The organism is Rhodococcus sp. 05-2255-1e (assembly GCF_002259025.1).
Lineage (GTDB): Bacteria > Actinomycetota > Actinomycetes > Mycobacteriales > Mycobacteriaceae > Rhodococcoides > Rhodococcoides fascians.
Genome location: NZ_NOZE01000048.1, coordinates 57,672 through 115,342 on the forward strand (window position 1 = coordinate 57,672; position 57,671 = coordinate 115,342).

A 57,671-nucleotide genomic window follows, 5' to 3' on the forward strand; every position below is an offset into this window, starting at 1 on the left:
GACTGCAGCTCGACTCGGACTCGGGTGGGGCGTGCTACCGGAAGGACAAATCGCACGCGACCTCGCCGACGGGACACTCGTTCACCTCGACCCCGACCACAACGTCACCATTCCCCTGTATTGGCAACGATGGCACCTGCCATCCGAAACCCTCGACAGAATCACAGGCTGGGTACGCGATGCTGCACATAACGCATTGATCGACACACCCAAAGAACGAAAAACAGCGAACCGTCCCCCAGGTCATGCGGTGACCGGCGCGGCAACACCGGAACCTGCGTGAGTCCGGCGGTCATCGGTCCAGCTGTGACGGCTAATTGCACACCCTGATTGGACCAAAGTTGCGGCGATGCACGCCGGTCGCATGGTCCGCCGCCGGGTGCGCGCCTAAGGTCGCCGATCGCTGACCGAGCATACGACGCGGGGCGTTGAGCCTCGACCGAATGCTCCACCACGCATCGAAGTATCGATCGGCGCGGATCCCATAGTGTACGAAAAGCAGTGATTGCTGGCAGCACAACTGAAAAACGTCAAAACAGCTACTGCTGCAGCTTTTTTCAGACTGGGAGTACGCACGGCCTGCGGCGGCGCGGGTCTCTGTTCCGTCAGGGTGAGGCGAGTGCCTCGGACAGGTAACGAATCAGTGCCGCCTTGAGCTCGGTCACGAGCTGGTCCTTCTTGTTAGTTTTTTCTGCGGCGATGACGGGCATCATTCCGCGGGTGATCTGCAAGGCCACCAGCGCGTGGAGGTCGATGCGTTCGCTGGACAGGGTCGGTGCGAGTGCGGCCAAGGTCTGGGCGACCCTCTGGGAGAGTTCGCTCTGCAATGGTACGACTGCGGTATACAGGGCAGGCTGGGTATCTGCTCGCGAGAACAGTTGCAGGAAAGCCGGATTGGCCGCATTGAAGGCGACCATATTGTCGACGGCCCGGTCGATGAACTGCGGTAGAGATTCCACGAAGCCGTCCGGTCGCGGATCGACCGCGGCCGATTGGGCGTCGGTCAACTCCACGACGTAGCGTTCCGCCAATGCTGCGGCGATGTCTTCCTTGTTTCTGAAGAACTGGTACAGCGAACCCGGTGACATGCCCGATTTGCTGGCGATAGCGTTCGTGGTCGCTGCGTCGAACCCGACTTCTCCGAACAACTCCTCCGCACCGTCGAGGATCGCAGCGATGCGCTTGAGTCCGCGATCCTGACGCTTGGGTGCAGGAGAGGTAGTTGGCGTCGAGGTATTCGGCATGTGAACTCCAGGCTTTCCGGTAGACAAGACGAGCTTTCGCTCGTATTCTCGCAAATCACGAGCAATCGCTCGTATCCACGGTAGCAGGGGGACCCGCGATGCCCACCCGATTCGCCACAACTCGACCCGGCCTCACCCTCGTAGTGGCCGGCGTCCTCTTCCTCGTGCTCGCAGCAGTCGCTGCCGGTGCGATGAATGCACTGTCCCTGAACAGGTTCGAGGCGACCAACGCCCCGTCTGCGGCAGCCGAGGCGCTGCTCAACGACACCTTTCAGACCGGCACACCCAACATCACCATCCTCGTCACCGCGAAGACCGGCGACGTCGACAGCTCGGCCGTCGCCGCGGACGGGTTACGTCTGACCGAGTTCGTCGACACCTTCCCCGGCATCGACGACACATGGTCCTACTGGACCGAAGAGGTTCCGACCCTCGCCGCCGGGGACGGCAGCTCGGCGCTGATCCAGGCGTGGGCACCGGGCGACGCCACCGAAATCCGGCAACAGGTCCTTCCCGCTCTCGACGAGGCACTCAGCCGGTCGGCTACCTCGAACATCGACATCGCTCTCGGCGGCAGCGACGAGGTGTTCCGCTCCGTCGCAGAACAATCCAGGACCGACTTTCTCCGAGCAGAGCTGATCATCGCCCCGCTGGTGATCGCACTGTTGTGGGCCGTCCTACGGCGGCTCCGTCTCGCCGCAGTGGTCTTCGCAACCGGACTGTTCTCCGTCGTCGGCACCCTGGCCATCATGCGCGTGGTGGCAGCCTTCACCGAAGTATCGACCTTCGCGGCGAACATCGCGCTGGTGATGGGCATTGCACTCGGCGTCGATTACGGACTGTTCCTGATCTACCGCTTCCGAGAGGAAGCCCGCCGCACCGCTGACCTGACGTTGGCCGTGCAGCGAGCAGCGCAGGCAGCCGGACGCACCATCATGTTCTCCGGCGCCACCGTCGCCGCGTCACTGGCCGTTCTGCTGGTCTTCCCGTTCCCGTTCCTGGCCTCGTTCGCCTACGCCGGGATAGCCGTCGTCGCCACCGCCGTGCTCGCCGCTACGGTCGTACTCCCGGCCGCATTGGTGCTGCTCGGGCACCGCGCCTTACGGCGCAAGGAACCGGACACCGACGGAAGTACCGTGTGGCGGCGGATCACCGTGGCCACGACCGGCCGACCTGCAGTGTTCGCGATCGCCGGTGTGGTGATCTTGATACTGCTCGGAGCGCCGGTACTAGGCGTTCGGTTCGGCGCACCGGACGATCGCATCCTGCCGCAGTCGGTTCCGGTCCGCGCCCTGTACGACACCATCCGCGACGACTACGCCAGCGAGGATGCAGACGCAATTCTGCTCGTCGCACCGACCATCGCACCGGACGGCCTCGCTCGGTACGCCTCCGATCTCGCAGCACTGCCCCAGGTGCTACGAGTGGACAGCGCACTGGGCACCGTCGAACCCGACAGGGCGCTCACTGCTCCACCGAACGGCGCCGTCCGTTTCACTCCCGACACCGCAGGCAGCTACCTCTCGGTGGTACCGACTCGCGAATCACTGGACGACAGAGCCGGATTCGTCTCCGCGGTACGGTCGGTGGAGCCTCCCGGCCAGGTACTCGTCGGCGGCTCACCCGCGATGCTCGACGACTACACCGACGGCGTCACCGCCCGGCTCCCGCTCGTGGCCGTGCTCATTGCACTGATCACCTTCGCCATTCTGTTCGTGATGACCGGATCGATCATCGCCCCCATCAAAGCCACCATTCTGAATCTGCTGTCACTGACGGTCATGTTCGGTGTCCTGGTGTGGGGTTTTCAGAACGGCAATCTTGCTGGGCTGCTGGGTTTCACCCCTACCGGTGCCATCGAGCCGAGCATCCCCATCCTGATGTTCTGCATCGCCTACGGCCTGTCGATGGACTACGAAGTCTTCCTGCTCTCGCGCATCAAAGAAGAATTCGACCGTACCGGAGACAATCGCCAATCCATCATCGATGGCATCTCACGCTCCGCACCCGTCGTCACCGCAGCAGCTCTCATCCTGGCCGCATCCTTCGCCACCTACGCCACTTCCGGGGTGACCTTCCTTCAGCAACTCGGAATCGGCATGGCACTGGCGGTCCTGATCGACGCCACCGTCATCCGAGCGATCCTCGTCCCCTCCATCATGGCCCTGACCGGCCGCTGGAACTGGTGGGCACCGCGCCCACTGGCACGCCTGCACCAGCTCATCGGCATCACCGATGCTCCACGCGTCGATACACCTGGTACCGAAGTCGACCCTGGAAGACCCAAAACCCCTGTATGAGCACTGCACTCGCACGCTCCCAGCCACCACATCCCCGCCCCGATCGGAGTACCCCATGCTCGACAGCCGCCATCACCCCCTCTCACGGCTCCTCGCCGCGATTGCGATAACCGTCGCGTCGACCGCCATCTTTCTCGGTGGAACGGCCATCGCCTCCGCGCAGCCGACCCGATCGGACGTGATCGACGTACCGGTGTCCTTCACAGTCCGCAACACCAACGACACAGCCGTCCCGTGCACCGCCGACGGCGGAACCTACACCATCCGTGGCCATCTCACCGCTCCCGCAGAGGGTTTCGGCAACGCCATCACCCTCTACGAACACGGCATCGCAGCCGGCGAATGGTACTGGCGTCTTCCAGTCGAGGGATACCACCACACCTACGAAATGGCCGCTCGCGGACAGACCTCACTGACGATCGACAGACTCGGATACGACACGAGCGACGCTCCGGCAGGCGGGGCCATGTGCGTGGGGTCCCAAGCAACGATGGCCCATCAGATCGTCCAAGCGCTGCGTACCGGCACCTATCAATGGGATGCATCCGGAACGGCCCCCACCTTCGGGCACATCACCCTCGCCGGCCAGTCGAACGGCGGGCAGATCGTCCAGATCGAGGCCTACACCTTCGACGACGTCGACGCTCTCGTCGTCATGGACTGGGCCGATCGCGGACTGACACCCGAGGCCTACGTCAGATTCTTCGCCGCCACACCACGCTGCCTCACCGGAGGCTCGGCATCGGAAAACAATCCCGCCGCCAAGGGCTACACCTTTTACGACCAAGGAACCACTGAATTCGTGACAGGAAACTATGCCGATACCGAACAACAAGTAATCGATACAGCAGCGCCCTATCAGAACCAACACCCGTGCGGCGACATGCTTTCACAAGGCCCCGGAATTCTTCTCGACCTGGCCAAAATGTCGAGCATAGACATTCCAGTTCTCGGCCTCTACGGACAGGACGACGCACGCGTGCAATTCGGTGACGAACATATTGCATCGTTCACCGGAACATCGGACAGAAAGGCGATCACGATTCCTCACGCAGGCCATTACATGGGCCACGCACGGAACGCCGCCATCGTCTTCGACTCGCTCGACCAGTGGCTCGACGCCCGACAACCCCACTGACCGCATCAGATCGGCATCAAATAGCTGAACGCACTATTGCGAGCCTGTGCACTTAACCGTGTGCACAGGCTCACAATAGTGCTCGAATTACTGGCGGTATATCTGCGCTCGAACTGAAATTATATTGTTACGGGAATCACTTTCCGAACATTTGGAATTAACGTGAAAAGAATTGACTTATCGAAAACGTGGCGCTGTACTTGAAACCACGTACCGATCGGTGCGTTTCGCACAAAGCAGAAAATCTGCGACCACCTTCCTGGGGGAAGAAATGACTGTCACCACACCACCGTTCGATATCGCCAGTGAACTGACATTCGATCGCACTGTGCCGCGAAGCCTCGTCCACCGCGCAGCTGTCAGCGAGGTCTTCCTCACCGACGCTGCTGCGACGGGCGAGAACCGATTCGTCGTCGCCGCGCAGCTACCGCGAGGGCATGCCCTCTACAGCGACCGACTCGACGACCGGTACGACCCCATGATCCTCGTGGAGGCATGCAGGCAGGCCTCGATCCTGATCAGTCACCAGTTCTACGGAGTACCCAAGGACTGGGCGTTCGTCTTCCGCAAGGCCTCGGTGTCGGTGACCGACCTCGCTGCCCTCCAGGTCGGGGAAACACCGGGCCGGTTGGTCATCCGAGTCGAATTCGAGAAGCGGTTCCACGTCGAGGGGTACCTGACCGGGGCAGTCGGTAGGTACCAGACCGTTCTCGACGGCGTGCCTGTCGGCGAATTCGTCGGATCCCTGAGCTTCATGCCCAAGCAGATGTTCGCCGAGATGCGCGCGGCCGGGCGGGCAGCGAAGAACACCCCCGATCAGCCGTATACCTCTGCCGCCGTTCCGCTTCCGCCTGCACGCGTTGCCCGGCGGGACTCGAAGAACGTCGTCATCGCCTCCACCGGCACCGAACACCCCGACACGACGTACGAGGTCGTCGTCGACAACAACCACCCGTCGCTCTCCGATCACAAGGTCGACCACGTCTCGGGGATGCTCTTGACCGAAGCGTGCAGGCAGGCATCGGTGTGCGCCGTCCTCGACACCCACTCACTGCCGGAATCGTCGGTCGGTTCCCCGGTGCGCTACGACATCCAGTTCCTCGACTTCGCCGAACACGAGCTTCCTGTCTACTGCCGCTTGATCGACACCGCACCCACCGAGTCCGGGACTGGGATCGTCGCATCTTTCGAACTCGTCCAGGGTGACGTCGTCATCGTCCGCTCGCAGGTCGAGGTGGGATGACGATGTCCGACAACAGTATCGACACCGGTCCCCTCGTTCTCGTCGTCGACTACGGCGGCGTCCTGACCAACCCCATCGCCGACACCATCGCGGCGTTCACCGAGTACATGTCCGTGCAACCGGAGGACCTGATGGGTGCCCTGTTCACCGCGCACGATGACCCGGACGAAACGATCATGGCCCCGCTCGAACGCGGCGAAATCACCGAAGCGGCCTTCCTCGACCGAGTCGGATCGGCACTGGAAACCATGACCGGACGCGCTATCGACCTGTCACAGTTCCGGCCGGCATGGTTCTCCGGCCGGGTCCCCAACTCGGAACTTCTCGACTACTTGCACACGCTGAAATCCGAAGGACGAACTCTGGGACTGTTGACCAACAACGTCCGAGAATGGGAACCCGAGTGGCGAGGAATCGTCCCCACAGGCCTGTTCAGCGTCGAGGTCGTCTCCGCGAACGAAGGTGTCCGCAAACCCGAACCCGAAATCTACCGCCGGACGACCGAACGACTCGGCGTCCCTGCCGCTCGATGCCTGTTCGTCGACGACGACCTACGCAATTGCCAAGCCGCCCGAGCGCACGGAATGCAGATACATCACTTCACCGACACCGCGGGAGCCATCGAGGCAATCGACGCCTGGTTCGGACGCCAGCAGCCGGCCGCGCAACCCACCGCGGACGCGCTCCTCGAGGAGTCCGCATGAGCACCCCCGAACCGCTGCAGTCGGCCCCCGAACGCTGGTGGACGCTGACAGCGGTCTGCCTCGGAACATTCATGCTGTTCTTGGACCTCACCGTCGTCAACGTCGCACTGCCCGCGATACAACGAGACCTCTCGGCCAGCTTCGAGCAGTTGCAATGGGTGATCGACGCCTACGCCCTGGCACTGGCCGCGTTTCTGCTCACCGCCGGCTCGATCGCGGACAGACTGGGCCGCACCCGGATCTTCGCCGTCGGCGCGCTGGCCTTCACCCTCGCGTCCGTGGCTTGCGGTCTCGCTGGGTCAGCAACTCTGCTCAACGCAGCACGTGGAGTTCAAGGCCTCGGCGCGGCCATCATGTACGCCGTCGGCCCAGCGATGATCGCAGCGACGTTCCACGGCCGCCAACGAGGAACCGCCTTCGGCATCTTCGGGGCCACCTCGGGCATCGCCATCGCTGCGGGACCGTTGATCGGAGGCATCCTCACCGAAGTGGACTGGCGATGGGTGTTCTACCTCAATATCCCTGTGGGACTGATCATTCTGGCCGTCGTCGCTCTGAAAGTCCGGGACCACCAGACATCGACCGCGCGCCGCGGTCTCGACCCCCTCGGTCTGGCACTGTTCTCCGCAGGTCTGTTCGCGTTGATCTTTGCAATCATCCGGGCACCCGTCGTGGGATGGACCGACCCACGTACCGCGGTAGCGTTGGCGGTCGGTGTGCTCGCCCTCCTCGGCTTCGCTGTGGTCGAGCGCCGCGTCCGCAATCCCATGCTCGACATGGTCCTGTTCGGAAACCGTTCCTTCAACGGCCTGTCCGCGGCAACGTTTGCGATCAACTTCGCCGTCACGGCCACCATCTTGTTCTCGGTGCTGTGGATGCAAGGCGTGCTGGGCTACTCGGCTATCGAGACCGGATTGAGGTTCCTGCCGCTTACCGGCGTCCTGCTGATATCCGGTGCCGTGGGCGGAATACTGAGCGCCCGGATCTCGACATCGATTCTGATCGGAATCTCGCTGTTGTGCACAGGAATCGGGTTTCTGTTGTTTCGATTCGCGGACGTCGGTGACAGCTGGACGGCGTTGTTACCGGGGTTTGTGATCGCGGGACTCGGTATGGGACTACACAATCCACCCCGTGCGAGCGCGGCAGTGGCTCTCGTTCGGGCCGAAGACTCAGGGATGGGAGCTGGGATCAACGAGACATTCCAGCAGGTCGGTGCGGCATTGGGCGTGGCGGTACTCGGAGCTTTGGCTCATCGCACCATCGAATCCGAACTCGACACCGCGTACGGATCCGCCCTGACTCCGGCCCAGCTCGACGCCACCGTCGACGCCGTGGCCTCCGGGGCCGTCGCGGCGCTGCAAGAGACCGGGCAGGACGTTGGGGTGGCAGCAGAAATCGCGTTCATCTCGGCGCTGCATCAGGTCACGACGATCGCGGGAATCGTCACCCTCATCGGTGCGATCGCGGCATTCACCCTCATCAGACGCAAGGACTTCCTCGTCGACCCCGCGGCAGCAGACCCGCACGCAGCGGCCTCTCCCCTACCCCGCGACGCGCCGTCCACCGGATACGAGGACGTGATCTCGGCCGAACAATCCAGCCTCGCCCCGCCTCGCCCGTCAGGAGTCCGGACATGACCGAGCACACCGTCCTCATCGTCGGCGCGGGCCCCACAGGTCTGACGCTTGCTTGCGAGCTCGCCCGCAGGAACGTCGACCACATGATTATCGACGGCAAGTCGGGGCCCTCGACCGAACCGAAAGCCCTCGTACTCTGGAGTGCCGCCCAGGAGAGCCTGCGCATCCTCGGTGTCGATCCCGCGGTATTCGATGCCGGCGTCACTCTCGACCGAGCGTCGTACTGGTCGAAAGGGTCACAGATCGGCCACGTCGACTTCACCGGCCTCGACCAGCCCGGCCTGCACAAACCCCTGTCCCTTCCGCAGCCCCTCGTCGAGGCAGCTCTCCTCGAGCTCTACCAGGCGCTGGGAGGTACGGTCCGCTGGCGGCACAAGTTCCTCGGTGCCCTCGATCCGGACCCTGCCGGGCCCAGCGACGGGGCGAGGGCGTCATTGGTCGGTCCGAGCGGAATCCGCTTCACCACAACAGCAGAGTGGATCGTGGGCACCGACGGTGCACACAGCACCGTGCGGAAAACAGCGGCCATCGACTTCGACGGCGACAGCTACGACGACGCTTTTCTGCTGGTGGACGGCACCCTAGAAACCGATGGGTCGGTCGGGGAGGCTCAGTACCATCTCCACCCGGACGGGGTGACGGTCGTCGTCCCGCTCCCAGGTGGTGGACACCGGGTATTTCTCGGACACCGTCAGTCCGCTTCCCCTGCGCTCATACCGCCGACTCAGATCACCGATCGCGCCAACATCATGCTCGGCCAACGCGGCCTCGGCCGCTTCCGGGTCAGTAATGTGCTTTGGCAGAGCGACTTTCGAGTACACCGGAGACTGTCCTCGCGCTACGTGTCGGGCCGATTCATCCTTGCCGGCGACGCTGCACATATTCACAGTCCTGCGGGAGGTCAAGGTATGAACACCGGAATACAGGACGCGGCGAATCTCGCGTGGAAACTTGCAGCAGTAGCGGTCGACGGAGCCGATGCAGCACTACTCGAAACATATGAACTCGAACGACGACCCGTCGCAGAATCGGTCGCCGCGATGACCGATCTTCAGACGAAACTGTGGACAACTCGTGCTGCCGTTTCGCGGTGGATCCGCGACCGAATCCTCGGAATCCTCTCGGCGACAGGGCTCCTCACCCGGCGTGTCGTTCCTCAACTGGCGCAGATCGATACGGCCTACGGCCCGTCAGTGGCCCGCGGGGGCGGGCGCGGTCGAACCATCTCGCCGGGCAAGTTCCTGCCCCCGCATCCCGTCCAGTTCGACGGAGAGGTCGACAAGTTGCTGCCCGACCTCCTCGATGACCGACGAGTCCTGGCGCTGGCCACCATCACCAGTATCGACGAACTCCGGGCCTTACATGCCATCCTCGACTCGTGGGGGTCGCGGCTGCACGTCGTGGTCGTGGTCCACTCCCCCACCACACTTCTGAGCGCAACTCCCACCGTGATCGACACCCACGAGATCGTTTCGAGCGAGCTCGGACAGGGCGGTGTCGCTGTCGTGCGTCCCGACCGCATAGTGGGCATGACCGGCTCGCTGCAGAACCCTGCAGCCATACGGACCTACCTCACCGCAGTGGCCGGACCCGCGGACACACAGGCAGTCGAACGCGGTCGACCCGAAACGAGCGCCTCCAAGGAGACAGCATCATGACCGACTTCCCACACGTGAACCTCGGAACAGGCCTCGAAGTATCCGCACTCGGATTCGGCGGCATGGCATTGACCTCGATGTACGGCGAATCCGACCCCGACCAAGCACTGAAGACCCTGCATCACGCCGTCAACCTCGGCATCGACTTCATCGACACCGCAGATGTGTACGGCCTCGGGACCAACGAGGAACTGATCGGCAGACTCCTCGCCGACCGTCGCGACGAGGTCACCGTCGCCACCAAATTCGGTATCGATACCTCCGTAACCGAACCCGGCCGCAGAAGCCGCGGAGACAGGGCTTACGTCCGCCAGTGCATCGACAACAGCCTGCGTCGCCTCGACGTGGACGTCGTCGACCTCTACTACCTTCACCGGGTCGACCCACACATCCCGATCGACGACACCATCGGAGCGATGGCCGAGCTCATCGCCGACGGAAAAGTCCGGCACATCGGAGTATCGGAAGTAACCGCCCCCGAACTAGAACGAGCGCACCGGACCCATCCGCTCGCCGCGGTCCAGTCCGAATGGAGCTTGTTCAGCCGCGACGTCGAGAACGCCATCGTCCCGACCGCAGCTCGACTCGGCATCGGATTCGTTCCCTACTCCCCACTGGGACGCGGAATGCTCACCGGAAAAGTGAAACAGGAACAGCTCGGCGACAACGACTTTCGGCGGTATCTACCCCGCTTTCAACTCGACGCATTCGAAACGAACACCGACGCCCTCGCCCCATTGACAGACATCGCGTCACAGCACGGATCCACGCCCGCCCAGATCGCATTGGCGTGGCTACGGGTGAAAGGTACACAGTTCGCGCTGCCCGTCGTTCCGATACCCGGCACTCGGAATGCGGATCGGGTCACCGAAAACGCGGGCTCGGTGCACATCGAACTCACCGCGGACCAGCTCGCCGTCCTCGACACCCTCGCCGACGCCGTCACCGGAACCCGAGCACCCGACATGAGTTGGGTATCAGCCGGCCGCGAATGACACGGGCACAACTGCACGGCACAGCCGCATTCCCGCCCCGTCGATCAGATCGACGGGCGGGAATTGTGCCGCCGGGAACCGGAGCGTCACTGCGCCGAAATGCCCGAATTGCGATGACTCCAACTACGGCCACGACGAAAGCGCCAGTGGCCCAGGGGATCCACGCGGGGTTGGCTCCCAACACGCTTCCCGTGGTCAACAGAAGAGTGACCCACACGGTTGCGGCGACGATATTCAACACCGCGAACCTCGAGAACGACAACGAGGAACCCGCAGCGAGACGTGGCCCCAAGGTCCTCGCGCCTCCGACGAAATGCGTGGTCACTGTCCCGACGCGCGCATCCCCCGAAAACAACTGACGTGCCCGAGCAAGCACCCTGTTGATCAGGCGCGCAAAGCGGCCTGCGCCGGCGATATCAGCGCGACACGATCCACGCCTGATGGACCGAAAGGCCAGCTGAGCCCCTGCTGTCGACGAAGCGATCAGGACGATCGCCGTCACGACGGGATCAAGTTCGCCCAGCCCCACGAGAGCACCGACCGCCAGAACCGTGCCAGTACCCGGGAGGAGAAACCCGACGAGCAAGCCGGATTCCACCAAGAGGATTGCGGCAGCCACGAGCAGAACCATCGGAGCACACCAGGAAGCGATTGAGGCTATGACATCGATGAACAGATCCATCAGATCCCCACGTCCAACGGTGACGGCCGCTGCCATCAAATACGAGTATTAACTCGTAGAATACCATTCGTCTGGATTCGCCGCCTGCGATAGCGTGACTACCGAGACAGAACTGCGGGGCTCAGGTGTGGCCCAGCGCAATAAGCGGCTGCTTCAACACCTACTCGCCTCTGAGCGTTGCCGACACCGATTCCCGTCCGCTTCTGCGGTCGAACGCCGCGAAGCAATCGGCGACAGCGTGCGCCCGATCCAGCGCCGAAGGAAATTCCGCGAGCTGCACATTCCACAATTCGCAGCACACCTCCAGCCGCGGAATGTTGGTTGCGGGGATCCCATGGGCACCGGCGGTCAACGCCGCGATATCTGCGGGCAGGTGGTGCCAACGCGACCGGACACCATGCCGGTGAAAGACCTTGCTCAAAAATGCCGCATGGATCTCCGGATCTGCGCCGCCGAGCGTGTTTCCAGCCAACACATCACTGAGCGCCGCGAGCTCCGTTCCAATGGTCAACGCGTCATGCTGCGCCTTTTCCACCAGCCGTCGACGGTGGTATCCGCTGAGCTGCAGGAATGTTGAATCCGCCCGTTCGAGCTGTGCCGATGTCAAAGGCAGCGCGAGATCCCACACCCTCCCGGATGCACCGTCGATCGCGGCGAGCTCGAAGGCCTCGTGAGCCTCGAACGACGGCCCCGTGGTGTGGACGTCAACAACGACGAGCTGCCGGCCCCTCATCCCCGCAACTCCCCCTGCCACACCGAATCGATACACGGCACACCCACGCCGGCAGTATCGACGTCGAATTCGGTCATCACCGCGGCGAACCTGTCCACGACGTGTCCTACGGCGTCCCCGCTTCCGTCGACGTTCACATCTCCACCGCTCTTGTCTCGCATGATCATTCACCCCCACCGATAGGCCAAGGCCCCTGTTGGCTGTCTCTGTCGATGCACACTAGCGTCAGGACCGGACACCACGAACAGCTCGAATTCTCATCCGCAGGCCAACGGGTCTGCCGTTCAAACGGTTGTCAGCCCTAACTACCAGTGACATCGCCCCCCAACACGAGGACCATCAGAAGCGGCCTGGCCGCAACGACCAGCTCAGCGGGTTCGCGGTTGCACCTCAGGTATCTCCACCCGTCGATTTGAGTCAAGGACGACGAGTTACAGCGGGGGCATGTGCCTGCTGCGACGAACACTCGTGGAGGTTCAGATGGGCGAAATAAAATGCCGACCGTTAATCCTGATCAGGGGGTTCGGCGGCGTCGATGTCGCTGATGATCAGCGTAGTGCGTATCAGGGATACAACGACGGCACGGTCTACCCCACCAAGCGTGGTGACAACTACATCTACGAGGGCTTCCTGCTCCGCGCACTGAAAGCGAAGAGGTACCGCTACACAGACGCGACCAACGTTGTGGGCTACTACGCGCAGAATGTCGAAGGACCCGCCGACACGGGCGAATACGACCCCTCTGATGTAGGCGGCAGCGTTGTCATCGATCCGCGCACGGCCGCGCGCGTTCTCAACGAGGCCACTTCCGGGACGATATGGGTGTACCGATTTTACGACCTCTCGCCGCGGACCCTGGCCCGATACGCGGAAGGGCTGGTCCGCCTCATTTCCCTGATCGAACGGTCGTCAGAACAGCACAACCAGACATTCGACGGCGTCGACGTCATCGCCCGACTAGTAACTTGGGCTTCATCGCCGACCACGAATGGAGCGCTGCCCATAATCGCACTCTCTCGATCCTGCATCCGAACCACGCGCGCCGCACCCACAGTTGTCACGACCACGCAGACCCGTTATACGCTCACTTAGCTGTCTTCCATACATTTTTGCGAGAGGGTTTCTTCACTGTGGCCAAGCTAGAAACGATTCAATTGGTCGACGACATCGACGGATCGGTCATCGACGACTCCGGTGAAACGATCGAGTTCGCGGTCCAGGGCGTCGAGTACGTGATCGACTTGAAAGCAAAGAACGCCAGCGAGTTTCACAGAAAGCTCGACTACTACATCAAGCACGCCGCGCGGGTTGGCGGACGCAAACGTAAACCCTTCCCCGCAACCGCGTCGACGCCTTCGACAGCCGGGACACCGGCCAAGCGTGACCCGGCGCAGACTCGCGCAATTCGGCAGTGGGCGGCGGACAACGGTCACGAGATCGGCGATCGAGGCCGCATCCCCACCGACATCGAAGAGGCGTACAACGCCGCACACTGACAGCCCAGGAAACTCACCTGGCACGTCATCGAACGCCGGATCACCGACGCGCTCCGAACGATGTTGGTCACCGGCTCGACTACCCGAAAGGGCGATTCGGATGTGCGCACGATCGGCTCTGCGATCAGCGGGTGCAGCGGCGATACCCAGTCTGCTGCCGACTGACGTAACAGGCCCAAGGCAAAGACCGCGTCCGGTGTCCGGGCGACCACCCCTGAAGGGCTCACACACATCTCTCGTACGCCGACACCGGTGCCCCACGACAACGTGAGCTGGCCCGGCTCGTCGCCCACTACCGGCCGCGGGTAACCGGCGGAGATCAAGGCTTCCCGGAGTCCCCGCCACCGCTGTTCATACCGCCACTGCACCGGCAGCCGCGATCACGGGCCCCGTCAACCGCAGGACGGTGTCGAGATCGCCGCCGTCACCGAAGCCCCCCGGCCCGGCGGTGGTCGTCACGCCGCACACGATGGCCATGACAGCATCGGCAGTGTCCACCGATATCGTCGGCAGCCTGCCGTTGCTGGTCAGAAGGGCCAGGACCGCGGCCCTGAGAGGGTGGTAGGTCGCGGCCCGTGCGACGTCCTCGTAGTGGAGGTCGGTCCACAACACCGCTGCTGCCCTCAGAGACCAATACCGTTTCGCATGAGTGAAGTAGCCGCCGAGCAAGTCCTGAACATCGGCCACAGTGTCTCCTGTAGACGGGCGATGCGCCCGGAGGAACTCGCATTGTCGAGCAGCCTGGTCGACCACTGCATGAACAACAGCGTCCTTCGATGGGAAGTGGAAGTACATGCCCCCTTTGGTCACCCCTGCAGCCTGTATCAGGTCGTTGACCGTGACGCCGCTTCCCCCACATGCGATGGTTCGAGCCGCACCGGTAATCAACGCGTCACGGGTCCGTTGCGCACGTTTCTGCGGAGGACGCGCGCGATGCTCGGCATTCTCCCGCTCCGAAACCTTCTGATCGGCAACCGTCATGTCACACTCTCTCCGGTCCATCGCCACATAGGACTGCCTTCTACTCCGATTCGCACGCGCGGATCCGACCATCTGTCGGCGACCGAAGCACTACCGTCCCTAGGCGAGGAATTTCGCCATTCCAAAGTCGATCGGCTCCAACAGTCCACGATTATGCCTGCGGAGGTGGACACTTCGAGCACCGGCAAATATTCGGGAGTCGGAACATCTGCTGCCGCGTGAGGCGCAATAGGTACGGAAAAATCTCTCCTTTTTCACCACTCACGTTGCGTCAACCGACCCCAAGTTCTGGATCCGAATACTGTTACGAAATGGATATCAGTGGTGTGGCCTCGATTATCGGAGCTCTCGGTATCGGATCCTTTGCGGGCCAGTACCTGATCGGCAGTCAGCAACGCCGTCAACTGCGTAGCGAGGTTCTCCGGCACTTGGCGAGCACCGAACGCACCCGATGGGCAGGGTCGTCGTCCACTGATCCGTCGTTTCAGCACTTCAAGGACAGTGTCCGCGAGCTTGAGACGGCCGCGATCATTGCACGGGTTCCGCGACGGCCACTGCGTTTGTACATCCAACTGGCCACTGTGGCGCGCCTGACGAGCGACGACGACGTAAAGCAGAAAGACGGTCAGGAAGAAGCCGGGGGAATCAACACTGCGCTGGGGCGATGTGTGCGCTTGTCAGCAGCGCAGCTCAGTCGACTGATGTGGTCGCCGTGGCTCGCCAGAGCAGGCATGAAGCGACGGGTAAACGCGATCGAACGAGAAGCTCAAGGCCTCGACGCTGAGGTCCTCGATGCGGTGGACAGGGCCAAGCAGTTTCACACCTACTACTGAAGCTGCAAAGGGGTTGGTAAACCCGAATTGCAGTTCAGGCGATGCATTTTGCGAACTACCTACGCCGGTAGTCGTGTCCTAGCCTGCAGCGATCGCAGCGACGACGTGAGCTGCGGCGATGGTCTCACTTACTGCAGAACACGCTCGTACCAACGCATCCTGCAATACGACCAGCTCCCGGCGGACACTGCGACCGGCCCCGTAGTGGTCGAAGAGATGCTGGAGGGCGTCAGCGTCGATGACGTCGACCGCGCCGAGATTCGGATTTCCCGCGGCCTGGCGGGCCCGCCTACCGATGATCGACCCCAGCGCGGCTGAATTAGCTAAGGCGGGCAGGGTGATTCGCGTGTTCAGGTATTCGCGAGCCTGTTTGTAGTGGGGGCTGTCGATGTAGTCGTTATGGACGGCGACGACACATGCTGCCGGAAGTCGCTCGGCGATCATCCTCAGAGTCAAGCCGAAGAACATTGCGATCCGCGGCTCCGGATCGACGCCGATACCTGGACGACGTATCCACTGGTCCGTGTCATCGAGCACGAGCGTCGGAATCAAGCCACTGCGCGAAATCAGTTCCAGGACCCTGATGGCCTGATCCACGACATCCTCACCTTGCGATGGTTCGTTCACCACGCTGCCGAGCTCGATCGCGAGATTGCCGGCCAACCATGGGAGACCAACCGAGAATTTGACCGGTCGATGTGGGGAACCTCCACGCATTTCCCGAGCAATCTTCTGGACTGCCCGGTTCTCGTCGAGCTGTTTGGCGATGGTGTTGACCAACAGACGCGGGAATTCAGCCGGATCGGAGACGAGGGAGTCGGTCTGAAATCCCATCCTGATCCTCAGTGCTGCAACGTTTTCGGAGTGAAGAGCGTCCATCACGTACTCGGTGATCGAGGACTTACCCGAGCCACTGGCACCGATCAGAGCCACACGCTCACGCCGCCGAACAGCGTCCATGAAGCGCTGCTCGTAGTCACCACTCACGGGGCCAGTGAGGACGTCGAACGGCACATGGACCTGCCACATACGATCCGGATCCGGCGACGGGTCGAAGGCCTTCGAGTCCCGCAATTGACGCAGTAGGGCGTCACTCATTTCTGGTCCTCCGGATCAGCGTGTTCGGTCCGCAGCCATTCCGCCGGCGGAGTCAACTCGTACACCCGCCGCGGCCGCCCGGGACCTGACGAGACTTCGCTGCTCCGGACCAGCCCCTTCTCGTAAAGTTGCTTGAAGACTTGTACAGCACGAGGACGCGTCCACCCCAACGCGGCCAGCAAGTCTTCATCCGATGCGCTGACCGGGCCCCGCACCTTCATTTCGGCCGCCAGCATCGACGCTGGGCGACCCAAAGCCCAGAGCGCATTGTCTCTATCGGCGAGGGCCAGGTAGTTGTCCTCGTACGACCCGGGGTCCTGCAGGAATCCCCGCAGAGCACTTACCAGATCTCGGGGGTTTCGCCCTACCGCATCAGCGAGGGTGCTGGCTTGCGGTTCCATGTCGATTCCCGCGCGGCGAGTGATCAACTTGATGCTTTCCGTTCTCGAGAGCGGGGGTACGTCGACGATCTTCTCGAAGAATGCATCTGCAGGCGGAGTCAGGAGACCTTGACGGTCACTTTCACGCACCGACACCGCCCACAGGTATCCCGTCGCCCACACCTCATCGCGGTACCGCCCGAACAGTGCGTGCCCGGCCGATGCGGTGACGTCGTCGACGATGATCACCGGATACAGCCGCGTCCCAAGCGGAGCAGTGCCGTCGTCGCTTTCTGCTGCCCACCTCCGAAGCGTGGCGTCGATGAACTGCAGGCGAAAGTCACTCAATCGCCGCAGCAAGACGTCGGGCCCGTCACTGTCGACTGCCGGTTCGCCGGTGACCTGTTCTACGACGCGGGCGAGCACGTCACGGCCGTCCGAGATCCCCTCGACCCGAACGAAGCTCATCGGGAAGTCGCCTTCGCGGCGGGCACCGGTGAACGGCTCTCGGCTGTCGAGCTGCAGCTGTCTAAGCAGCGACGTTCGGCCTGTGCCGCGGTCCCCCGTCACCAGAACGTTGAGCTCAGCGTTCAATCCGTCCCATATCGCGGCGAGTTCGTCTCGCCGGCCGACGAACAGTTCGGCGTCGACGGAATTGTCGAGCAGAGGACGTGCGCTGATCTTCATGAGACTTACAGTACTTACTGTAAGTTTCGTTAGCAATACCTTGCGGGCGGTTGACCACGATCGCTACAACAGATCTGGTACGTCCAAGATCGCGACACCAGTTTCTTCACGCCACCGCTCCAGCAGGTCCGCTCGCTCAGACAGGGTGACCGTGGCCTGGACGGTATGACGATGCTCCTCGCCTGCCACCCCCGCTTGCCCGAACAGTGCAATGCACCGCCGGGCATGTTCGAGGTCGTGGCGGGCCCAGTACCGCAGACCCTCGAACCCGGCCTCCCGTAACGCGGCCGCCCACCGCTGCGTCAGCGGATAGTCGGCGGTAGTAAAGATTTCTGCCGTGACTCCGAGCGCGACACCGGTGTTCGCAGTCAGATCAGCGAGCCTGATATCAGCATCCAACGTGATCGTCGACGCTGCACGCGCATCGACCTCGTATCTCGGCACGACCTGTTGGCCACCGAAAATCTCCAGGAGAGTGACCACTTCGTCTTCGGCCAGGTAGCAAGTCCCATCAGGGGCTTCGAGGTCGAACCTGCCGCCGCCATTCGATGAGTACCACCACGGTCCCAGACTGGCCTGATGCGATCGAAACAGCTCGGCCCCAGCCGGGTAGACGCACGACGGAAATCGCTCCGCCAATTCACCGACGGGCTTGGGCTCGAACAGATGAACGACGGCGCGTTCAGCGCTCACGCCGCAAGCCGACTGACCGCAGCCCGGGCAGCGCGAGCAGCCGTAGGAACGTCCCCGTCGAGAAGTGCTTGCCGAGGTGTACGGCCGTCGAGCTCTGGCTGTTCGGTAGTCAGCCACGCGACCGCCAACCATCCACGCGGGTCCTGCCCCGCCCACACACGCAGCACCTCTTGGATGCCGAGAATCGGCTTCGCCGGTTGGGCATCGGTGAAGCCTGCGGCGGCGTAGCCGTATTTGCCGTTGCTGCCGGTCAACCGAAGAACGCGGTTCTCTTTCACAGCCTTGCTCAAGGCAGCACGCGTCCAACCCGCAACGTCGAGGGCCTGACTGGGGGTCAAGATTTCCCCTACGTGCTCACTCCACGCGCGACGCGCCTTGAGGCCGTTGACGATGCCGCCGAGGCCCGCTATTGCATACGCCAGATCACGCTCGTCCGGCGCGCCACTGGCCTCGACCAGCCGGTGCGCCATGACCTCGAAATCCTTCTCGACAGTGGACATACCCTGATCATCCCCGGCTGTTCGCGTCATGTCAACCATGTCAACCTGAATACAGGGATGTGATCGTTAGCGTGCGGGAAGTGTCGTACCTGGCCGGTACGGTCGGGACGCGAAACTCCTGCGACGGGGCAGAGAGTCGAGGTGGGTTGGGAGCGTCTAAATGTCACCGGTGAGCAAGAAACGCAAGGGTGCAGGCAAGGGGTCAGGGCGATCGCGTAGCGGTCCGGGAGCCGCTGCATTGCCAGAATGGGCGCAGCGGGCCGGGTACGTCACACCACCGGTAGCGGGGATCCGTCCCCCTGCGAATCCTGGCGTGACTGCACCGGCAGAAGTGCAGATCATCGACCGGCATTGCCAGATTTGGCAGGCCTACACCGAGGGCGGTTTTTCCGGCACCTGCATTGCTGCGGTGCGTTGCCTGATTCCGGCATTGCGTGACTACGGGATCGAGGCTGAGCCGTTGGTCGTGTACGGGCAGGTGGCGTGGTCGGACGAGCAGTGGGTGGAGCTGGGAAGCCGCACACCGAAATGGGAGTCGGACACATGGTGGACAGGACACCTAGTGTTGTGGATTCCGGCAATGGGCCGGATTGTCGATCCGACCGTCTACCAAGCAAACCGGCGCGGAATGCCGACAACGATCACTCGGGCTCTGGTCTTCTCGATCGGTTCACTAGATCTGATGGAGACAGCGGGAGTGAACAAGGATGGTGCCCTGGTGCAGTACGAACGAGTCATCGGCGCGGACATGAGTTGGTTCGATCGCGATCACGCCGATCGCGAGGCGATCGAAGATGCCCTCCGAATTCTGCGAAGCGCAGTATCCGACTCACTCGGCAGCAAGGCGGACCGAAAATCTGGTTGGATGGAGACCGCGACCCACCCACCATTGGTGGAAGCCTTACGCCTACGAGGCTTGATCTCCGCAACATAATCCGGTAGCTACGCAATCTTCTCAGCGGTAGGCATCTGACCGGTGTGAGATCGCGGTGACCTGCACGATGCGCTGCCCGGCGTCGATCAGATAGAGAACCCGGTAGGTGCCTCTGCGGGCGCTGTAGGCGGGCGAAAGCGGCGGGGCCAGGGGCTTCCCGACCCGCTGCGGATTCTCCAGCAATGCTCCGGTGATGAACTCGTACACCGCAGCGGCGACCTTCTCGGGAAGAGTGTGACTGATAGCGCGAGACGCTGATCGAGCAATCACAAGCCGATACGGCGCTTCAGGCTCACTCACGCGCGGGTAGACCGGCCAGCGACCCGCATGACCTCGGCCAACTCCTTCGCATCGAGACTGTCACCCTCAGGCAGCTCCGCCACGCCCCGAAGATGAGATGTCAGCAGTTCCTGATCCGATAGCACTGCAATGGTCTCCTGCAGCGCATCGAAATCGTCGGCAGCGAGCAACACAGCAGCCCGGTGCCCATTACGGGTGATCTCATACCGGGCGTGGGTTTGTTCTGCATCGTCCACAATCTTGGACAGACGCGCACGCGCATCCGCGACCGGCAAAGTAGTCATGTACATAATTAGAGCGCAAATAGTGCGAGGGTGCAATTGCCGTTCGACGCGACACAGCACTAACTGGTGACCAAAACCCGAAGTTCGCCCATCCGACTTCAGTGCGCGCGGTCAGCGGCGTGGGAATTTCACCACCGCTCTCGGACTCGCTGCAGCCGCCCGAACATGCCGTAGGTCCTAAGATGCATCGTCGAACGGCCCGAATGCCGCTTCGTCCCAATGCCGTTCGAGCGCCGCGTTCCATTCGTCGATATCCGACGCGGAGAACAGATGCATGTTGTGTTCGGTGAGCAAGAACCCGGTGTCGCGCCATGCTTGGAAGTAGGCGGGGTTCTCCCCTGCTTCGCGGGCCTTGTCGATCAGGGAGTCCACGTCCGCCAACAAGTTCTCCTCACTGATCTCCTGCGGCGTGTCAGCAGCTGGGTCGAAGAACAATGGATCGTTCGGCCCGAGATCTCGGCCGAACTTGTCCCGAAACGCCTGTCGCTGCTCTTCGAGAGAGTCGTTGAGCTCCGCACCACCCACCATGTCCTTGCTCCACGACAGAGTGCGCCCACCGTCGGCGTTGGTGCGCCGTTGCACGAACGAGGGATCACCGCTGCGCTCGAGCACCAGCGCAGCGTGCTGCTCACGTGAGACCCCTTGCTGTGCAAGTCGCTTTCGACGTTGCTGGACCTTGCGGGCGCGTTTGTCGCCGGCGGAGGTACGTTTCGATGTCATACCTCCACCGTCTCAGAGATTCTCCAGAACATCCGGTATTCGGCCGATTGCTAACCTTCACGCTATGAGCGCAATCAATCCGAGGGTGGCGTTCGCTGTACCGATGTTTCTCGAAGCGCTGGCCTTGATCGAGTTGGGCCAGCCTCAGCCCGCTGAAGTCCTGGAACATCCGAAGATGATGGCTACCACGATGCTTACTCTGCTCAGTCATGGCGACGACGCGATCTTGGATCTGGGAGATCTTGCGCTCGCGTCGCTTGCCAGGGCTGCGATCGCGCTCTGCGATGCTCCGACTGAATCGGGTGCTGTGGCGACCTACCAACACGCGTTAGACGCGTGGGGTGAGATCAATGCGAACCCATGATCAGAGCGAGACTGGAACAAAATGACCGGCACCATCACACTTGCGGGGGCGTCCTTCGGAACAGCTCGGACAAGCCCTGCAGAGCCATCGTAACCCGATCTACGATTGTCTCGAATTGTTTGTCCGGCTGAAGAGAATTCAGTCCTGCGGCCGACAGCGCAGTCGTAAATTTCGTGCCCTTCATGTGGGCCGAGCCTGCCGATCGGATTCCCTGAAGCTGGCGTAGGGGTCCGACGAGACCATTCGGGTCGGCACCCAAGTTCTCGACGAGTAGCTGTAGGCAGGCAAGCGAAGGACTATTCGTGTCCGCGCCCGAGGACTCTCGAAGAGTCTTGACATCGAGTGCATCCACGATCCCTTTCGACAGAACCATGACACCGTTGTCGCTTTGGCCTTCGGTTGGATTGGTACACAATGCCAAGGCATCGAACGCACGGAGGTCAGCCGGGCCGAGTTGCTTGTACAACGACTCACCGAAGTAGCCAGTGAACGCCTCGATGAGTTCTGCCTTAGCTCGTCTCAGCCGAGCAGGGTCAGGGCGTTCGTCCTCTACCCACTGGCCCGCTAGGTCCCGCACGCTACGTGTGATGGTTATTCCACCGTTCGGCGGGACGTTGTGTGTGAGCCAGTGCTCTCGCTCGGTCTCGGGTAGCCGGATGAGGTGTCCCAGCCACACCTGGACGAGGTTGGCACCGTTGATGTCGACATCGATGGCCCACCGACCGTGGCACGAGACATCGGTCCGCAGCACCGTGTAGCGGTCTGGGTTGTCGCGGTATCGGGTCAGAACATCCGTGTCGAAGAAGACTGGGGTGAGGTAGTTCGCTTCATCGCGCTCGCAACTCAAACGAACCTCGTCGCCGGTCGAGGGGTCGATGTCAACGATGAACGATTGAAACCGCTCAGGCCTTTGCAGATCGTCGGGGTGCTCGCCAGCGGACGCGAACGGCAAAACTGCCTGTTTCCCAACCAACTGCGCTACGAAACCAGGCCCCCGATACGCGTCCCACGCCGTGTAGGCGAACGCTGCGTCTTTGGTGCGAATCTCAAGGTCGATCCGAGCTTCATGCACGCTGTCGTCAGCCCGAGAATGGGCGTGCTGGATCACCAGGCTCATGCTCCGGGCCGCGAGATACTTTCGGAGGTGCCGTGCATTGACTCGAACCTCGTATTCACCAGGATTCGGTCTGACGATCTCGACGACCTCCTCATCGCGGCCCGCGTGATTAGTTCGATACATTGTCTCGTTCGATCGCGTGATCAGGCCCAACCACCATACGAACGACGGCGTGAATTCGATAACGGGTTCTGTGGTTGCCGATGGCACCCAGGACACGTTGACGAACAGATGAAGGTCGTAGCCATCAGGGTTGGAGGTCAAGCCGTCGCGGAAGGCCGGGAGGCGATCAGAGCTGTAACTGGGCTCGCCGAGGTCGTTGATGGACCAATCGGTAGTGGCGAGGAATTTGCGCTGGTCCGATGTCGCCACCAGAAGAGGTTGAAGCGAGCTGTACTTGATTCCGCTCCCTCGATTCCGTAGAACCGAGATCCACTCGGTCGGCTCCGCCTGGATCTCCGAGAGGTAGCTCCTCAGCTGGAGAATCGTGGGCAAAGCCTCATAGCGCTCAAGTGAGCCGGAATTCGGCAGTGGATCGGTCAGCACCCCCTTGATCGTACGGAGGGCAGGCGACCGGGCTGAGAGTCGACTTAGAATGGGCCACCCGTGCTCGCCCGGATGACTAGGGCTGAGCTGCGACATCCAGTCTCGCCAGCGGGAAAATCATGGTCCGCGGCGACTCCGCCTACGGCAACAGCCGCGTCGTACGCGCCTGCATCAAGTTCTCGTTCGTACTGATCAAGAACCGAATCGTCCAACGAGCGATCGCCTCCATCCCTGACACCGCGTGGACGCCCGTGCGCTACCCGGGAGCGGTCCGCGACCCCGACACCGACGGCTGGATCTCCGACGCCGAGGTCGCCGAAACATCGTTCACCGCTTTCTCTTCCACCGCGTATCCTGTTTCTGCACGGTTGATCGTGCGGCGGGTCAAAGACGCCCGCTACCGCGATGCATTGTTTCCGGTGTGGCGGTATCACCCGTTTTTTACCAACAGCACCCTGCCGACGACGACCGCAGATGTCGTCCACCGTGCACACGCGGTCATCGAGACTGTGTTCTCGGATCTGATCGACGGACCGCTCGCGCACATGCCGTCAGGATCGTTTGGCGCGAGCTCTGCCTGGGTGCAGTGCGCAGCGATCGCCCACAACCTGCTGCGCGCCGCCGGAACCGTCTCCGGCGGGCGTCACGCGAAAGCTCGCGGAATAACGCTACGGCGCAAATCGTCAACATTGCCGCGCGTTTCGTGCGGCCACAACGCACACCCACACTGCACCTGCCGCGACACTGGCCGTGGCTCGATGCGTGGCTTCAATTATGGCGCAACATCATTGGCATCAGCCCACCCACACCCGCCTGATCCTCACCCGACCCGCCGACTCGGCCCGAGCAACGACAATCGTGGAAATGCTGGGTAGACCAGCGGACGAAACACGCCCAACCAGTCCCGACCCCACAATTCGGTCATCGACCACAGTGGGTCACCTCAGTCCGTGGATCGAGGGTAAGTAAATGTGATCCTTGCCACTTTCGGAAAATCATGCGACTGTATGAGGCAATCGCCGTTCCCCTGCAGACAGTGTGATGACGGGAAGTGTGCAGTGACCAGTACCGAGTTCGGACGCAGTTTGAACAAGGATTCCGGCCCCACCAACCAGCCACCTCCAGCCAGCGACGCATCCACGTTGAACGTCGCCTTGTACCCGTACACGCCCGAACCGAAATGGTTCGAGTCCACCATCAGAGCCGCGTGGCACAGCGTCCAACCGGATGTCGCTCTCAATTTCGTCTACACCTACGACTGTTACAAAGGCGATCCGCCGTCCACTGTGGACGTTTTTGCCTACGACTGCATCTTCGCTGATCACATGCGTCAGTTCTGTGTCGAGTTCGATATCGACGGCACCGCAGACTTTTACCCGTGGTCTCTCGCATCGCTGAAAACGGAATCCTCGGAGTATCAAGGAATACCGTATTTAGGGTGCATGCAAATTTTGATTCGCCGTCTCACTGACGCAGCACTGGGTGCGCCGGGGATGACTGTCGAAGAATTACACAAAATCCTCGGCGACGGGGATCCGAAAGCAGTCTGGCCCGCGCAGGGTCAAGGCATGCTGTTGGATTTTACTGGGGGAACGACCGTCGCGTGCATGTACGAGCAGGCCGTCATGGAGGAGTCGGGCCAGTTTCCGCTCACTCCCGCCCTTCCCCCCTGTCCAGGACTCGATCAGCAAGGCCTCGCCGACATGCAGGTGCTGCGAAACATCGCCGGGTACGCCCAGGCGACATATCCCGACTCGGGCTACGACCGAATCACGAAATGGAACCAGCGGATCGGTCGAGCCTTCGTAGGCTTGACCGAAATCTTCCACTTCATCGACAACGTCGACGCCTCGACCTATTCAGTCATGCCGCTGAGCTCCGAACCTATCGAAAAAGTGGGGATACCGCTTTATACCGACGCACTTTCCGTCAATGTGGCCATCGCCCAGGAAAAGCGAGCAACGGCTATCCAGCTCGTGAAGTTGATTGCATCGACCAACGTGATGCTCGAGTGCATGTCCCCAACAGGAAAGAAACCGCAATACCTGGTGCCCACCCGGCAATCGCTGATGAATCAGCTCCTGGCCCGGCAACCCAATTCGGCGGTGTACAACATCATGCGCAACATCATTTCCAACGACATGGCCCATCCATTTCGACTTGGGGCCGATTCCCGTACCTGGCTCGACTCGACCAAAGGCTGCATCAAAACTGAAATCCTCGGGCCACCCCCCGCTGGCGTTGCGGAGCATGTCGGCGAAGACAGCGCCGTGTTCAACGACCCCGCGTACGCTTCCACACCTGCAGGGCTACTTCGCCGCCCGTGACAGGAGTCCGTCGCAAAGTCGTAAGCAATGGCTGGTTGTGCCACGTTTGGTCCTCGCCGTTCGGACACGCGGCAATGGAGTATCGCTATGAGATCCATACATGCGGTCCGGTTGCCCACACCACCGCTGTCTGAGTGTCGCGGGGTTTGCGTCGAAATTCGTCGAACACCGTGCAAGCTTTTGGCTAAGGGATTACCCTGCCGAGTTTCACCCGATGCTCGACTACTACATCGAGCACTCGACGCGGGTCGGTGGCCGCATCGTAAGCCCTCCCCCGCTGCTGCATCGATCACCACAGCTGCCCAGGTAACGGCCAAGCGTGATCGGGAGCAGACACAGTCGACGCTGCAGATCGGCGACCTGGACGAACACGTTTGGCACCGTCTGCTAGCCCAATTTTGGATCATCTACGACACAGCGCAAAGGCGTGCGCGCGAAATTAGTGCTCGCGGCGGACAGCGGACCGCACATTTTGAGGTGCAGCCCCCGCAGTGATGCTGCGGATAGCTCTCTCGTTGGGTGCTGCCCGAACAATGGTGCGATCACCCGCAGCCGATGTCGGGACCACCACCACAGGGCGCGCGCTGGCACGTGGAGCCGACGACCCCGCCGGCGGATTCTGATCTTTCGAGGCCGTCACGCCGACGCCCCCTGCTGCTTCTCTATCTGGCGTCGCACTTCGTCGATCGTGCGGGAACTGCCCTCGTAGTTGCCCACCAGCCGAGGATTGGGACGCAAGGCCACCTTGCGACGCCGCGACGCCGTCGCCGGGCTCGCCGAGCCCACCGGTCGATCAGGTTTCTGCTGCTCGTTCACCGTAGCCATGATGTCCTCCTACATCCGAATGATAGCCGTCACGAGCAACACCAGCACAGATCCAGCCAACAGACCCGTCGTGATCCGCAACCGCATCAGCTTGCTCCGAAGCCGCATCTCTGTCACCTGATAAATCGACACCAGTGTCGACGCGATCTCGAACCGGCCCGTCGTCTCATCGACTGTCGAATACTCCTCCAACACCACTTCCGGATTGAGCCCCGACGCGGTATTGGGTGCAATCACGAATGCCGCCATGATTGCCGCCGCACCGGCCAGGGCAGCACCCGCAACCTCCCACACACCGATCCCCGCGGGATTGCGCAACACGATCCCCACCAGAATGCCCGCGAATCCCAGCAGCACACCCCCGCGCTGATCGATGCTCGTCACTCGGCGTTCCTGAGAATCCAGCGTCCGTTCGATGCTCGCGTGCACCATCTCGATTGCCGCCGGATTCAGCTCGACACTCACCGGGTTGAGCTCGGACGCCATCTCTTCGCCAGCAGCGGAGTCCGGTGAAGCATTTTCGCGCCCACCCCGGTCGTTCGATTCCACTGCTAGCGCCCCCTTTTCGACATCAATTTCGGCTGCGCCGAACCTCGTCGGCCACACCGCACCCATCAGCCGGCGCACCATGACACTCACCGCAATATTGTCTCAGCACACCACCGGCAACGTGTGTGAACACCTCTCACTGCGTCCTGCGTCTTCGAGCGGATCGACGGAGCAGACGACGTCTCAGGTCATCAGGATCGGACATGATGTACATCAAGTACAGCAGCGGCAGGTACATCAGTGTCGCCGGCAGCCGGCCGTTGTGTTGCGCGAAAAGTCGGTCACGGACGGGATCAGGTTTGTCGAACCCGTGTGTAGTGTTCCTGCGCAAACGCATGAACTGACTCACTGCGTCATCGAGTGACAGGGATTTGTCCGCTCCACCGGGCAGCTTCAGAATTACCTTCTCCGACCTACGGTAATTCTTGATGAAGAACCCGTCCCCCACTTCGGTCAACGCTTCCACACCAAAAGCCGCGTACGGAAGCAGGACGGACTGAACATCAGCAGGCATACGTTCTCGAACTTGCTGCAGCGCTTTCGCCGCAACCGAGGGCTTGCACAGTGCCGTGAGATCCCATGAAAGCCAGGTCGCCTCGATCAGGTCCATTGCTGACCACATCAGAACTCCGGCTGCGTAGTCGTCGTGCAGCGATAGCAGCGTCGAGGTAACTCGTTGCAGAAGATCCGCAAATTCCATCAACCGGTTCTGCTGCGCATAGGGGAGGTAGTCACCGTCAGCATCTGCGAACAGGCATGGGTTCAGGAGATGCCCGAGAACAGAGTTCATCTGAGCAACCCACCAAGCGACGGCCGCACCCCACGCCTCCGGTGCCGGCGGCTCCTGCCGCTGGGGAAGGCGACCCACTGGTGATCGGGGAAGTACCTGATGCGCTTCGTACGGAACAGGAGACCTCCCGACAATATCTGTGCCGAGAGTGAAAATCACCGCACCCGACACCCTGTTCGCTTGAAACGCCCATACCCATGGAGACCGTGCGGCCAACAACGGACCGAGATGGCTCGCGGGAATCAAGACACTGCTCAGGATCGACGATCCCGACGCGAAAATGGTCTCATCGACGTCGATCGGCCCGCGTCGTATGTCGTCGAGAAGTTCGGGGTCCTGATTCAGACGTAACACGAAACCAGGAAACCTGATCCGACGGTGCGTGGCGTTGCCATAGCGAACAACGTGGACAGCATGCCGGTCGAACGGATGCTCGTCATCGTCGTCCGAAGTTCCGGCCAACTCCCTACTCGCGTCCTGTACTGCCGCGGACAAGGCTCGATCGCTGGCGGTGATGACAGGTAGCTGGAGTCCGTACAGGAACGATCCCACCGCACCCGCGCTCATCTGTCTGATCGCGCGAAGGCGCTCCTCAACGACTCGCCCATGGTCCAGCCTGGAGACGTAAGGGTCTTGCGGGAGGTCGACGAGCTCGTCATCGACGTCCGCTTCCGAACCCGACAGGGTGCGAACGGTCATAAAATCGACACAGTCCATGCTGGCAGCCGGCTCGGTTAACGCCCACACATCGGGCGCGGACGTGTGGGCGACCTCGAACCCCAACTCTTCCAGGTAGGCCTGCACTTGCCCCCCAGCCAATTCCGGTGGCATCGTGACGTTGACAGTCAACCGTTCAGGCATTCCACCAGCCTACAAACCGGTAAGCCTGGAGTGACTCAATTTCGCACCCGAGGAGCGGGGGCGCACGGCTCTAATTTGTGACCAGGACCTGCAGTTCACCAATCCGAACTTCAGTACGCGAAGTCAGCGGCGTGGGTATGACTCCACCGACCGTCCCGTTGGGTGTCGTCGCTGTCCACGTGACGAGCCAATTCGATGTCGCGGAGACCTTGAATGTCCCACCGGGCTCGGTAGTGGACGTCTTGTGATAAACGATATTGCCGCACGTCGGACTTGGAAGCCCTTGTGCAACATCGGTATACGGCGTGAAGGGCAGTAACGCACCTGGGCACACCGACGGCACGGATCCGTCCCCCCAATTGACGACCACGGACGTATTGACCCCTGTAGCAGAAACTATGACACCCGGTCCTGCTGCAGTTCTGGTCACGGGGCCGACTGTCGATTCCCGTGGGTCAGCGACCCAGAACCAGCCGGGTAGACCAACCAGGCCGACAGCACCTGTGTTTGCGGGGTTCGGGGTGATGCCTATTCCGGGCGGATCCAACTGCATTGCCGTAACCGCTTGGCCGACAACGGTCATAACGTCGACCACCGGAGGCGTAGCCGGCACCCCAACGTCCGGAATTTGAACACACGGACCGGCCGCTTCGCAGGACCATGTTGTGCCGTCATCATTAACGACGTTCACTGCCATCGGGGCACCACTATCAGCATTTCGAACAAGCGTCATATTGGCGGCGTCAGTCGACGGAACGAACTCGAGCGGCGGTCCGGACGGCGCGGCGCTCCCACCACCTCCCCCGCCCACAGCAGCTGGCGCGGATCCAGTCGTTCCACCCCCTGACGGCACACTCGTGTACGTACCTTCGACCACAACTGTCGAACCACCCAAGCCTCCGCCGAAGGCACCGCCAGTTCCGGTGCCGATCCCCGGCTGCGCAAATACTGGGTTCGCGTTGAACACTCCAACTAGAAGCACTGATGCGATAACCCCAAGCGGCTTACGCATGACCCACCGCCCTTATGGATTCCAGTTGCCTACTTGCCAAACCGTCGATCATGGTGCGTCGCATGGGGTACCCGAAGAAGTCACTGCATCGGAAACAATGCGCCAGCCTGATGAATCTGGCCACGCCACGTTCTCCAGAGTCGGCTTGCCCAGCTCCCGCCGGACTCGGTCAGGAGGGAGCACACTCGTGCCGTCCGGACGGATCTGGTCATAGTTCGAGCTGTCGATGCAGACTCGCAATGTTGCCGACGCTTCTTCCTTAATTGGGTTCCCGTCAGCATCCTTTGGTGCCTGCAGTTCCGTCACGAATGCATCTGCGACAGTCGCAGCACCCGTGGAGACAATTCCTTGAGATCGGCGCAGGTTCACGTTTGCCTTCAACTGATCGAGGATCTTTCCACTCGCAACAGAGTCCAGCATGTTGATGTCTACAGCAGGATCGCTCTCGACCTTCGCGAGAACGGCGAAGAACTCATTCACCTTTGCTGTTGCCTGCTCGGTCGCCTGTTGTTCCGGGGACTTTTCGACGCCCTCTGGTCCCGTGAGGACCGGCTGCGTGGTGGTCGTTACGGGGGTCGCCTCAATGTCACCGCTCCCGCATGCGACGCTGATGCTTGCAGCGGCTGCTACTGCGAGGATTGCCGCGCCTGTGCGACGTCGTGTGCTGATCATCGTGGACCCCCTACGTTGTTCTGTGCGTTGTACTGCGATAACGATAATGGTGCGGCTGTTTGGACCGTAACGTGCTTACCGGACACTTCAGACACCTCGATTGACGCGACTGCTATCAACTGGCTATTGCTCCGATCCGGTAGAGGGCGTTGCCGCCATTGTGGAATTGCGCGAGGGCGCGCAAGAGTTCGTCGGTTTCGGGTTCTGGGTCGACATCGATGTCGGCGAGGTTCGCGAGCAGTTGGTCGATCAGCTCCTGGGTCTTGCTGATCTCGTCGCTCCCGTGGGTAGCGATGATCGCCAGTCTCCAGAGACCTTCTCGGAACGGTTCGACGGTGACGCCGCGGTTTGCGGTGGTGAGCGCGGCGGAAAGATCTCCGGTCTTTATTTGTCTGGTGGCGAGCTCTTCGAGGGCATCCGCGAGGGTCGAGATCATGTGCTGCTGTAGGTTTCGTGCCCACCCGTAACGGTCTGACCGTGTCCCGGCGAATGGTTGATCGTTTACCAGTTCTGCAGCCGTCCGCAATTCCGCATCGGTGGCGGCGGCCGGAGTGGTGTCGATCAGTTGTTGCCAGTAGTCCCAGTCCGATCGGACATCGGGGTGCAGTCGGTAGCCGGTGCGGCCGGTGCGGTCGCCGTGCTTCGGAAATGCCTGCTCACCGTTCTCTGTCTCTCCCAACCAATTTCGCAGTCTCGAGAGGTAGTTCTGGCGTCGTGTCGCCTTCTTTTTCGGCTGATCCTCCAGAGGGAGTTTGTCGAAATTGTCTGCAGGCCAGATCTTTTTGTCGATGGAGTCGTGTTTGATTCCCGGGTGGATGGAGAGAAGAGCGGCGATCTCGGTTAGGAGTACTTCACGGCCGTCCTTGGGTGGCTCCCCGGTCGGGGTGGTGACTGCTGGTTTCCCGAGAAGATGGAGCCAGAGATGTCCCGGGGCCGGTACGTCACCAGCGACAGGAGCGATGGGTGGGGCCTGGTCGTCGTACCTGATCGCTTCTGGGGATGTCCACTGCGCGGCGTCCGGGCTGTAGGTCGGAACGTTTGTGACGTCGGGGGCGGTCTCCGATGCGGTAGTTCCGTTCAGCAGCAGCTGGTCGGTGGGGTCGATCGTGGTGACGGAGTCGAGGAAGGTCTCAGCGCTTTCGGCGTCGGTGAGGTGTGCGTCGATTTCGGCTGCAGCCCAGGGGTCGTGCATGGACGACTCTGTGGGGATAGCTGGCTGTGTGGCGGTCGCGAGGTAGGCGGTAATGCCTTCATATTGGTCCGGCTCGAGAAATGCTGGCTGGAATGCGAAGCCGCCGTCGGTGTCTCGTTTGACAAGGCTTGCGGTGTTGCGGTCGACGATGTCGAGTGTCCACGCGGCCTGGGTGTTCTCGCTGGCGGTGCTGGCGGTGCTGGCGGCAGCGAACGCCACGCGCGGTGTGGCGGCCAGGATCTGATCGAGTGATTGCTGTTGGTCGGCCGTCAACTGACTCGCGATGAGAACTACTTCGGGGGCGGTCATTTCGCTTGTGTCGTAGATCGAACGGGCCGCTGCAATGCTGTCGATGTGTTGTTCGACGAGGGTGTCTTGGTCACGTTCGGCTTGTCGGGCGAGTCTGGCCAGCACTTCGCCTGGTTGGTCGGTGTGCTCGATTCGACCGTTGCCGAACAGTTCGGGGAGCTCCTGTCCGAAACCGATCAGCGTCAGGTGCAGATTGTCGGCGAGCGGGGATTCGACGAGTTCGAGGGCCAGGGCCTGGAGAGTGCCGCGGGCGTGCTCTGGTGAAGCTGAGACGCCGAGGTAGCCGAGTTCTTCCAGGTTGAGAAGAACTTGGGTTCGGTCGTCTGTGGAACCGAGTGTCACGAGCGTGGGGTACGGGCTGATTGTGGTGGGTGCTGGGGCGATCCGGACGTCGGCGGGGAGGGTCCAGGTGCCGGTCTCTGATCTGAGCCACTGGTCCGGCAGTACGGAGTCATCAAGGATTACTAGCTCCACCGCATCGGGACCGATGAATGCGCCGAGTAATGCCGGCAGTGCGTTGCCCTGTGTCCGAGCGTGTTCGGCGATAGTCCTCAGTGCTTCGTCGAGCCGCGTGAGGACGTTGTTGTCCGCTGCAGAATGAATCTGTTCTTCCACAACTGCTGCAGCGCCCCAGGTTTGAGGGAGGGTCTCGCCTCTGCGGCGATCGTGCTGTTGACGGTGCCGGCGCAGCCCGAAGGCCCCAGCCAGTCCGATGGCCGCTAGGGCTGAGATACCGAGCCACAATGTGCTGTTCTGATCCTCGGAGACATCGCTTGGCTGCGCAGTGGCGGCGATATATACCGGGTCTGTCGTCGATGTATTCAGTGGGATCTGGGTGGCTGGCTGAGTCGGGGCGGGAGCTGCAGCAGGACTGGGTGACGACGTCTGCGCTGGAGCAGGCATTTGAGCGGGTGCCGGCCCGGGTGCCACAACATCTGCGCCCGCGGACTCAGCAGCAGGTTCGGAAGCTGCCACCGGGGCGGGAGCCTCTGCTGGCTCAGGGGCGGCCACCGGAGCAGGCGCTGGCTCAGGAACCGCCGACGGGGCGGGGGCCTCTGCCTGCTCAGGGGCTGCTGGAGCAGGCGCTGGCTCAGGAGCCGCCGCTGTCGGAGCAGGTAGCTGTGACGAAGCGCTGTTGAGTTCGATGCCGAAAATCTTCGCAGCGGCGGCGGCAGCGGCCTGCGCTTCTGCCTGAGCCTGTTCGTCACCGCCCGGAACCATCTCCGCTTGTTCCGGAACGTCGGTGCCACCCAGGAGAGGTGCAGCGGAGGACAGTTCAGGCGCTGCTGCGGGGGCCGGTTCAGGAGCGGCAGCCGGAGCCGGTTCGGGAGCGGCAGCGACCGGGGCCGGTTCAGGAGCGACGGTCGGTTCGGGCACAGCAGCAGGTACAGGAGCGGCAGCAACCGGGGCCGGGTCGGGGGAAGCAACCGGACCCGGTTCGGGCGTGACGGTCTCGGCGGTTTGATCGTTGACGGTGAGCTGCTGGCCGACGTGGATGATTGTCGACGGTGCAGTTCCGTCGGCGTTGATGATTTCTTTGTAGCGGTGTCCGTCACCCAGATGTTGCTCGGCGATGCTCCAGAGACTGTCGCCTTCTCGAACTGTGTAGGCCCCGTCGACGGTTGTGGGTGCGGCGGCGGGGAGCTGAAGTTTCCATCCTGGTTGCAGCCATCCGTCGACGGTCAGGACGTCGGCGTTGAGTTGCTTGATCTCGGTGTATCGAAAGCCATCGCCAAGGTGGCGTTCTGCGAGTTTCCATAGGCTGTCGCCCTGCTGCACCGTGATGGTTTCCCCGTTGATGGGGCGGGCGGGGGCTTCTGCTGGATGCGGTTGGCTTTGTTGCGTTACTTGGATCGGTGCCGAGTGGGCAGGGGCGTCGAAGAGCGGTAGTGCTGTGGCGGTGAGGGGTTGGGCTGTGGCGGTGCCCGCTGTTACCAGCATGAGCGCTCCGCCTATGAGAACGGAGGCGCTTCGCTGCTGGAAGCCGAGGCCTCGGAGTTGAGGTGCTTTGATGCCGCGTAGTGCTGCGACGAGTTCGATGACGGTGCTGAAGGTGAAGGTGGCCCAGGCGAGCCAGCCGATCCAGGTCACGAATCCGAGGAAGAGTGATCCGTCGTCTTGGGTGGTCAGAGCTGTTTTGATCTGGTCGAGATCGGGCAGCGTCGTCGGTATTGGGTTGCCGCGGAATGTCCACAGTGCGAGCGGAATTCCGACGACGAGGACGAGTAGGACGATCAGGTAGAGCAAACCAGTCAAGCGCCGTCGGATGGTGGTCATGCGGGTGTCCTTTCCGATGGCTGCAGGGTGGCCGGGGTCGTGCAGCGTTGCGCCGCGAGCTGTCGAATCACGTCCTCCGTCTTCTCGTGGAGTTCTGCGACTCGTCTGCTCTGCGGTCGATTGGTCATGGTGTGCCGGGGATTCCGAGGTTGGTGCGGTTCAGGTTGACGGTGGCTGTTCCGATGATCTGCTGTGGCCCGACGCCGATCAAACCGAGGACACGGGGTTGGTAGGTCGTTGTGGTGGTGATCAGCAGTGTTGTCGGTCCGGTCTGCACGACGACGCCGGGGATTCCTGCTGCGGCAAGGTATTTGGTGGCTTTGGCTTGGGCTGTCAGCGGGTTGACGACGACGTTGGTACCGCGGACTGCGAGTGGTTCGATGATGGCTTGTCCTGCCCCGCGGGCTGCTTCTTCAGCGACTTGCTCGGCGCGCTGCTTGGCGTAAACTTTGCCGCCGCCGTCGACGACGAGACCCATCATGATCAGCAACGCCATGGCTGTGATGACGCTCCACATGGCGATGGTTCCGGCGTCGTTGTGCGCGTCTCGCCGTGTGCAGGCGGCCACCGCCCGGCGTAGTGCTTCGGTCATCAGGCGCGCTCCCGGTAGGTGTCGACGGGTGAAGTCGCGGTTGCTGTGATGGTCCGTGAGCCCATGACTTGCGGGAATCCGAGTGCGTCGAGGGAGATGACGCACGTGACGGTGGCCGAGACGGAAGCCGTGACGCCGGGGCGAGTTCTGAATCCGCCGAGGTCGGTGTTGACGTTGAGAGCGGAACAGGTGAGCCCTCGTGCTGCCAGGTCGTTTCGCGCGGCTGCTTGCGCATCGGGGGCTGCGGAGAACGCCGTTCGCGCGATGGAGGCGGTACGCGCGGCCTCGTTCGCGGCGTGGACTACTTTCTGGTGCGCTTGCGCGAGAACGCCGAAGGTGACGATCAGTGCGATCAGGAACAGTGTGGCGGGGGCGACGATGACAGTCTGCAGGGCCGATCCTCGGTCGTCGGCTCTGGCTGCGGCTGCCAGCTGGCGCAGTTTGTTCGCGGTGTTCATCTGGTTCCTGGGGCAGTGACTCGTTCAACGGGAAGCGTCTCGCTGACATTGATGTCGAGGGAGAAGAAGGGGATGAGGCGGATGGGTTGTCCGGTGATCTGGACAGTTGCTTCTCGCAAGCCTCGGTTGACGACAATGACGGGTGCTCGAAGGGTCGTCGGGCCGGCGGTGGATGCGAAGGCGTAGCCCGCCGCTGTTCCGGCCGCAGCGCTGCCGAATTGCGATCGCGCTTGTCGTAGAGCTTCTTCACCGGTCGAAATCGCTACGGTCCGTGCGTGAGCGTAGAGAGCTGCCTGGATTGCGATGAGGAAGAGCAGTAGGACGACGCCGAATACCACGACTGTTTCGAGGGCTGCGCCGCGGTCGTCTCGACGTATGCGGGTGAGCCATTCGCGTAGTGGTACATGTGTGTCGGTGAGCAACGCTGGTCCTCCCCTGTCTCGTTGGGCGAGTGGTGGGGTTACTGGATTCGGTTGAGGTAGCGCTGTGCAACCACGGTGATTCCGGCGACGATAGCGATGGCGAGGATGACGAGGCCGGCGGTGATGACGACGGTCTCCATGCTGTAGCCCTTGTCGCTTTTGCGTCCGCCGGCGCGCTCGGTCATCCGGGTATAGGAGAACAGTGCCAATGCGAACAGTGTTGCGGTGGTTGCTGCGATCCGGTTTGCGATTGTGCGCGATGCTGCCATGTGACGTTTCCCTTCGATATGTAAAAGCCCTGGTTATGACGGTTCTGGATGCCGGTCAGACTATCGCCAAGACCGGACACTTCGAGCAGGTGAAGTGCACGGATCGGTGTTTGCACAGCTCAAACTTGGTAGTTGATCGTTGAATGACAACGCATTCGGGTTGTTCGGTCTAGACGCCGCCCATGATGTTCACTCCGGCCGGCACGATCAGCATGATCATGAACAGCACGGCCAAGGTGCCGAGAGGTGCGTCCATCTTCTTCGTTTTGGCTCCTGCTTCGCCTTGTTCTTTCGAGAGCAGGGCACTGCGGAGCGCTCCGGCCCGCGCGGCAAGAGTGTCGGCCACGCTCGCTCCCTGGTCGCCGGTATAGGTCATGATGTCCGCGAGATCTCCCAACTCCGGCAGCGCCAGTTCGGCTGCAAGATTGGACAGAGCAGCCCATGGTGCCTGTCCGGCGAGGGACGCTTTCTGAAGCTCGGCATCCAGACGTAGAAACACCCAGCTATCGCCCACTGCGGCAGCGCGTTCGAGACTTTGGAATGCAGCGACGCCGCCACTTCGGTTCAACGAAACGAAGTCGATGAACGCCGCCAATGCTCGGGTGAATTCGAGTCGGGCACTAGCGGCGCGAGTCTTGACGTCGGCGTCGGGCGCGAAGAATCCCACCAGCGCCAGGACGAGGGAACCGGCTACGGGAAAAGTCAGGGGCACTGCCATGCCGAACAGCGCCAGGAGTGCGATCGAAATCGGCGCGATGATCAGACCTATTGCAGCGGAAAGGATTTTGTCTCCGATGAACTTTTGTGGAGTTTCTCGGAGGATCGCCAGGTCCGCGGTCGGGATCCTGAACCACGCCTGCGATCGCAGCCGCGGGTAGAAGCGGGCACCGACCTTGTAGGACAGGGCATCCGAACCGGTGAGGTCGTCACCGCCGCGGGTGTCGACGGTGTACGGGTCCGGGGCTGCACCGGACAGTCGTTCCATGGCATCGCCGAGTGCTGGGTCGGCCGGCAGTATGCGGAGAACGAGGAGGATCAAGCCGAGAGCGGCGAGAGCGGCAAGGGCGATCGCCCAGAGCTCGAAGTTGTTCATACTGCGCTCCTCTCACGTGCGGTGTTTGCTGCGTCGCGGTCCTTGGTGCCGATGAACCTGGGGTATTTCACTGGCAAGGTGTATCGCTTCATCCACCCGAGCACCAGGCCGAAACCGATGAATTCGAGGAACAGAACGGGCTGGAGGAGGGGCTGTTTGTACGGGTCCATGTAGTTGGTGAACAGGAACAACCCAACGATGACAACGACGGTGATGACGGTGACCCCGCGAGCGGTCGTGCGGGGCCCTTGCCGTTCCGCTTCGGCCGTTCTGCGGTTGCGCACGTTCTCTGCCACCGATTCTGAAAGTCGCTTCAAGGCTGCGGTGAGTCCGGAGCCGCGCAGGCGAGCTGCCTGCCGCAGTGCACCGACCACGTAGTCGCCGGTGGAATCGTCGAGATCGTCTGCGAACCGAAGCAACGCTTCGTCGATCGACACATTGCCACGCAGGCGCGTGATGAGGCTCGTAATTTCCGGACGCAATGCTTGAGGCATTCCCCTGTGCGTTGCGATGATGGCCTGTTCGAGGCCGGATCCTGCTGCGAGCACTCCAGTCAGGTTGCGCACCCATTCTTCGAGGGCATTGAGGCGTTCGATGTCGTCGGCGGCGGCTGACGATCCGAGTAGGTAGGGGACGCCTACTGCTGCGATCGGAATGATGGGGAAGAGTACGAACCATCCACTGAGGAGCCATGCAGCAAGGCCGACGGCAGTTCCGATGGCGAGGAGTAATTTTGTCCGCCGGGCAATCCGCGCACGTGAGGTGCGGTGGCGTGTCGGCGCAGTCGGGTCGCGGCGATCGCGAATTCCGTTGGCAAAAAACCACATCCCGGCGGCAAAGACAAGGACGATACCGACGGCCGTGAACGTGTACATCAGAGCCCACCACCTGTGATCGTGTTGATGGGGATTTGGTTCGGACTGAAACCGCCTGCGTAGAGCTTGCGGAGCAAAGCTGGGGGCAAAGTTCCGTATTCGCCGGTCCCGCCCGGCTTTCCTTCGTAAATTTTGGTTACTGCGGGCATGGCGTTTTCGCCGGCCTCGATATGGATGACCTCGCTGACGAATCGGACCTGACGCCTCTCGCCGGTGTCGGTAAATTCGTAGTCCGTCTGCAGCTGAATGATCAGATTGATGTGGTGTGCCACTTGGCGGTAGGCGTACTCGACCGGCACTCCTGCTTCGAGGGCGCAGGTGACGAGGCGGTCGATCGCGCCGGCGGCATGCTCGGCGTGCGTGGTACTCAGGGAGCCTTTGGCCATCTGCATTGCTTTGAACATGTCGATGATCTCGCCGCCGGCTACCTCTCCGACGATGACACGGTCGAGCTGCATTCGCACGAACTGGTAAAGGATGTCGGACAGCGTCGTCGCGCCGCGTAGCGCTCCGGTCAGCTCGTTTCGTTCGCCGCCGCCGGTGATTGCCTCGGCTGCAACAACATACGGTCTGCGACCGTCGAGTTTGTCGAGGAACAGTTCGTACTCTGTCTCTGCTGTGCCGATCCGTGTTTGCAGGGGAAGGCAGTTGGCGAGCGCACGAAGGTTGGTTGTTTTACCTGATCCCATGGGCCCGGAGATCACGATGGAGGCACCACCGATGACTGCGGCGCTGAGGATCTCGGACAACAGTTGGGGCATAACACCCATTTCGACCATCTTGTCGATGGTCACATCCTTGTGGCGGTGCATGCGGATGGCGATACTGGGATGGCGGACCGAGTAGCCCATCGCGGACAAGCGGATGTCGCCGGGCAGATTGAGGCGGAGGTTGGGGTTGACCTGCGAGAACGGTCGTCCACCACCGGGTGCGCGCTGCGCGAGGTTGGTGAGCCAGTCGTAGAGCTCTTCGTCGCTGTCCGCGATCGGCGGTCGTGCCTGCAGACTCCCGTCGGGGTACATCACAATGACGCTGTCGCCGTTGATGAGGATGTTCTCGACGTTCGGGTCGTCGACGAGCGGCTGAAGTGGGCCGAGTCCGAACAGCGTGTCGAAGACCGCTTTGACCAGCGTCTGTTCCTCTTGGACGCTCAGCTGTTCGTGACCGGTGTCGATCGCGGACTGCACTTCTTTGCTGACGAGATCTATGACGATCTGCCTGCCCGACTCACGCTCCTCGTCCGGGGTCATGGCAGTGACGCCCAGCTCAGGGTTGAGGGCCTGATCTGCTCGTTGGGTCTTACGGAGAGAGAGGATTTCGGATGCTTCTTTGGTCAGTTGCTTGACCAATTGGTGGTTGGTCCTCGCGACGTCCGACCGCTCAGCTGGAAATGGTGATGGCGATGTGAACGGGACCGTCTCGAGTCGCTCGGGTTCCGGGTGGGAGTGGCGACCGTCCTTGCCGGCTGCGGCGAGCAGACCTGCAGATGAGGAGCCGTATTGCCCGCTCCTGTAACGAGTTATCTCGTTGTCGCCATCGTCGAGGATGATCGGATCGGCGGCAAACATCGGTAGGTCGGGTAGGGCTGGTCGCTCGTCGTAGTCGAAGTCGGGGGCGTTGTTGGTCATGCGGGTGTTCTCCCTTTGGCCTTGTCGGCTCGTTACGCGGGCTGTGAGCTGTATGGCGAGTTGGCGATCCATACGGGCTGGTGCGTTTCGTGGAAGCGCTCGATCTTTTGCCAGGTTCCGTCGATTGCGCGTAGATAGCTTGATCGACGTCGCCGCCAATTACTGAGCGAGGCACCTTCGGAAAAAACTTGCGCGTGTACCGGTGATTCGGGAAGGACTGCGATGACGTCGAGGCCGGTCGCCGCGGCGGTCTCGGCTGCGCTGTAGGGCTCGGTACCCCTGACAATGAGGCCGATGCTGGCCGGCGACTTCGTATTCTCCAGATGCTGCTGTAGTGGGCCCAAGCCAGCACGAACCGCTGCCACTGCGGTCCTGGTCGGTCTGAGCATTATGGCGATAACGTCACTGTGACGGATCAGGTCTTGATGTCCGGACCGTAGATTGAGGCGACCGGCGTCGACGAGCAGGTCACCGCCGCCCTGTTTCGACAACAACGCCAGATGTGCCCCCAACGGGCCCCACGTCGACTTCATCGATTCCGTTTGAGCTGCATTGACCAGGCCGGGGACGAACCATCCTTGCGCCTTGGTCGGCTCCTCTGGATCGAACGGCCCGATTCTAACTATTTGGTGCTGGAAGGCTGGGCCTATTCGGCCGTGCCTGTTCGGCTCGACCAGTTGGATGATCGATCGGTCGTGCCGGCGGCGCGCGTGAAAGTACCCGGCCAGCGTCGGGGACGATCCGATCGGATCGGCCTCGATGTACAGCAGCTTGCGGGAGTCTGCGGTGAGAGCGATGCCCAGGCCGGTCGTCGAGACGCCTGGCGAGCCGGAGATCGAGGTCAGGGTGACGAGCATGGCTCAGCGCTCCCGGGAGTCGAGGACGATGGCGACGCGGTTGGTGGCGGCTCGGGCGGCGATCCAGCTGGCCTCGTCTTTCTTGACCAGAACGTCCACTGTCGTCTGTCCGGTCTCGGGGATGTCCTTCACGGCAACGACCTGTGCGTTCGCGGTGACCGGACCCTGCACCGGGGAATCGTCTTGATCTCGGGGAGTGTCGACGATCCGGACGTTGTCGCCTGCGAGCAGTGGCTCTGCGGGAAGTTTGCCGATTGCGACGGTGATGCCGACCAAAGTGTTGTCCCCGCTGGGGATTACGGCGTTGGTGAACGACGATGGGTTCAGTGCCGATCCGCTCAGGAGCGGAACTGCTGCGCTCTGGCCCACGACCGATGCTTTGTCTGTGGCAGGAACGGTCGCGATGGTCGCATCGCTGTTGACCTCTGCGGTTTTGAGGTCGTCGGTGGTGATCGTCTCCCCCTGTGGCACGTCGCGGGCGAGCACCAGAATTGTCGTGGTGGCGCGCATGGCGTTCACCAAAAAGACCGCTCCTACGATTGCGACGGTCATCAAGGCGACTCCCGCGATCCAGTACGACCGTCGACGGCGCACTTTGGTGGTGGATACGACTTCGGTGAAGTCATGGCCCGGCTTAGGAGATGCCTCTCTTGCGCTGCGCGGCTCCCCCACTGTGGCGGTCGATGTCTTTTCTTTGAGATTGCCGAACATGGGCATAGCTCAGTCACTTTCCGTTTGTGTCGTGGCGTCGAGGCCGAGATGTGCTTTGAGGGCAGTTCCGATGAGGTGGCTGCGGGAACGGGCCTTGAACTGGTCTTTCAGTTGATCGATGATCACCCAGTCATCGGCGTACAACCCGACCGTGACTCCCTTCTTCTCCGCCTTACCCTCAGACGGCTTCCCACCTACTCCCCTGGCGCGGAACAGACCTCCGCCGACCTTGCCTCCCGGAAACAGAAGGCTTTCGAGATCGCTGTGGACATCCTCGATAGCAGTGATGACCACCTCGCCGTGGGTTCTCCCTGTCCGTTTGCTCTCCTTCGCCAGACCGTGTGCAACCCCGACAGCAAGATGAACCGTCGACGGCACAATCGTGTCGTCGTGCCCCAATTCAGCTGCACCAGAGGATGTCTCCTCCTCGTTTGAACTCAACTGCACCACCTCCGCTGACATAGCACTTATCGATCCGGCCGGCGGCGGTGGCATGAAGGCTGCCCCGAGCGACTGTCGCGCAGGCGGAGATGTCGGCACGTTCGCACTCTCAGCGCTGTCGGTCCTCACTCACGATCCTTCCGATGTCCCCGTGTACCTGAGTCGCAGGCTTGAGTGCGACGTACGAGATATACCGGGTCTCCCGGACACCGCGAACAGCGTCGATCCGAACCGAACCCTGCAAAACGAACCCCGTGTTCGTCCCGCAAGAGGACCCCATCCCCTCCCCACCAGGACAAAGGCTATCTCCACCTCAACAACAGTGGTGATCAACACGCGGTACATAACATTTCAGTAACAAGGTAGTCGATCGCGCACTCGTTCAGTTCCGAAGCAAACGCGGCGCGGCACCGACCCCTGACGGTCCGTGCCGCAAGCAATGTCCTCTGCAACTTCTACGGGCCGTTGACTGACTCTCAACCGAACTGCACTCGGCGCTGCCTCTTGACTCCAAGACAAGTTGGATTATGATCACTGCCACGTGATCACAACACGATTTTGTTATCGTTTGACACTCATGTCGGACTGATGTGGTTCTCGTGACTCAGTGCTATTTGATTTGATGGCTTTCATGTGTGTCCACAATCTGCCGCCAATGTTTCTTCAACGCAGCGTCGTTCACCGACGATCTTGAACCGATCGCCATGCAGAGCTCACCAGGAAAACCACCACATCTACCTCTTCGGCCGTGGGCACAGTCATAGAACTGATGCCAGAGGGGTGGTGACACACCACCATTTACCTGCAACCATTGAACGATGAGCTTCTCCGACACCGCCACCGCGCCAGGCAGCGGCGTCGCAGCCCGAACGCTCGACGACCTACGATGGCACCGCGAGTTCCATCGTCAGTCCCAGTTTCGCTGGTGGGACACCGAGGCCGCGCTCGTTGCCACCGAATTCACTCGTGGACAGGACCAGTTCCACACAGTGCACGACCTGGCACAACTGGAGCGATGTCGGCTAGCGCTCGCCGACTACACCACGACCTGCCAGCGAGCCCTGGGCCGCGCCCTCAAACAGTCACAACACGTTCTCGACACGCAGAGCTGGACTTTCGCGACTGATGCGCTCCTGCTGTTGCCGTGGACATGCGAGCAGAGCAGCTACCTTGCGACCTGGGCCGACCCGCACGATCCGACAGCTCTGAGCAACCCTCAAGTCCGGCGCATTCAACGTTCCTGTGAGCGCATGATGTTCGGAAATCCCCTCATTCTTAGTTGGGAATTGAGCCACCTGTGGAGCCTCTACCGAGCCGCCGAGACACTGCTCGAAGACACCCTTGTAGATCTCACCGTTGAACTCTCAGAATCAGTCCCTGACGCCACCCTGCTGTGGGCCACCCAAATGGCGTCGAAGATCGGTCTGGAACAACGGATAGCCGAACAGCGAACGACCCGCGGAGAGCCTGGCGATCCCCGCCGCCGACTGCGTCAGAGCTATTCGGATCTACGCTGATTGGAACGCGAACAGTCCCCCGTTGACCTGGCGTCTTATGTGAAATTCGTGCCAGGCTCGCGTCGAACTACGTAGCAATCCTCGCACTCCCCTACCGATACCTCTCCCCTCAACACTTCGCTTGAGCCTTCGCGAAGCCAGCAGAGCCTGCGGATTGGGAGTCGCGGCCATGATCGCAGCTCGAATCGCACGCTGATTCGCACATATCGACGCTTTGTTGATCCGACATAACTACCCACTCTCGATCCCGTTCATCATCCCAGTGCTCTGCTCCCCTACCTCCGTTACCGTCTACCGGGCAATCATCCCAACACAATGGGCGTAGCACTTCGTAGTACTCCTCGCACAGTAAAGCGTTGGTTTCATCGCGTACTAAACCGCGTGTTTGAGGGCGTACAAATACGCTTGTTACACCGTTGGTTAATACGCGTAATACTACGCATGCAATACCGGGTATAACTCCGCACGTCAACACGCGGGTTAATTACCGTTTTGGTCAGCACATCAATGCCCGTGTTTCTTCACGTGTTAACAAGGGTGTTGATATGCGACTTAACGTGCGTATTGGTACGCTGTTACTAGGGCGCAGCACTACATGTTTTATTGCGCGTGTTTTGCCGCGTAAGAGTGCGAGCATTGATACGCATGGTGTTACGCGACTTAGACCGTGTTGACTGACGTGCGTGACTGGGCGTACTCTCGCGCACACAACCACGCACGACAACCTGCGCATCCGCCCGCACAAGAGCGTGCGGGACAAGTCGAGCCGCTCGCACGTACCGATTCGGCACCGTGAACGCCTCCCGGTCACGCTTCTCCACGGCAGCGCTCGAATAGATGCACGCGGATCCAGGACTCTGGAAGGAAGGTTCTATCGATGGCAATATCAAATTCCCTCGCAGTCACCCAAGGTAAAGGGGGAGTGGGCAAGACGACGGTTGTTGCCAACCTCGCAGGCCTGTTCGCCGCTGCCGGCTACCGTGTTCTCGTCGGGGAGTTCGACCCTCAGGGCAACCTGGCCCGCGATTTCGGTTACGAAAAGCAGTCCGGTGAAGAACTTCTGATGTCGTTGATGTCAGGCGGACAACCCCCGATCATCAAAGACGTCCGACCCGGTCTAGACGTCATTCCCGCTGGTCCTGCGCTCGTCGACGTTGCTGGCATGATGCTCTCCAGGCTCAGCCGCGGGGGCGAATCGCTGGGGCAGATCCTCCACAAAGTCCTTGCCCCGATCGTTCCCGACTACGACATTGTTCTCTTCGATACCCCGCCAGGCGACGTGATCATCGGTGATGCGGTGCTGTACTGCACGTCGTCCGTTCTCATCCCTACTCGCGCCGACGATGGCAGCCTCGACGGCCTCGACCGCGTCGCCGAGCGCTTCGCGCGTGCCCGGGAGCACAATCCGCAACTGAGATTGGCTGGCATGCTTCTGTTTGCGGTCGGCAGTAGGTCACAACGGCTCCAGGACCAGGTGAGGGAAAGTATTACGCAAGCCATTCCTGACACCATTGCCCCCATCTTCGGCACGACAATCCGCTACATGGAGAGCGCCGCTGCCGACGCGCGGCGGCATGGGCTCCTAGCTCACGAACTCGAAGGCGCTACTGCTAGCGCAAAGAAGGCTCGGTTGAAAGCGCTGAGGGACAAGGTGAAACCACCCAGCCTTCTGCTCTCTCGGGATGCAACCGGGTTGGCGGATGACTACGAGGCCCTAGCAGCTGAGGTCTTGCAACGCTTGGCCGAGCTTGCTGCCGAAGCCGATCACGCAGAAGAGGTAGCACCCGCATGAGCACCACTGATCGCAAGAAGCGACCCAGCCTGGCGGACCAATTCGACAAGCCCGCTCCCCGTGGATCTGGCCTCGCCAACATTTTCCCTCGCAATGGAACGGGTTCCCTCGCCAGGCCTGCCGCAGTGGAACCACGCTCGACCGACGTGGCTGCCGAAAGAGCCGTCGACGAGCCGCACGTACAGGCTCCGGACGTGACATCTGCACCGGATGCTCCTGTAGCACCTGCACCAGAGCCTCCGACCGAGGTTGCTACATCTGCCTCGCCCTCCGGGGGCAGCACTGCCGCAACCGAGGACGTAGCCACCACACCCGAAACCGGGGCCGACACCGCTACAGCGGAGCCGTTGGCTGCGATTGTCGGTGATGAAGATGTGCGCCCGATCGCGGTCTACGTTCCCGCGACGGTCAAAGAGGCCTGGAAGACGCGATCTCAGCGGGAGAAGAAGTCCTACGGCGAGATCGTCGAGGATGCCTTCGCCGCGCACACCCCGGAAACCTTGGTTCGCCTCTTCGCCCCTCGCGCCGTCGAATCGCCACGCGGTGGCATGCCGCGTCTGGCCCGCCCGAAGGTCGCGAGCGGGGGAGTGGAGGTGCGTCCACATCTGTGGGTAGCCCAGACCCGATGGATAGACGAGCAGGTAGAAGCAAGTCCGCTCATCCCCTCACGAAGCGCGCTGATTGCTGCGGTCGTTGAGGACTATCTGATCTCTTGATCCGCCGGGCCAGAGCGTCTTGCTCCTGGCTCCCCACCGTGCTCCCCACCATGCTCCCCACTCCGGTGGGGAGCGTTTTTTTGCCTTTGAGCTGCCCTTATCTCCATGCTCCCCATGCTCCCCACATAAAAGAGCCAAGGTCACGCGTATATCGATGAAGGGGCTTGCGCAGCGGGTCGGTTCGACGAGCTGGGGTGTTCGTCGTGTCCGGTGCCGCAGAGACAATGTCGAGAGATTTCGCCACTTCTGTCACAGAGGTAGATCGAGACGGATCTACCTGTCATGTGTGGTGCGAGGGCGGGTACGGACGAGGTGCGGAGGAACATGTGAACGTGGCACGACAGGCAGGCGACACACCGGATGTCGCGGCCTCCCTGTTTCTGTTACCGAATCCGTTTAATGTGATCGCATGGCTGGAAGCAAACCTGGGAGAGAGTCGAAGGGCCCTCGCATACCCGCAATGGTGCGCACGCCCGACACGCAGTATGCGCATTACAAAAACGAGGCCGACGCCCTTGGCCTCGACCTCAGCGACTACTACGTCTATGTCATGGCGCTGCACCATGATCTACCCATGCCGCATTACATCCAAGATCGAATCGATCCCGCACAGTACAAGCTGGGCGCGTGATGACCTACCCCTAGACAGTGAAAAACCCCCCTCGTGCTTGGCGGCGAGAAGGGGGGTCTTCCGGATTCACAAGTGAGCGAATCGCTCCGCTCCAACCACCCACCGGGAACAACCACGAACACGACAGGAGGTGTATTGACATCATAGCTCAGTACCCCTGCCTCGCCGTGATTTGCGCTCCGAACCCAGCGCGCGTCGTACATCTACGTGTCGGCGGTGAGTCGTGACGTCACCGACTCCCAACCGCGGCCACATGTGGTCGATGGACAACATCCGTCCACGCCTCGAGCAGCTCGGCGGCTTCAAAGCCACATCGAGTACCCAGTTTCAGGCGAGATGCCCCGTTCACGACGACCGTCACGCTTCGCTGTCTGTCACCTGGACTCCGGGCCACCACGGTTCTGGAATGGTGCTGCTGCGGTGCCATGGCTGCTCAGCGACGGCCGCAGAAATCGCCGAGCGTCTCGATATCGGTGTGTCCGATCTGTTCGACGAACCCTTGCCGAGTCGGGATCCGAGCGCACCGCGTGTCGGTAGATCCCCGCAGCAACGGGCAGCGGGCAAACGACGTGGGCGTCTGGGGCGTCTGCCTGCTCGGATTGCCGGTCCGATGCCGGAGCCCGAGGTCGAGCACTCTTGGTCGGAAGTTGCGCGCTATCCCTACACCGATGCCGACAGCGTATTGGTGCAGGAGGTCATCCGCGAGGAGTGCACCTCGTGCGGCGTCAAACACAAACGATTCCGGCAGTTGTTCGTCGGTCCGAATCGCACGTACGTCAAACGTAAGCCTGCGGTGTTCACTCCGGTCCTGTTCGCGATGCCGCAGCTGCAAGCGGCGCTGTCGGCCGGCCAGCCGGTGTGGCTGCTCGAGGGCGAAAAGGATGTCGAGACCGCGATGCGTCTCGGTCTGTGCGCGACCACGAATGCCCAGGGTGGCCTGAACTTTCCGCCACAGCTCGCCGAGGTGTTCGCCGGTGCCGCAGTGCGCGTTGTGCTCGATCGTGACGCCGCAGGATACGAGCGCGGCATCGAACTGGCGTCGCTGCTCGGCGCAGTTGATGCCGAGGTACAACTGCTGCTACCCGGCACAACAGATGACAAATCAGACTTCACAGATCACGTCGAGGCCCAGCTGTGGGATCCGGACGATATGTGGAACGGGTTGATTCCCGTCCATGTCGGTGAGGTTGCGGCACATGCTGCGCTGGCCAAGCTGCGCGGCAAGGCCGCCGAGGTCGAAAAGGCGGCTCAGGAAGCGGCTGCGCGTGCCGAGCGCGGGCGAGTATCAGGTCACCAGGATGAGTGCGCAGACGAGATCCGCCTCGCTGGGCGCTGGGCCGTCGAGGCGGAGCGCCTGTTCGAGCCGTTGAGCGAAGCCGTCGATGCGGTGCGTAGTTTCGCTGCCGCTGAGGGCACGAAGTGGTCGCAAGAAGCGGTCGATGCCGCTACCGCTGTGTGGCGTACTGCCCGCACGGCTGCCCGTGCCGCACACGATATTTCGCGCACTCCGATTCCACCGCTGCTGCACGACGAGGACGAGCACGACGCGGTGCCGCCGGCGACCGGATCCAGCCACATCGACGCCGGTGAATCGACACATCCGCTCCCTGACGGACCCCGACTGCACCTGGTCGGGGCGGCCACCCGCGGCGCTCAGATATCTGCACCGACGTATCGGGTCGTAGAGGGAAGCCTCGTCGAAATCGTCACCAACCGAGATGGCGAGCAGACCGCCAAAATGGTGCTCAGCATCGATGCTCGGATCGTGGAGATGGAATACCTCGAATCGCAGGACGACGGCCTCGACGTCGACGCACCGACCCTGCTCGGACGCGAAGATATCGTCGGGCAGCGGGAAGCCAATCCGCCGTCGCCCGAACAGCTTTCCGCTGTCGTCATCGGGTACACCCATCCCGATACGGGCGAGTTCATGCGTATGCGGGTGGACGCACAGGACTATCGGGACTGCACCTGGGCGGATTCTCTTCCCGGGCCGCCGACGTACGACTCCAAACCCTCTGGAATCGCCAAACTTCGCGACGCCCTGAAAGTGGCGGGTGGAGTGACGATTGCCCGGACGGTTCGATTCCGTTCCACCGGTTGGCGTAAGGACCGAAACGACGAGTGGTTCTACGTGCACGCGGGTGGCGCTATCAGTGCTGCCGGTGCCCGTGTTGCGCCGGTTCTGCTCAGTGGACCGCTCTCGCGTTACGACCTGCCGTGCCCGATCGCCGATGCACCTCGATTGCGTGATGCCTTCATGGTCGATTCGGGATCGATGCTGACGCGTCTGCCGGTGCGAATCGCTGCTCCGTTGCTCGGGCACGTCTTTCGCGCGGCCTTGGGACCCAACCCCTGGGTTCTTTCGCTCATTGGTTCGCCCGGTTCGTACAAGACCTCGATCGCGTCGATCGCGATGCATCACTTCGGTGAGCTGTGGGATCGTCGGCGGCCGGCATCGTCGATGTCAGGTAACGGTGACACTCTCAATGCGCTTCGCATCAAACTGAATTCGTCGAAAGATGCGCTGTACTGGGCCGATGATGTCGCTCCCACACGAGACTGGGGGGCTGCACAGAAAGCGCTCGAAGAGTTCGCGCGCATGGTCCACAACGGCGAACAACGGAGCCGTTCCAGTCGCGACGGGTTGAGCATCCTCGACGGCACCGCCCCCCGATCGTCCGCGATGGTGACCTCCGAGGTCATGCCTCGACCAGGGTCCGGCGCTCAGCGCATGTTGGTGGTGCCGTTGCAGTCCGACGAGATCGAACTCGACGAGCTGATTCGACTCGACAGTGAGCAGTCTCGACATGGACGCGCCCTGCTGATGGCCTCGTTCCTGCAGTGGTTGTGCCCCCGCCTCGAGGAACTGCGGGAAAAGGTCTTCAACGAGGGCGCGCACTACGCCGAGGGCTTACGTGAGCAGGGTGAGACCGTGCGCCAGGCCGAAGCGGTCGGTGCAGTGTGGGCAGGGTGGCAGGCGTTCACCGCTTTTCTGCTCGATGTCGGCGCGCTCGATGCCGATGAGGTCGAGCAAGTTCTCGACGTCGTCGACGGCGGATTGCACGACGCGGTCGTCGCTGCGGCCGATCCCGATCTGCCTTCACGTACCGGGGCGCGGGTGCGCGAGCTCCTTGCGCACGCACTGCGTACCGGGTTGGCCTACGTCGACGACGTTCGTACCGGTGAAGCACCCGACCGCCCGCTCGCCGGCCGGTTGGGGTGGCGACGGACGTTGGTCTCGGACTATCAGGACGTCAAGAAGTACCGCGAAGACGCACGCGGGATCCGGTTGGGGTACGTGCTCACCGACCCCGGACCACGCGACGGTGAAGCGCAGCTGTTGATCGAATCGACTGCCCTCGAACAGGTTCTGAAAGCCGCGGCATCGACGATGTCCGATGCTCCACAGATCGATCGAGGCACGGCGCTGCGGGCCCTCTACGACGAGGGAGTTCTGATCGCCGAGGAACGCGCAGGCAAGACACCCCGTTACACCGTCCAACGCACCATCCATTGTGAGGAACGGCGGCAGCGGATGACCGCTCTCCGTCTGTGGGCGATCCTCGGCGACGGCCCCGACGACGGTCAGATCGGCATCTTCGACGCTGATGGCGGACCCGACGATGCACCGGACGGTACGACACCGAGCGACGTTCCGGGTTCGACCTCCGCAGTGGCCGACCTCGCGACGTTGTTCTCGGTATCGAACAGCGACACCTCATCGACGACGGGCAGCTCTCGTGCCAACGACGCGGAAGCTACGTCTGACAACTCCGAACAGGAGGACATTCCAGTGGGAAGCTACCCCGATGCCGAGGGCCATATCGCTGTGGCAGAACATATTTCGCCGAGCGTCCCGTGCGTGAAGTGCGGAGTGGGCTCGGGCCTTCGCTTCGATGGCCACGTTCTGCACGCGCAGTGCTGGTTCGGAAGCACAGCTGCCTCCCGCGCTGCACTGGTTGCCGATACCGCAGCCGCAGCGAAGCCGCCTGCACCCGCCTCCACTGGCCCGCGGCCGTCGAACGAACCTGCTCGTCGAGCTGCTTCCGAGGCCGCCGAGTCGAGTGCTCCTACGGTTGCGCAACCCAGTGCGCCGCTCGAGACCACGCAGCCTCGGCGTTCAGCTCCCGCGAAGACCGCGGCCAACCCGTTCGCTGCCCCTGCCGCCGTCCTGGACGTCGATGGCATTTGGATGCCCGACGGAAGTCGAATCAATTTGCCACAGAACATCTCTCACGTCGGTCATGTCGCCGCGCTGGTGCAGGAGCTGCGTCTGGGCACTCAGACTTCGTCGTGGCAGAGCGAACCGGGACAGATCTGGGTGACCGCGGCGATGACCGAGAAGTTCGGGGTGGATCTGAGCACGCTGAGCGACGATCCGTCGCAGCGACGCAAAGACGTCGGCGAGGCCACTGCCGGCACAGCGTTCGTCACAGATGCAATCGCCGACGGTTGGACCCTGGGCAAGCCCGGTGACCGGCTCGGTGCGTGGACCCGTGTGTGGCGCACCCAGGGCGAGCACCGCGGTGTGTGGGTCGTCCTGGCTGCCGGCATGAACGCCGATCCACGCGATATCCCTATTCTCGGAGACCGACCGTCCCCGAGCAAACTCGCGCGTCGATTGTCGCTGTTCGCCAGCGCGTTGAAGATGCCGTGGGTGATCACCCCGCAGTCCACAGGTTTCGACCTGATGATCTCGACTCGATTCAAGGACCGCGAGCGGATGTTCGGGGCACAGACTCCCGTCGGCCCGGCCACCATCAGCTCCCTCGAGGACGATTACGCATGGTCCCGCAAACCGACCAGCGACGAGACATCGATGATCTACGTCCACGCGTACGACCGAGGAGGCTCGCATGCTGCGGGAATCGCCGGTTTGGAGATGCCGATCGGATCGGCCACTCATCATCCAGACGGGCGAGCGTTCGACAAGAAGCTGCCGGGCTATTGGCGGGTAGAGGTTCCCGAGGCAGGGGACTGGCGCATCCCACATCCATTGATGCCTCTCGGCGGCCGGCCGGGCCTGCTGTGGGTGACCACACCGAGTCTGCAGGTCGCCGGAGAACTCGGCTACGAGCTCGAACCTGTCGAGGCCTACGTGTGGAACGAACATGGCCGAGTACTCGATCCGTGGTACGAGCGAATCCGGGACGCACGAACAGCTTTGGACGTCGACGACGTCGACGCTCAGTTGGCCAGAGATCTGCTCAAGGGCGTCTACACGCGCACGATCGGCCAGATGGGGTCCTCGGTTCATATGACCGGACGAGCAGGTTTCTCGCCTGAGCGACGCCATCACATCATCGCCAAAGCGCGGGCGAACATCACTCGTCGCATCGTCAAGATCGGCACCGTCTCCGACCGGTGGCCGGTGGCCATCACGAACGACACGGTTCTCTACACCAGCAACGATCCGGATCCGATCGCGTCCTGGCCTGGGGAGGACAAGCAGCTCGGTCGAGGGTTCGGCCAATACAAGTGGGAGGGCTCCGCTCGACTCGGCGATCATCTCGAGTTCCTCGTCGGTGGCCGCTACAAGGGCAAGGAAGCGCTGACGATGAACTGGGATGCCACGACAGGCAAGGGGGAATAGCCAATGGCCGGGCGCAAGCATGCTGGCTTCAAAGAGAACCTGGAAGCAGACGAACGCCGACGCAGCTCACTGTTCCAGGGCTTGACGGGCAGGCGTGGTGCCGATGTCTCCGGCAAGGCCGGCACCACCCCTGACATGCGTGGGATGCTCCTCGCCGCGTACGGCCCGGGCACTCGGGGCGGGGTGAACACTGCCGCAGCTGCGCGCGATCTCGGAGTCTCACGTCGTACGGTGGAACGCTGGGTTGCCGCCGAGGGACGCCAGCGAATCTCGAAGCCGAAGGCCGAGACTCTGAGCAAGCTCACCACCAAGTCGCGGCAGGCAGCGACGACGCAACAGGGCCGGCGCGCCGCCATCAAAGCTGTCCGAGAGAGCAAACAGGGCAAGTCGATCGCCAAATACGGTGCGCGCGTACAGATCAAGGGCCGACAAGGCGTCGCCGGTGGGGGAGGGTTCTACATTCGCAATCGTTCCATCCAGATCCCCCCGGATCAGAGTGGTATGTCGCCATCCGATGTCGAGTCGATGTGGTCGGCGTACGAACGCGGCGGCGACAAAGCGCTCTCGAAGTGGCTCAGCGGCTACGCCAGCGATCGGTACGTCGACGGATGGACCTTCGAGAGCATCGACAACATCTCCATCGACCCGGTCTGACCATAAGAGTCTGCGAGTTCAGGTGTTCGGAGTGTCCGGTGCAACCGCTACGGTATCGGTGGAATCGCGCACGGCAGCGCTCTGCAGGAGGGATCAGAAAGACATGTTCGAGACCAAGTCTCAGCAGTGGAAGACCCGCGTCGTTTCTGCGTTGGCGGGTCTGATCCTCGTCAGCATGGCTGTGCAGGCCAAAATGGGATACGGCGTCTTTCTCGGACCACTCCATTAGAGCGACATGAACCCGAAGCGGCCGCGGTGGACCAAACGACAGCTCGAGGTCGCATTCACCGCGTGCTACGGCCCCTTGGTCAACGGTGGTGTCGATATCGACTATGTCGCAGCGGCATTCGGGGTGACTCGCCGTACCGTTCAGCGTTGGCTGCAGGGCTCACCTCGCGCTCGAGCGGCCATTCCCGTCCGCCGGTTGCAGCAACTTCAATTTCCCCTTCCTGAAATCCGACGTGTCGAACAGCAGACCCTCGACAATGCACGAACTGTCTTGACCGGGCTCGATCTTCCCCGTGGCCGCGGTGTCCGCAAGGAATGGCGAGAGCGACGATGGCTGGACCCCCATGTCGTGGCGATCCTCCGTCCCCACGGCTCTCCGGACCTGCGGCAGGTAGCGATCGCCAGAGGCGCACCACGCCCCGTCGCGGCACTACATAAGCGGGGCCCGCTCGATGACTTCGTCACCGTTCCCACCCGTTTCCACGCCGACGCCCTCGTCGGTGAACTGCTCGACCGCGTCGGCCCATGGCGGCTCTATCCGGACGACCGTGTCGTCGAGCTCGGCCGAACCCGCGTGTGGGCCGCATGGGCACCACCGATCGACCTACCCGCTATTGCCCGCGGTGCGGGCCTACTCGACAACTGATCAGCCTCGACCGCCGTACCCACGCTCAGTACTCGTATCCGCACCCATGACTGTCCTGTGTCGCCGCGACGAGAGAATGTCAAAGAAAGAGTGAATCGCGATGAATCGCAACAACAACTGGAACTCAAGCCTGTATATCGCTGCTGTTCCGCTCGGGCTTGCTGCCGCCTACCTAGTCGTGTGTTGGCCTTTCGAGGCATTAGTCTCGGTTCAGAGGCATCTCGGTACCGGATCCGAGGTAGTCACCGAGTCGACCCCGCCGACGATGCCCGGCGCTCAAATTGGCTTCCTAATTCTCTTCTTCGCCGCAGTTGCCGGTCTCGCTCTCGTCGCGGCGGTGCGCCGGTTCATCGAACCGAACGAGACCGAACCGAACAGCTTCCCTGGGACGTGGCGAGCGCGGACGCTGATGAGTGCAGGATTGTTCCCCATCGGCCTGTGCATGGCCTCGTTGCTGTCCCCCGAGGATGCCGAAAACCTTTCGCGCACCAGTGACTACGGCAACCCGGCACAATGGTGGAACAGTGCGCACCTTCTCGTCGCCGGCTTGGCCGAGGAACCGTTCTTCAGTGCGCTTCCGGTCTTGTTGCTCTTCGGGGTCGTCGGACTGGTCTGGCGCGTCCAGCCGTGGATGCTCGGCATCGTCATCGCGAGCTCAGCTCTGTTTCGAGCCTCCATCCATCTGTACCAGGGAACAGGGCAAGCGTTGTCGGCGTTCGTATGGGGCGCTGTGGCCGTCTACGTCTACTATCGACTCCGCAGTCTCACGGGACTCGTTCTGGCCCATACAGCTTGGAATGCATTCGTCATTGCGAACAATGGTGACTACACCGCGGCTCAGATAGTGATCGGCGGGTGTATCGCATTCACCGCCCTGTGGTCGATTTACCGACTGTCGAACACACCCACCCTCAAGCACGCCGATCTAGCACGCCCGACGGCAGCGGCCGGCCACTTTTCGATCACCACCAGCGAAGGACATTGATGAGGAATCTGACAACCATCAAACGTTGCGCGGTGATCGGCAATGCGGTGATCGGTATCAGCGCCTTCACAAAGAGCGGAATATCGTTGTGGCAGCTCGCTACTGCCAGCGGATACCCGGCAACACTGGGATGGGTTCTGCCACTGGTGCTCGACGGAATGGTAATCCTCGCAACACTCATGCTCGTCGTCGACGCCTCACACCGCTGGTTCGCGTGGGCCTTGCTGATTCTCGGGTCGATCGCATCGACGGCCGGCAACATCGTGCACGTCTCGATGGTGGACTACAGCTCGACCTTCACCGTGGCCGCGCTGGCCGCTGCTGCGCCGCCGCTGGTGCTGCTGGTCACCACGCACCTGATGATCCAGCTGGTCCGACTCGAAGCATCAGCTGTAGACGACAGCACCGACCAGCGTCACTCGGCCCCGAACAGCTCCACAGAGGCCGAAACAGCCGTTCTGTGTGTCCACGTCCTGAAACTGGCCAGCGAAGGCCACGAGCACGCTGCAGTGGCCACCAAGACCGGGCTACCCATTGAGGTCGTCGACGCAGTCATCGCAGCCGCCGAGGACGAACTCCAGATCGGCTCTGAGGAGGATCGATACCTCGCCCCGGCATGAGTTCCCCGTCGGTCTACTTCATTCGCGAGCTCAGTTCGTCGAAGAATGCTGCGAGCATCGACGGCGCGTCGGGGCTCTCGAACTCTTTGCCCCCGAACCGATAGACCTCGTATCCCGCTAGCCGGAGACGTCGGTCTTCGGTGACCATCTCGGCGTACAGCTGCGTGCTGGCGCGGCCGTCTTCGTTGGCGTAGTGCTGACGACCGTCGACCTCGATGACGACGCGTTTTCTTGCACTGAAGAGCAGCAAGAAGTCCATGCGTTGGCGTTCGAGGGGACTGCTGCCCTTGCGTTGATACTTGGTGTACGGGTCGTAGTGGAGGTAGACCTGCGGGATCAGAGCGGGAATACCGAAGCCGTGCTCTCCGTATCGACGTGAGTAGACGTCCAAGACCATCCGCTCGGGTTCGTTCTTACCGAGGCTCTCTCGCAGCCGTTTGTACAGTGACCGCCCGACATCGCGATCGTCCGTGTCTGCCATTGCTTGGTGCTCACGCCACCACTGAATCAGCTCCTGAAAGGACAGGCCGGCCTCGGTTATCGGTCTGTCGTAGACCAGGCAGAACTCAGCATTCTTGGTGATCAGGATGTCGTTGCTGACCGCGTCGCGGAGCACCATCTCCGGTTTGGGACCATTGGCCGCGAAAATGAGGTTCTTTGCGGGAGAATCGACACCGCTGGAGCCCTTTTCGTACTCTGCGATCAGCACCGCGAGCCCGTGGTCCGCGACGTCGCATTCTGCAAGCACGCGACGCGCCAGTGCGACGAGCTGGGGGATCTCGAATCCTACGAGGTAACCATCGATCAGCGACCGCTTGGTGTCGGCCTCAACCGGGGTACCTGTACCTGCCCACGTCAGGTCGAGTTCGTCGGGTAGGACCACTTCGAGGGCGGCTCGCGAGAACCCATAGATCAAGGTGTCCTCGATCGCCGACCTGAGCGTTCTGGTCGACACGATCACCCGTCGCGGCGGCTCCTCCGAGAGGCCGGCCGCAAGTGAATCCCAGAAGCTCATCGGTCAGAGGCTCCGCGGGCGGCCATGTTGAGCGGAGCGCTTACCGGCGTCGATGGCCTGGATCCAAACGAACTTCGGCGAGAATCGCCCAGAGCTTGGCGTCGTCGCCGTCGTCTCGGTGATCGGCGATGGCCTGCACGAGGGTGTTGATGACCTCACGAGAGCGTGGATTGAATCCGGCAGCTCGCGCACCAGCCCAGGCCAGGGGGTCGTCGACCACCTTGTCGAGCCTGTCGAGGGCGTGGATACACAGGTCGTGGAACTTGCCGGCACGTTTGTATTGGGCGTCGTCGAGTTCGCCGGTATCGAGCGCTGCTGCTGCTTGCTCGACGTAGACATCGATGATCGCGTTTGCGCGATCGTTGAGCTGCGGATCGAAAGTGAGGGTGTTCCAGAATGCACGCCAATTGGCTGTATCGCCGGCGGTGTTCGAGCGCGGCAGGAGGTTGTCACGAATGATCGCAGCCAGTTCCGGGTCCGTCAGTTCGCTGATCGCTCGGGCGTCGGCGGAATTCGAGGGGAGCGGGGCCGGCGTCTTGCTTCGACGCCATGGCTCGGGCTCGGTCATGTGTGCAGCTTCCCTCTCGAACGTCGCGGTTGGTGCGTTTTTCGTCGGCGGCCCGTGAGATCTGCTCCGGTATTTGTATCACTCGAACAGGACACTTCGGTCTGCTCTTTTGGCCGCTTCGTGAACTTACCGCCCGGCGCACCCGCTGTCCCCGGCACCGGGTGCGCCGGGGACATTTTCGCTTGTCAGGTGCTGTTTTTGTCGGTGTGTCGGGGTAGGTTCGAGTTGTTCTGTTGATCGGGCGGACTGACCATCTGCCCTTGTGTTAGCCCTGGGAGGGTTTCGTCGTGAGCGGTGTGTCGAGCGAGAACGCGGTGTCGGGTAGCGAGATGGTGTGGCGTGAGCGTGTTGCGTGGGCGTATCTCGCTCACGTGGCGCGGGGGCAGGGCTCGTTGGTGCATCTGGCGGTGTCCTTATCGGGCGTGGAGGCTGCAGCCGAGGCTGTGCGGCATCGGGAGGTGTCGGAGGACTTGTTGCGTGCGACGGCTCGCTCGTGGGACTACTCAGGTGCCGAGGCAGACCTCGAGACGGCGGCAACGCTGGGAGCACGATTGGTCACTCCTGCGGACGCTGAGTGGCCGCAGCGGCTGCGGATGGCCGGATGGCTGGAGGGATCGACTCCGGTCGCTCTGTGGGTTCGTGGACAGGGCGCGCTGCCCGGTGCTGATGTGTCGGCGGTGGCGCTCACCGGCACCCGGGCTGCGACCGCTTACGGCGAGCATGTCGCGTCGGAATTTGCCGGGGATCTGGCGATGCGTGGGGTGGCGGTCCTGTCGGGCAGCGGGTTCGGGATCGAGGGAGCGGTGTTGCGGGCAGCGTTGGGGGTCGGTGCAGGACCGGTAGCGGTAATGCCGTGCGGCTTGGATCGGGCGTATCCGTCCGGTCACGCTCGGTTGCTCGAGCGCGTCGCGGAACAGGGTGTGGTGGTGAGCGAGTACTCGTTCGGTGCAGAGCCTCGACGAGAACGATTCAACGGGAGTGGCGCGCTGCTGGCGGCTCTCTCCGATGCGGTAGTGGTGCCCGAGGCCGGGTCACGCGGACGTGCACTGTCTGTGGCCAGGGAAGTGCACAGGCTCGGGCGGGCGGTGTACGCGGTACCAGGGCCGGTCACCTCCGCAGCGTCGAACGGATGCCATACGTTGATCATCGACGGTGTGGCGCGTCTTGCAATGTCGGCTGCTGGCGTGTGTGCTGATCCGAACGTCTCCTGATCGGCTCGACACCGATCCGAAAGTGTGGTCGGGTATGGACGTGAGCCCTAGATGGGCCTCGG

General features: G+C 62.0%; 54 protein-coding genes and 1 pseudogene (1 of these 55 only partly in view). 26 read left to right on the forward strand and 29 right to left on the reverse strand.

Annotation, left to right across the window (positions count from 1 at the left end; translation table 11 throughout):
- A protein-coding gene (locus tag CH262_RS26585) for a LysR family transcriptional regulator ArgP (RefSeq protein WP_015586118.1) crosses the window boundary here: on the forward strand, positions 1-283 show its end. 680 nt of this gene lie to the left of the window's left edge; 283 of the gene's 963 nt are visible here — the last part of the coding sequence; its start codon lies beyond the left edge, outside the window; it ends in the stop codon at positions 281-283.
- 322 nt (positions 284-605) lie between these two features.
- On the opposite strand, the gene CH262_RS26590 is transcribed toward CH262_RS26585, so the two are convergent.
- Entirely contained in the window at positions 606-1,244 is a 639-nt protein-coding gene (locus tag CH262_RS26590) for a TetR/AcrR family transcriptional regulator (RefSeq protein ID WP_015586117.1), read from the reverse strand.
- A 98-nt stretch (positions 1,245-1,342) separates the two neighbouring features.
- Here CH262_RS26590 and CH262_RS26595 point away from each other — a divergent pair, with 98 nt between their 5' ends.
- From CH262_RS26595 to CH262_RS26625, 7 genes are all read left to right on the forward strand, one after another.
- On the forward strand, positions 1,343-3,544 hold the full coding sequence (locus CH262_RS26595) for an MMPL family transporter (RefSeq protein ID WP_052069823.1): 2,202 nt from the start codon (positions 1,343-1,345) through the stop codon (positions 3,542-3,544).
- A gap of 55 nt (positions 3,545-3,599) precedes the next feature.
- A complete protein-coding gene (locus CH262_RS26600; RefSeq protein ID WP_015586115.1) occupies positions 3,600-4,682 on the forward strand; it encodes an alpha/beta hydrolase in 1,083 nt (360 codons plus the stop codon).
- A gap of 271 nt (positions 4,683-4,953) precedes the next feature.
- Positions 4,954-5,925 carry a ScbA/BarX family gamma-butyrolactone biosynthesis protein gene (locus CH262_RS26605; protein ID WP_015586114.1) on the forward strand — a complete coding sequence of 324 codons (972 nt, stop codon included), beginning with the start codon at positions 4,954-4,956 and terminating at the stop codon, positions 5,923-5,925.
- A 2-nt stretch (positions 5,926-5,927) separates the two neighbouring features.
- Positions 5,928-6,629 carry an HAD family hydrolase gene (locus tag CH262_RS26610; RefSeq protein ID WP_052047793.1) on the forward strand — a complete coding sequence of 234 codons (702 nt, stop codon included), beginning with the start codon at positions 5,928-5,930 and terminating at the stop codon, positions 6,627-6,629.
- On the forward strand, positions 6,626-8,269 hold the full coding sequence (locus tag CH262_RS26615; RefSeq protein WP_015586112.1) for an MFS transporter: 1,644 nt from the start codon (positions 6,626-6,628) through the stop codon (positions 8,267-8,269). Before CH262_RS26610 ends, CH262_RS26615 begins: the two co-directional genes overlap by 4 nt.
- Positions 8,266-9,927 (forward strand): FAD-dependent monooxygenase, encoded by a 1,662-nt coding sequence (locus CH262_RS26620; RefSeq protein ID WP_015586111.1) that lies wholly within the window; start codon positions 8,266-8,268, stop codon positions 9,925-9,927. Before CH262_RS26615 ends, CH262_RS26620 begins: the two co-directional genes overlap by 4 nt.
- Positions 9,924-10,922, forward strand: coding sequence for an aldo/keto reductase (locus CH262_RS26625; protein WP_015586110.1), 999 nt, complete (start codon positions 9,924-9,926; stop codon positions 10,920-10,922). Before CH262_RS26620 ends, CH262_RS26625 begins: the two co-directional genes overlap by 4 nt.
- Positions 10,923-11,764: 842 nt before the next feature.
- Here the strand turns inward: CH262_RS26625 and CH262_RS26635 are convergent.
- Together CH262_RS26635 and CH262_RS27910 are read right to left on the reverse strand one after the other, a co-directional pair.
- The gene (locus tag CH262_RS26635) at positions 11,765-12,232 is read right to left on the reverse strand and encodes a hypothetical protein (RefSeq protein WP_139278538.1); all 468 of its coding nucleotides are present in this window, start codon (positions 12,230-12,232) and stop codon (positions 11,765-11,767) included.
- 101 nt (positions 12,233-12,333) lie between these two features.
- Positions 12,334-12,498 carry a hypothetical protein gene (locus CH262_RS27910; protein WP_155289035.1) on the reverse strand — a complete coding sequence of 55 codons (165 nt, stop codon included), beginning with the start codon at positions 12,496-12,498 and terminating at the stop codon, positions 12,334-12,336.
- A 307-nt stretch (positions 12,499-12,805) separates the two neighbouring features.
- Here CH262_RS27910 and CH262_RS28300 point away from each other — a divergent pair, with 307 nt between their 5' ends.
- Positions 12,806-13,429 carry a hypothetical protein gene (locus CH262_RS28300; RefSeq protein ID WP_230591901.1) on the forward strand — a complete coding sequence of 208 codons (624 nt, stop codon included), beginning with the start codon at positions 12,806-12,808 and terminating at the stop codon, positions 13,427-13,429.
- A gap of 38 nt (positions 13,430-13,467) precedes the next feature.
- Entirely contained in the window at positions 13,468-13,833 is a 366-nt protein-coding gene (locus tag CH262_RS28305; RefSeq protein WP_015586104.1) for a histone-like nucleoid-structuring protein Lsr2, read from the forward strand.
- Between the two features lie 351 nt (positions 13,834-14,184).
- Here CH262_RS28305 and CH262_RS26645 read toward each other — a convergent pair whose 3' ends face one another.
- A complete protein-coding gene (locus CH262_RS26645; RefSeq protein ID WP_015586103.1) occupies positions 14,185-14,814 on the reverse strand; it encodes a TetR/AcrR family transcriptional regulator in 630 nt (209 codons plus the stop codon).
- Between the two features lie 311 nt (positions 14,815-15,125).
- On the opposite strand from CH262_RS26645, the gene CH262_RS26650 reads away from it, so the two are divergent.
- Positions 15,126-15,647 carry a hypothetical protein gene (locus tag CH262_RS26650; RefSeq protein WP_015586102.1) on the forward strand — a complete coding sequence of 174 codons (522 nt, stop codon included), beginning with the start codon at positions 15,126-15,128 and terminating at the stop codon, positions 15,645-15,647.
- 78 nt (positions 15,648-15,725) lie between these two features.
- Here the strand turns inward: CH262_RS26650 and CH262_RS26655 are convergent, their stop codons facing one another.
- The 4 genes from CH262_RS26655 to CH262_RS26670 form a co-directional block, all read right to left on the reverse strand.
- A complete protein-coding gene (locus tag CH262_RS26655) occupies positions 15,726-16,745 on the reverse strand; it encodes an ATP-binding protein (protein ID WP_032364995.1) in 1,020 nt (339 codons plus the stop codon).
- Positions 16,742-17,812, reverse strand: coding sequence for an ATPase AAA (locus CH262_RS26660; RefSeq protein WP_015586100.1), 1,071 nt, complete (start codon positions 17,810-17,812; stop codon positions 16,742-16,744). The genes CH262_RS26655 and CH262_RS26660 overlap by 4 nt, the downstream gene beginning before the upstream one ends.
- A 63-nt stretch (positions 17,813-17,875) precedes the next feature.
- Positions 17,876-18,505, reverse strand: coding sequence for an RES family NAD+ phosphorylase (locus CH262_RS26665; RefSeq protein ID WP_015586099.1), 630 nt, complete (start codon positions 18,503-18,505; stop codon positions 17,876-17,878).
- Positions 18,502-19,005, reverse strand: coding sequence for a hypothetical protein (locus CH262_RS26670; RefSeq protein WP_015586098.1), 504 nt, complete (start codon positions 19,003-19,005; stop codon positions 18,502-18,504). The genes CH262_RS26665 and CH262_RS26670 overlap by 4 nt, the downstream gene beginning before the upstream one ends.
- A 313-nt stretch (positions 19,006-19,318) precedes the next feature.
- On the opposite strand from CH262_RS26670, the gene CH262_RS26675 reads away from it, so the two are divergent.
- The gene (locus CH262_RS26675; protein ID WP_032364994.1) at positions 19,319-19,939 is read left to right on the forward strand and encodes a hypothetical protein; all 621 of its coding nucleotides are present in this window, start codon (positions 19,319-19,321) and stop codon (positions 19,937-19,939) included.
- 21 nt (positions 19,940-19,960) lie between these two features.
- Here CH262_RS26675 and CH262_RS26680 read toward each other — a convergent pair whose 3' ends face one another.
- The 3 genes from CH262_RS26680 to CH262_RS26690 form a co-directional block, all read right to left on the reverse strand.
- Positions 19,961-20,209, reverse strand: coding sequence for a type II toxin-antitoxin system RelE family toxin (locus CH262_RS26680; RefSeq protein WP_371828030.1), 249 nt, complete (start codon positions 20,207-20,209; stop codon positions 19,961-19,963).
- Positions 20,210-20,235: 26 nt separating this feature from the next.
- A complete protein-coding gene (locus tag CH262_RS26685; RefSeq protein WP_230591632.1) occupies positions 20,236-20,523 on the reverse strand; it encodes a type II toxin-antitoxin system Phd/YefM family antitoxin in 288 nt (95 codons plus the stop codon).
- A 177-nt stretch (positions 20,524-20,700) separates the two neighbouring features.
- The gene (locus tag CH262_RS26690) at positions 20,701-21,243 is read right to left on the reverse strand and encodes a hypothetical protein (protein WP_015586094.1); all 543 of its coding nucleotides are present in this window, start codon (positions 21,241-21,243) and stop codon (positions 20,701-20,703) included.
- A 64-nt stretch (positions 21,244-21,307) separates the two neighbouring features.
- Between CH262_RS26690 and CH262_RS26695 the strand changes: the two genes are divergently transcribed.
- Positions 21,308-21,607, forward strand: a complete 300-nt coding sequence (locus CH262_RS26695) for a hypothetical protein (RefSeq protein WP_015586093.1) — start codon at positions 21,308-21,310, stop codon at positions 21,605-21,607.
- 34 nt (positions 21,608-21,641) lie between these two features.
- Here CH262_RS26695 and CH262_RS26700 read toward each other — a convergent pair whose 3' ends face one another.
- Positions 21,642-23,270, reverse strand: coding sequence for a hypothetical protein (locus CH262_RS26700; protein ID WP_052049375.1), 1,629 nt, complete (start codon positions 23,268-23,270; stop codon positions 21,642-21,644).
- 110 nt (positions 23,271-23,380) lie between these two features.
- Between CH262_RS26700 and CH262_RS26705 the strand changes: the two are divergent.
- Positions 23,381-24,087, forward strand: a pseudogene (locus tag CH262_RS26705) (transposase); the annotation flags it as partial.
- A gap of 241 nt (positions 24,088-24,328) precedes the next feature.
- Positions 24,329-25,597, forward strand: a complete 1,269-nt coding sequence (gene bcmE / locus CH262_RS26710; RefSeq protein ID WP_032364993.1) for a thiamine pyridinylase — start codon at positions 24,329-24,331, stop codon at positions 25,595-25,597.
- Between the two features lie 636 nt (positions 25,598-26,233).
- Here the strand turns inward: bcmE and CH262_RS26715 are convergent.
- The 15 genes from CH262_RS26715 to CH262_RS26785 all read right to left on the reverse strand — a co-directional run bounded on the left by CH262_RS26715 (position 26,234) and on the right by CH262_RS26785 (position 41,559).
- Positions 26,234-26,422 (reverse strand): hypothetical protein, encoded by a 189-nt coding sequence (locus tag CH262_RS26715; RefSeq protein ID WP_015586087.1) that lies wholly within the window; start codon positions 26,420-26,422, stop codon positions 26,234-26,236.
- Positions 26,423-26,431: 9 nt separating this feature from the next.
- Positions 26,432-27,061, reverse strand: a complete 630-nt coding sequence (locus CH262_RS26720) for a hypothetical protein (protein WP_139278539.1) — start codon at positions 27,059-27,061, stop codon at positions 26,432-26,434.
- 46 nt (positions 27,062-27,107) lie between these two features.
- Positions 27,108-28,622 carry a hypothetical protein gene (locus CH262_RS26725; RefSeq protein WP_015586085.1) on the reverse strand — a complete coding sequence of 505 codons (1,515 nt, stop codon included), beginning with the start codon at positions 28,620-28,622 and terminating at the stop codon, positions 27,108-27,110.
- A 1,060-nt stretch (positions 28,623-29,682) separates the two neighbouring features.
- Positions 29,683-30,306 (reverse strand): hypothetical protein, encoded by a 624-nt coding sequence (locus CH262_RS26730; RefSeq protein WP_015586083.1) that lies wholly within the window; start codon positions 30,304-30,306, stop codon positions 29,683-29,685.
- 115 nt (positions 30,307-30,421) lie between these two features.
- Positions 30,422-34,084 (reverse strand): LysM peptidoglycan-binding domain-containing protein, encoded by a 3,663-nt coding sequence (locus CH262_RS28375; protein ID WP_015586082.1) that lies wholly within the window; start codon positions 34,082-34,084, stop codon positions 30,422-30,424.
- Between the two features lie 124 nt (positions 34,085-34,208).
- Complete coding sequence (locus tag CH262_RS26740; protein ID WP_015586080.1) at positions 34,209-34,676, reverse strand: pilus assembly protein TadG-related protein; 468 nt, start codon at positions 34,674-34,676, stop codon at positions 34,209-34,211.
- Positions 34,676-35,134: a TadE family protein gene (locus CH262_RS26745; protein ID WP_015586079.1), complete on the reverse strand. Its 459-nt coding sequence runs from the start codon at positions 35,132-35,134 to the stop codon at positions 34,676-34,678. Before CH262_RS26745 ends, CH262_RS26740 begins: the two co-directional genes overlap by 1 nt.
- Entirely contained in the window at positions 35,131-35,556 is a 426-nt protein-coding gene (locus CH262_RS26750; RefSeq protein ID WP_015586078.1) for a type II secretion system protein, read from the reverse strand. The genes CH262_RS26745 and CH262_RS26750 overlap by 4 nt, the downstream gene beginning before the upstream one ends.
- Before the next feature lie 38 nt (positions 35,557-35,594).
- Positions 35,595-35,825, reverse strand: coding sequence for a hypothetical protein (locus CH262_RS26755; protein WP_015586077.1), 231 nt, complete (start codon positions 35,823-35,825; stop codon positions 35,595-35,597).
- A 169-nt stretch (positions 35,826-35,994) separates the two neighbouring features.
- Positions 35,995-36,918, reverse strand: a complete 924-nt coding sequence (locus tag CH262_RS26760; RefSeq protein WP_032364991.1) for a type II secretion system F family protein — start codon at positions 36,916-36,918, stop codon at positions 35,995-35,997.
- Positions 36,915-37,793, reverse strand: coding sequence for a type II secretion system F family protein (locus CH262_RS26765; RefSeq protein WP_052047795.1), 879 nt, complete (start codon positions 37,791-37,793; stop codon positions 36,915-36,917). The genes CH262_RS26760 and CH262_RS26765 overlap by 4 nt, the downstream gene beginning before the upstream one ends.
- Positions 37,793-39,421, reverse strand: coding sequence for a CpaF family protein (locus CH262_RS26770; protein WP_015586074.1), 1,629 nt, complete (start codon positions 39,419-39,421; stop codon positions 37,793-37,795). Before CH262_RS26770 ends, CH262_RS26765 begins: the two co-directional genes overlap by 1 nt.
- A gap of 32 nt (positions 39,422-39,453) precedes the next feature.
- Positions 39,454-40,278, reverse strand: coding sequence for a hypothetical protein (locus CH262_RS26775; protein WP_015586073.1), 825 nt, complete (start codon positions 40,276-40,278; stop codon positions 39,454-39,456).
- Positions 40,279-40,281: 3 nt separating this feature from the next.
- Entirely contained in the window at positions 40,282-40,830 is a 549-nt protein-coding gene (locus tag CH262_RS26780; RefSeq protein ID WP_230591630.1) for an SAF domain-containing protein, read from the reverse strand.
- A 168-nt stretch (positions 40,831-40,998) separates the two neighbouring features.
- On the reverse strand, positions 40,999-41,559 hold the full coding sequence (locus CH262_RS26785; RefSeq protein ID WP_139278540.1) for a hypothetical protein: 561 nt from the start codon (positions 41,557-41,559) through the stop codon (positions 40,999-41,001).
- A gap of 689 nt (positions 41,560-42,248) precedes the next feature.
- Here CH262_RS26785 and CH262_RS26790 point away from each other — a divergent pair.
- From CH262_RS26790 to CH262_RS26830, 10 genes are all read left to right on the forward strand, one after another.
- Entirely contained in the window at positions 42,249-42,947 is a 699-nt protein-coding gene (locus CH262_RS26790; RefSeq protein WP_015586069.1) for a hypothetical protein, read from the forward strand.
- Positions 42,948-43,824: 877 nt separating this feature from the next.
- The gene (locus CH262_RS26795; protein WP_015586067.1) at positions 43,825-44,739 is read left to right on the forward strand and encodes a ParA family protein; all 915 of its coding nucleotides are present in this window, start codon (positions 43,825-43,827) and stop codon (positions 44,737-44,739) included.
- A complete protein-coding gene (locus CH262_RS26800; protein ID WP_032364990.1) occupies positions 44,736-45,455 on the forward strand; it encodes a hypothetical protein in 720 nt (239 codons plus the stop codon). Before CH262_RS26795 ends, CH262_RS26800 begins: the two co-directional genes overlap by 4 nt.
- 460 nt (positions 45,456-45,915) lie before the next feature.
- Complete coding sequence (locus CH262_RS27915; protein ID WP_015586065.1) at positions 45,916-46,086, forward strand: hypothetical protein; 171 nt, start codon at positions 45,916-45,918, stop codon at positions 46,084-46,086.
- A 223-nt stretch (positions 46,087-46,309) separates the two neighbouring features.
- Positions 46,310-51,682 (forward strand): telomere-binding protein, encoded by a 5,373-nt coding sequence (locus tag CH262_RS26805; protein WP_032364989.1) that lies wholly within the window; start codon positions 46,310-46,312, stop codon positions 51,680-51,682.
- Positions 51,683-51,685: 3 nt separating this feature from the next.
- Complete coding sequence (locus CH262_RS26810; protein ID WP_015586063.1) at positions 51,686-52,336, forward strand: helix-turn-helix domain-containing protein; 651 nt, start codon at positions 51,686-51,688, stop codon at positions 52,334-52,336.
- 103 nt (positions 52,337-52,439) lie between these two features.
- On the forward strand, positions 52,440-52,565 hold the full coding sequence (locus CH262_RS28325; RefSeq protein ID WP_254924250.1) for a hypothetical protein: 126 nt from the start codon (positions 52,440-52,442) through the stop codon (positions 52,563-52,565).
- Between the two features lie 6 nt (positions 52,566-52,571).
- On the forward strand, positions 52,572-53,210 hold the full coding sequence (locus CH262_RS26820; protein WP_015586061.1) for a hypothetical protein: 639 nt from the start codon (positions 52,572-52,574) through the stop codon (positions 53,208-53,210).
- Positions 53,211-53,475: 265 nt separating this feature from the next.
- Positions 53,476-54,195, forward strand: a complete 720-nt coding sequence (locus tag CH262_RS26825; RefSeq protein WP_032394817.1) for a CPBP family intramembrane glutamic endopeptidase — start codon at positions 53,476-53,478, stop codon at positions 54,193-54,195.
- The gene (locus CH262_RS26830) at positions 54,195-54,815 is read left to right on the forward strand and encodes a DUF2637 domain-containing protein (RefSeq protein ID WP_015586059.1); all 621 of its coding nucleotides are present in this window, start codon (positions 54,195-54,197) and stop codon (positions 54,813-54,815) included. Before CH262_RS26825 ends, CH262_RS26830 begins: the two co-directional genes overlap by 1 nt.
- Before the next feature lie 13 nt (positions 54,816-54,828).
- Here the strand turns inward: CH262_RS26830 and CH262_RS26835 are convergent, their stop codons facing one another.
- Positions 54,829-55,830, reverse strand: a complete 1,002-nt coding sequence (locus CH262_RS26835) for a hypothetical protein (RefSeq protein WP_072692241.1) — start codon at positions 55,828-55,830, stop codon at positions 54,829-54,831.
- Positions 55,831-55,870: 40 nt separating this feature from the next.
- Positions 55,871-56,398 (reverse strand): hypothetical protein, encoded by a 528-nt coding sequence (locus CH262_RS26840; RefSeq protein WP_015586057.1) that lies wholly within the window; start codon positions 56,396-56,398, stop codon positions 55,871-55,873.
- A 287-nt stretch (positions 56,399-56,685) separates the two neighbouring features.
- On the opposite strand from CH262_RS26840, the gene CH262_RS26845 reads away from it, so the two are divergent.
- Positions 56,686-57,609 carry a DNA processing protein DprA gene (locus CH262_RS26845; RefSeq protein ID WP_052047799.1) on the forward strand — a complete coding sequence of 308 codons (924 nt, stop codon included), beginning with the start codon at positions 56,686-56,688 and terminating at the stop codon, positions 57,607-57,609.
- The last annotated feature ends 62 nt before the right edge of the window (positions 57,610-57,671 follow it).

Excerpts from the sequence above, each read along its gene's own strand:
- CH262_RS26600 (WP_015586115.1), top strand. The coding sequence starts at position 3,600 with ATGCTCGACAGCCGCCATCACCCCCTCTCACGGCTCCTCGCCGCGATT.
- CH262_RS26800 (WP_032364990.1), top strand. The coding sequence starts at position 44,736 with ATGAGCACCACTGATCGCAAGAAGCGACCCAGCCTGGCGGACCAATTC.
- CH262_RS26660 (WP_015586100.1), bottom strand. The coding sequence starts at position 17,812 with ATGAAGATCAGCGCACGTCCTCTGCTCGACAATTCCGTCGACGCCGAA.
- CH262_RS28375 (WP_015586082.1), bottom strand. The coding sequence starts at position 34,084 with ATGACCACCATCCGACGGCGCTTGACTGGTTTGCTCTACCTGATCGTC.
- CH262_RS26615 (WP_015586112.1), top strand. The coding sequence starts at position 6,626 with ATGAGCACCCCCGAACCGCTGCAGTCGGCCCCCGAACGCTGGTGGACG.
- CH262_RS26595 (WP_052069823.1), top strand. The coding sequence starts at position 1,343 with ATGCCCACCCGATTCGCCACAACTCGACCCGGCCTCACCCTCGTAGTG.
- CH262_RS27910 (WP_155289035.1), bottom strand. The coding sequence starts at position 12,498 with ATGCGAGACAAGAGCGGTGGAGATGTGAACGTCGACGGAAGCGGGGAC.
- CH262_RS26830 (WP_015586059.1), top strand. The coding sequence starts at position 54,195 with ATGAGGAATCTGACAACCATCAAACGTTGCGCGGTGATCGGCAATGCG.
- CH262_RS26760 (WP_032364991.1), bottom strand. The coding sequence starts at position 36,918 with ATGAACAACTTCGAGCTCTGGGCGATCGCCCTTGCCGCTCTCGCCGCT.
- CH262_RS26605 (WP_015586114.1), top strand. The coding sequence starts at position 4,954 with ATGACTGTCACCACACCACCGTTCGATATCGCCAGTGAACTGACATTC.
- CH262_RS26625 (WP_015586110.1), top strand. The coding sequence starts at position 9,924 with ATGACCGACTTCCCACACGTGAACCTCGGAACAGGCCTCGAAGTATCC.
- CH262_RS26820 (WP_015586061.1), top strand. The coding sequence starts at position 52,572 with ATGAACCCGAAGCGGCCGCGGTGGACCAAACGACAGCTCGAGGTCGCA.
- CH262_RS26740 (WP_015586080.1), bottom strand. The coding sequence starts at position 34,676 with ATGACCGAAGCACTACGCCGGGCGGTGGCCGCCTGCACACGGCGAGAC.
- CH262_RS26590 (WP_015586117.1), bottom strand. The coding sequence starts at position 1,244 with ATGCCGAATACCTCGACGCCAACTACCTCTCCTGCACCCAAGCGTCAG.
- CH262_RS26725 (WP_015586085.1), bottom strand. The coding sequence starts at position 28,622 with ATGCCTGAACGGTTGACTGTCAACGTCACGATGCCACCGGAATTGGCT.
- CH262_RS26810 (WP_015586063.1), top strand. The coding sequence starts at position 51,686 with ATGGCCGGGCGCAAGCATGCTGGCTTCAAAGAGAACCTGGAAGCAGAC.
- CH262_RS26775 (WP_015586073.1), bottom strand. The coding sequence starts at position 40,278 with ATGCTCGTCACCCTGACCTCGATCTCCGGCTCGCCAGGCGTCTCGACG.
- CH262_RS28325 (WP_254924250.1), top strand. The coding sequence starts at position 52,440 with ATGTTCGAGACCAAGTCTCAGCAGTGGAAGACCCGCGTCGTTTCTGCG.
- CH262_RS26650 (WP_015586102.1), top strand. The coding sequence starts at position 15,126 with ATGGATATCAGTGGTGTGGCCTCGATTATCGGAGCTCTCGGTATCGGA.
- CH262_RS26745 (WP_015586079.1), bottom strand. The coding sequence starts at position 35,134 with ATGAACACCGCGAACAAACTGCGCCAGCTGGCAGCCGCAGCCAGAGCC.
- CH262_RS26790 (WP_015586069.1), top strand. The coding sequence starts at position 42,249 with ATGAGCTTCTCCGACACCGCCACCGCGCCAGGCAGCGGCGTCGCAGCC.
- CH262_RS26825 (WP_032394817.1), top strand. The coding sequence starts at position 53,476 with ATGCCCGGCGCTCAAATTGGCTTCCTAATTCTCTTCTTCGCCGCAGTT.
- CH262_RS26620 (WP_015586111.1), top strand. The coding sequence starts at position 8,266 with ATGACCGAGCACACCGTCCTCATCGTCGGCGCGGGCCCCACAGGTCTG.
- CH262_RS26715 (WP_015586087.1), bottom strand. The coding sequence starts at position 26,422 with ATGGCTACGGTGAACGAGCAGCAGAAACCTGATCGACCGGTGGGCTCG.
- CH262_RS26795 (WP_015586067.1), top strand. The coding sequence starts at position 43,825 with ATGGCAATATCAAATTCCCTCGCAGTCACCCAAGGTAAAGGGGGAGTG.
- CH262_RS26645 (WP_015586103.1), bottom strand. The coding sequence starts at position 14,814 with ATGACGGTTGCCGATCAGAAGGTTTCGGAGCGGGAGAATGCCGAGCAT.
- CH262_RS26755 (WP_015586077.1), bottom strand. The coding sequence starts at position 35,825 with ATGGCAGCATCGCGCACAATCGCAAACCGGATCGCAGCAACCACCGCA.
- CH262_RS26685 (WP_230591632.1), bottom strand. The coding sequence starts at position 20,523 with ATGACTACTTTGCCGGTCGCGGATGCGCGTGCGCGTCTGTCCAAGATT.
- CH262_RS26690 (WP_015586094.1), bottom strand. The coding sequence starts at position 21,243 with ATGACATCGAAACGTACCTCCGCCGGCGACAAACGCGCCCGCAAGGTC.
- CH262_RS26765 (WP_052047795.1), bottom strand. The coding sequence starts at position 37,793 with ATGTACACGTTCACGGCCGTCGGTATCGTCCTTGTCTTTGCCGCCGGG.
- CH262_RS27915 (WP_015586065.1), top strand. The coding sequence starts at position 45,916 with ATGGTGCGCACGCCCGACACGCAGTATGCGCATTACAAAAACGAGGCC.
- CH262_RS26610 (WP_052047793.1), top strand. The coding sequence starts at position 5,928 with ATGTCCGACAACAGTATCGACACCGGTCCCCTCGTTCTCGTCGTCGAC.
- CH262_RS26770 (WP_015586074.1), bottom strand. The coding sequence starts at position 39,421 with ATGACCAACAACGCCCCCGACTTCGACTACGACGAGCGACCAGCCCTA.
- CH262_RS26780 (WP_230591630.1), bottom strand. The coding sequence starts at position 40,830 with ATGACCGTCGCAATCGTAGGAGCGGTCTTTTTGGTGAACGCCATGCGC.
- CH262_RS26730 (WP_015586083.1), bottom strand. The coding sequence starts at position 30,306 with ATGATCAGCACACGACGTCGCACAGGCGCGGCAATCCTCGCAGTAGCA.
- CH262_RS26840 (WP_015586057.1), bottom strand. The coding sequence starts at position 56,398 with ATGACCGAGCCCGAGCCATGGCGTCGAAGCAAGACGCCGGCCCCGCTC.
- CH262_RS26695 (WP_015586093.1), top strand. The coding sequence starts at position 21,308 with ATGAGCGCAATCAATCCGAGGGTGGCGTTCGCTGTACCGATGTTTCTC.
- CH262_RS26655 (WP_032364995.1), bottom strand. The coding sequence starts at position 16,745 with ATGAGTGACGCCCTACTGCGTCAATTGCGGGACTCGAAGGCCTTCGAC.
- CH262_RS26835 (WP_072692241.1), bottom strand. The coding sequence starts at position 55,830 with ATGAGCTTCTGGGATTCACTTGCGGCCGGCCTCTCGGAGGAGCCGCCG.
- CH262_RS26670 (WP_015586098.1), bottom strand. The coding sequence starts at position 19,005 with ATGTCCACTGTCGAGAAGGATTTCGAGGTCATGGCGCACCGGCTGGTC.